The organism is Amycolatopsis sp. NPDC050768, from assembly GCF_040654155.1.
In the GTDB taxonomy this organism is placed as follows: Bacteria; Actinomycetota; Actinomycetes; order Mycobacteriales; family Pseudonocardiaceae; genus Amycolatopsis.
The window spans coordinates 1-55262 of the sequence record NZ_JBFAHL010000023.1 but is presented as its reverse complement, the minus strand read 5'-3'; the positions used below and the strand labels follow the sequence as shown (position 1 = coordinate 55262).

Here is a 55262-nt window from a genome sequence, read left to right as displayed (position 1 = left end):
GGGGTTCGGGATTGGGCAGGTCTGGACCGGTCAGGGCCGGTAGCTGCTCGGCTGCGGACCTGCCGTGTGCAGGGAGTGGTGGACCGCCTCCTGCTGCTCGGCGGGCGCGGCCGGGAGCTCGGAGCCGTCGATGCAGCCGCCGACGAGCTCGACGTGGTTGTCGTGGCGGATGTACTGGGGGTGGGCGCCGCAGCCGGCCGCGTCGACGGTGAAGTAGGCGGCGCCGGTGAGGGCGACGGCGGAAGCGACGCCCAGCACAAGGGGCAGGACTCCGGCCGAACGGGTCGCGCTCGTCCCGCGAGCGGTCGTCGCGTTTTTCGCGCGGGCCATGGTCGCACTCCCTGATCACGTGAGGTTGCCGTTATCAGAGTACCGGTCCCGCGGCGGTGGCACCTCGGCCATCCGTCGGTGGCATCATCGCGACCTATGGAACTGGTCAGCATCGAGCGGATCGAGGAGGCGCGCAAGCTCCTCGAGGGCATCACCAGGGTGACCCCCATGGAACACGCCCGTGACCTGCGGCGCTTACACGGCGGCCCGGTCTACCTCAAGTGTGAAAACCTGCAGCGCACCGGCTCGTTCAAGATCCGCGGGGCCTACACCCGCATCCACGGCCTCACCCAAGAGGAACGCGCCCGCGGCGTCGTCGCGGCCAGCGCCGGCAACCACGCGCAGGGAGTGGCGCTGGCCTCGTCGCTGCTGGGGATCTCGTCGACGGTCTTCATGCCGCTGCGCGCGCCCCTGCCGAAGCTCGCGGCCACCCGCGGCTACGGCGCTGACGTGCACCTCCACGGCGCCGTCCTCGAAGAGACGCTGGCGGAGGCCATCGCGTTCTCCGAGCGCACCGGGGCGGTGTTCATCCACCCGTTCGACCACGTCGACGTGATCGCCGGGCAGGGCACCGTCGGCCTGGAGATCCTGGAGCAGGTGCCTGGCGTGAAAACCGTGCTCGTGGCCACGGGCGGTGGCGGCCTGGTCGGCGGCGTCGCGGCGGCGGTGAAGGGCCTGCGACCCGACATCCGCGTGGTAGGCGTGCAGGCCGAGGACGCCGCCGCGTACCCGCCTTCGCTGGCGGCCGGCTCGCCCGTGCGCCTTCGCGAGCTGCACACGATGGCCGACGGGATCGCCGTCGGCGAGCCGGGTCCGGTGAGCTACGCGCACGTTTCTTCGCTGGTCGACGACGTCGTCACGGTCAGCGAGGAGTCGCTGTCCCGCGCGGTGCTGCTGTGCCTCGAGCGGCGCAAGCTCGTCGTCGAGCCCGCCGGCGCCGCGACGGTTGCCGCGCTCATGCAGCACCCGGGCGCCTTCGAGCCGCCCGTGGTGGCGATCCTGTCGGGCGGCAACGTCGACCCCGTGCTGCTCCAGCAGATCATCCAGCACGGCATGACGGCCGGCGGCCGCTACCTCAAGCTCCACCTGCGCGTGCCCGACCGGCCCGGCTCGCTCGTCTCCGTGCTGACGTGCGTGAAGGAGCTCGGCGCCAACGTCCTCGACGTCGAGCACTCCCGCATCTCCGGCAGCCTCGCCCTCGGCGAGGTCGACGTGGCGCTCGCCCTCGAAACCCGTGGCCCCGAACACTGCAAGGCGGTCGAGGCCGCCCTCGCCGACGCCGGGTTCACCATCGTCCCGTGACCGTCCTCAGTGGACTGGTTGTTCCCCGGTGACCGCCGCCAACGCCAGCTCCCGTGCCGGCTCACCGACCTCGGGCACCTCGAACCGCCGCCCGCGGATGTGGCTCAGCAGCTCGGGGTCTGGCGCCACGGCGTGCTCCCGCAGGTAGTACGCGACGGCGCCGGGCCACACCCAGCTGCCATCGGTCCGGAAGGTCAACGGCACAGCGTCTACGCGCCCCGGATCGAACGCGTCGACGTCGAAACTCCGCGACGCCAACACGGCTGGCGCGGATTCGAGGTAGGCCAGCACCCGCTCGCGCTCCGCCTCGGGCAGCGCCTCTCGCTCCACCACGGGCCGCCCGGCCTCGTCGAGGCCGTCGTACACCCGCGGCGTCCGCATCTCGGCCGCGGTCGTCGCCGGCGGATCCGCGACGCCGGGCTCAACCGGCGCGACGGGGCCGGCCGCTTCCTCCGCGGGTGCCGCGGGGGAAGCGCCACCTTCCGGTGCCGGCGCGGCAATGCCCTCTAGCGGCGCGACGGTTGCTGCCTCGGCCGCCGGTACGGGCGCGGTCGCGTCCTGCTGCTGAGTTGCGGGCGTAGCGCCCGCGTCCGGTGCCGGTTCAGTGCCGCCCTCTGTCGGTATGGCGGCTGCCACGCCGATCGTTTCTCGCGGCTGAGCCGTGGGTGTGCCACCGCTCGCCGGCGCCGCGACGGCGGTGTTCTCCTGAGGCGAGGCGGGGGCTGCGTTTCCGTCCGTCGGCGCCGAAGTGGCGAGATCCTGTCTCGGCGCGGCAGGTGCGGCGGTGTGAGACGCCGGCACAACGGGCGGTGGCGCTGCGCTCTGCGGTGCTGCGGTGCCTTCTTGCGCAGCTGCCGTGCGCTCGTCCGCCGGCACTGGAGCGGTGTCGTTTGTGACGCCGCTCGCCGGCGCTGCGGTGGCGTTGACCTGCGGTGCGGCGGGCGCGTCGGCGTGGGGTGTCGGCGCAACGGGAGGAGGCATAGCGGCCGGGCTGGGCTGCGGAGCCACCGCGCGGTCGGGCGGCGGAGGTGGTGTGTCAGGCGACCACGGTGCCGGAAGGGGCGGCAGCCCCGCGCGCGTCCGCAGCCAAGGCGGGATGAAGGCCTCCGAGCGCGGGAAGAACCGCAGCTCGTCCTGGAAGCCGAGTTGCGGGGGCGGCCGGCGCCAGATCGGCTCGACGTCCGGGCGGAAGTCGAGGCGGGGTGGCTGCCGGGGGGTGAACAGGAGCGTCGCGCTGAGCCAGGTGCCGCGGCCGCGGCGGTACATGCCGCCGCGGAGGACGGCGAGGAGGCGGACGGCCTCGGGGTGCGGGCGGGCCGGGTAGTCGCGCCCGTCCGGGGCCGTGGTGAACACGTCGGCCTCGACGTGCCGCCCCACGGCCCGGTACTCGACCCGCAGCTGCCGCCACCCGGGCGGCACGGCAGAGCCGCAGGCCTGCCCGATCCGCTGGACGAGGTCCTGCTGCTGGGCTGGGCTCAGGGGTGCCGGCGGTTGGCTCAATGCGTCTCCCCGCGGTGGTGTCAGTTGCCGGCGGCGGCGAGCCGCTCGCGGAACCAGTCGGGCATGAACTCCTCGGTGCGGGGGAACCGCTCCTGCTCGATCGCGAACTGCTGCGCGGCCGGGTACGGGTCGAAGTCCGGCTCGTTGCGCCAGTTGTACTGGATCGTGAACCGGCTCGGCGGCTCGATGCCGAAGCGCGCGGAGAACCACGTCCCCTCGCCCTCGGTGTACATCCCGCCGCGCAGGCGCTGGAACATCTTCCAGACGTCCACCGGCGGGTCCCACGGGCGGAACGTGCCACTGGGGTCCTTCACGCCGACGGCGACGTCGACGTTGCGGCCGACCATGCGGTAGTCGATCATCACCTGCTGCCAGCCCGGCGGCAGGGCTTCGACCACGGCCGTGGTGATCTCACCCAGCAGCTCGTTCTGCTGGATCGGGTCCAGCTCCGGCCACTTGAACGGCATCGGTCGTGTCCTCCTGATCGTTCGGACTTTTCGGGCGGGGCCCATCATGGCACGGGCCCCGCGGTCACTCCTGGGCCCGCAGGCGGTCCTGCTCGCCGCCCTCGTCGAGCAGCTTCCGCAGCCACGCCGGCACGTGCTCGTCGTCGCGCGGGTAGGCCTCCAGATCACGCGTGAACGCGCTGGGGTGCAAGGGCGGCCACCAGTTCGGGTCGCCGTCGAGGTCGTAGGTGAACTCCGGCGACGAATCCGGGCGCAGCACGACCTTCGCGGAGAACCACGTGCCACGGCCGGGTTCGTACATCTCGTCGCGCAGCGCGCGGAACGCGGCTTTGGCGGGCGCGGGCAGCTCCATCGAGCCGGGGGAGCCGTCGCGCATCCGCACCTGCAGCGCGAAGTCGTTGGCCACCACGGTCGCCGACACCGTGAGCACGAGCTCCGCCCACCCGGGCGGCGCCGCGTTCCCCAGTGCCGTCGCGATTTCAGCGGGAACGGGATCGGTCACTGTACTGCCTGTTCTTTCCGAAGTTGATGTCCGCGGGGTTGTTCGGGAACTCGCGCTCCTTGGTCACGCGCGAGATCTCGACGGGTTTCCCGTTCTCCACGACGACGTGTCCGTTGGCGTCGGTCTTGTAAACCACTTCCTGCCAGCGCATGGTGACGCTCTCCGGCACGCCGTTGCTCTCGCCGTGCATCGCGACCTGGTAGTTCTGGATGTCCTGGCCTTCGGTGTTCGCGAACTTGCCGAGCTCGGTCTCCTGGTTGCGCCACGACGCTTCGTGGATCCAGCCGTCGCGGTAGTTGCCGCTGTTGGACGCCGCCATCTGCGGGTGCATGTTGACGTACTCACCCGGGCCGCCCATCTCGTTGGCCGCGAGGTGGCCACCCGCCCAGCGCACCTTCTCGTACTTGTCGCCGTACTCGGGGTGGTCGGCGAACGCCTCCTTGCCCTCGCCGCCGGAGCGGTTCTGCGAGTTGGTGTCGCGGAAGGTGTCGTTGCGGCCGTCGAAGATCGGGTCGCCCGTCATCGCGTCGGGCTTGCCGTTCTCGCCGATGTGGAAGGTCCACGACTTCGCCGAGTCGTGGAAGTTCGGCACGCGGTACTGCGCGCCCGGGATCAGCGGGTAGCGCAGGTCGGGGTTGTGGTTGGGCGACGACGTGCCGGACGTCGCCTCGACGTGCGTGACGTGGCCGTCGGCGTCGGTGTAGAACCGTGTGCTGGCACCGTTTTCGTAGGACACGTGGTACTCGGCGTTGCCCGCCAGCGGACGCTCGCCGTGCAGCGTCTGCGTCACGCCGTCCGGGTTCGGGTCGGCGTTGCTGGTCCGCGCGGGTACGTCGTCGATGTCGCGCGGCGAGTCGATGTCCGGGTGGCCGTCGCGGTGGCGCGGGCCGGCGAACTCGGAGTCGTCGGGCCGGTCCCAGTCCACGAACCGCCGGTCGAACTCCGGCGAGTCCGGGTTGTACGTGCGGGTCGTCGGAGGAAGGTCGAACTCCTCCTCGGGGATGTCCGCGGCGGCGTCGTCTCCCCGGGCGTGGGCGCTGTTGGCGTCGACGTCGTGCGGGTCGTGGTGGTGCGACTCGGGCGCGAATCCGTCCTGGCCGGCGTGGTGCGACGTGCCGTCCGGGTGGTGCACGGACCACTCGCCGTCCGGCGGGATCCGCGGCCGCATCCGGCCGTCCGGGCCGATCTCGTAGTCGGACGAGAAGACCCGGCCGTTCGAGTCGGTCCAGGCCGGTCTGGTCGGCGCCATGACGTCGGTGTCGAGCTCGCGCGAGAGCCGGTTGGCGAAGTCGTTGGAGCCGGCGTCGCAGCCGATCAGGCGGATGGGACGGCCGTCGTAGTCCGCGTTGTGGCGCAGGACGTCGGCGAACTCCTCCGGCGTGTAGTGCCGGTCGCCGATGCGCGCGTGCCCGTCGGCCGTCACATGCACGTCGACGGTGTAGCGCCCGTCCGGATCCGGCTGCACGCGGTGGGGGAGGTCGCCCAGGTCCGTGTCACCGCGGTGGTACGAGCTGCCCGCCGGCGTGCTTTCGGAGTGGTGCTGGTTGACCTCGTCCGGCGTCAGGGGTTCGTCGTCGTGGTGGTGCGGTCTGCCGTCGTGGTCGGGGTTGTCGTGGTGATCGGACGGGTCGTGGTCATCGGGATTGTCGTGATGGTCGGCGTTGTCGTGATGGTCGGGTGAGCCGTCGGTGTCGTGGTGAGGTGCCGTGTCGTCCGGCTCGTTGTGATGGGGAGCGCCGCCGTCCGGCTCGCCGTGGCGCGGGGTCCGGTCGCCGGGCTTGCCATCGGGAGTCCGATGTGGACTGTCGGCCTCCGGGCGGGTCGCCGTCGGCGAGCCACCACGCGCGACGGGCTCCGGCGCGTCACTCGGCCGCCGCGGCCCGCTCGCGGCCGGGTCGCCCGGGCGGCGCGGGCCGTCGGGGCCCTGGGGTGAGCGCGTGTTCGGGTCGCTGGGGCGGCGCGGTGACCCCGAGTCGGGTCGCCGCGACGAGGGCTCAGGACCCTCACCGGGTCGCCGTGACGAGGGCCCGCGATCGGGGCCGGTGCGAGGACCTGCGGGCTCCGGAGTGCGCGCGCCCGGGCTGCCCGGTGTGCCCGTCCAGCCGCCGCCGCTGCCGGGCCGAGCTGCCGGCGTGCCACCGGGACCGCCGCCCGACGGCGAACCCGCCGGCGCGCCACCACCCTGCGGCGGCATTCCACCGGCGACGGGCTGGTTCGGCGTGGTGGAGCCCGACGGGCTCCCGCCATCACCGGTGCGCGGAGCGGGTGCGCTGGGCGCCGGCTCGTCGACCTTCGGCGGCGCGTAGCCCGACGCCGAGGTCGAGCTGTCTCCCGAGCTTTGATGCGCGGACGGCGAGCTGCTCCCGGAAGAGCCGCCGCCGGAGTGTGTCGGCGCACCGCCGCCGGACCCGCCGGTGCTGTGGGGCGCGGAGCCGCCGGACGGCGAGCTGCCGGCGTGCGACGAGCTCGGCGCGTCACCGGTGTGGGCGCTCGGGGCGTCGCCCGTGTGCGAGGGCGCGGAACTGCCGCCACCGGACGGCGTAGAGCTGCCCGCGTGGCTCGGCGAGCTCGAGGACGAACCGGCGTGGCTCGGCGACCCACTACCGGACGGACCGCTGGTGCTGTGCGGCGCGGAGCCGCTGTGGGACGGGGAATCGCCGCTGAACGTCGATGCCGAGTTGTCGCCGCCGGCCCCGCCCGTGTTGCCGTCGTGGGTGCCGTTGCCCGTACTCCGGCGCGACGAGTCACCGGAAGAACCGTCCCTTGTGGAGGGACCACCGCCGTCCGGGCTCGACGACGCGGAGTCACCGTCACCGGAGTGCGAGCCGTCGGCGTCCGAGTCGCCGGAGTGCGAACTACCGGAATCCGAGTCGCCGGACCGCGAGCTGCCGGAGTCCGGCTCACCGGAGTGGGAACTGTCGGCGTCCGAGTCACCCGAATGCGAACTGCCCGAGCCATCCGGGCTGTCCGAACCCTCGCCGCCGGGCGAGTCCCCGTCACCGTCGGAACCGCTGTGGTGCGAACCACCGCCTGAGCCGCCACCGCCCGTGCGGTGCGCGAACCCGCCGGCCTTGATGTTCTTCGTGCTGATCACGTCGAGGCCCGTGACCTTGCCCGCCAGCTTGCCCAGGATCTTGATGATCTTCGTGAAGACGTCGGCCAGCTTGCCCAGCAGCGGCGACACCCGGCGCATCGTGTCGCACAGCTTGGTCAGCAGGCCGCTGATCTTCTCGCCCCACTTTGAGATCGCCGTGACGGCCTGCGCGACGACCAGTGGCGTGCCGAAGCCGAGGGAGAAGACCTCCTCCATCACCCACGAGATCAACTTGCCCACCAGGTCGGCGATCAGCTGCCGCACGGTCTCCCGCACGAACGACACGACCTGGCCCATGATCATCGTGACGGTGCCGATCGCGCTCGCCACCGTGGCGGCCCCGCCGAGGGCCTCCGCGCACTCCGCCGCGCCCTTGCGGTACGCGTCGGCCGCGTCGCCCGTCCACTCCGCGGTGCCGGTCTTGACCGCGTTGGTGTAGTCGGCCTGCCTGTCCTGCAACGCTTTCGCGACGTTGCCCCAAGTGTCCGCATAGGACTGGATCACGGGCGGGTTGCCCGCCACCGAGTCGAGCATGTCCTTCAGTGGCTGCACGTGCTCCATGAGGAACGACGCCACCGACGACATCAGGTAGCCGAACGGGTCGATCGCCGCGCCCGCGATCTCGCCCGCGAGGCTCAGCACCCCGAGGCCGCCGGAAACCCAGTCGCCGTCCTTGATGCCGTTGAACGCGTCCATCGCCGACTCGGCCACGCCGATGCCGGTGGCGTAGCCGTAGTCGCCGTTGCCCGCGGTGAGCGGCCCGGGGCCGTCGCCGTCCTGCTTCGCCTGGACGACGAGCGGGTTGCCGTCGGCCATCAGTCGGGGACCTTCGTGGAAGCGATGGCGTCGGTCGTGCCGGTTTCGTAGGTCTGGTACGCCTGCGCGGCGTTGCGGACCTTCTGCGCCTGCGCGTCCATCGCCGTCACGGTGTTCTGCAACGCGTTGATGCCGAACTCCTCCACCGGGTCGAGCATGGCCCGGAACGGCTGGCAGAGGATGCCGTACGCGTCGGTGGGCATGCTGACCTGGTTCGCGGCGTCGACGGCCTGCCGCAGCCCGTCGCTGATCCCGTCGAGCTGGCCCGCGTGCGCCTCGAGGTCGCTGCCGACCTCGTATCCCTTAGGTGCCATGGTGTTCATCCCCCAGGATGGCTGTGTAAGAAACCTGAATCAGGAGAGGATCGAGCCGCCGAAATCGTCGTCATCGTCGGACGTCTCGGTCCGGCGGCGACGCGGTGGTGGCGGAGGCGGGGCCTGCTGCCGCGGCGGCGCGGCCGGCGGCGGGGGAGGCGGGTCGGAATCCTCGGGCCCGAACCGGTGCACAGGTGCCGGCGGCGGCGGTGGCTCTTCCGGCGGCGGTGCGGGGAACGTGCTCTTCGCGTCTTCCACGAGCTTGTCGCCGGTGGCGTCGGTGCCCAGCGTCTCGCTCGCAACCTGTTGCAGCAGCTCGGGAATCCGCGCCTGCGCCTTCTGTACGAGCTGCATCACCTGTGCCGACACCTCGGCCATCCGTTTGCCGCCCGCGGACTCGGAGATCACCAGGTTCTTCAGCAGCCCCTTGGCATCCACGGTCACCTCGACCGAACCGTCCTTCGCCCGCTCGGTCACGGTCTGGCCCTGCATGCGGTCGGCCATCGCCTGGTAGCGCGCAGCCGTCTCCTGCAGCTGCCGCGTCCAGCCGTCCACCATCCGCTGACTGGCGTCGACGCCGTCCGACATCGGGCCCCCGTTCCTCTCGAGCCGACTTCCCCACAGTGACGGATCCGGCCCGCCCCAGGTTCCGGTGCCGTCCGAATTGATCCGATCGGCCCAGTTTGCCATCCGGGTCAACCGGTCTCACCGGCACCTGAATCGACTGTACGTGCCCGCGCCGACACAAAACGTGGCAAGCGGCCCGCCCGCGACTTTTTGTCGCGAACGGGCCGCTCGCACCACTCAATCCTTGACAACCACGCCGATCGAGGGTTTCCTGTGGCGCCGCAAGGGCGTCAGAGATTGCCCCGGCGCTCCTGCTCCCGCTCGATCGCCTCGAACAGCGCCTTGAAGTTCCCCTTCCCGAAGCCCAGCGAACCGTGCCGCTCGATGAGCTCGTAGAACACCGTGGGCCGGTCGCCGATCGGCTTCGTGAAGATCTGCAGCAGGTACCCGTCCTCGTCGCGGTCGACCAGAACCTTGTGCTCCTGCAACGTTTCGATCGAAACGCGCACCTCGCCGATCCGCGCGCGCAGCTCCGGGTCCTCGTAGTAGGAGTCAGGCGTGTCGAGGAATTCGACGCCCGCGGCCCGCATCGCGGTGATCGTCGCGATGATGTCGTTGGTGGCCAACGCGATGTGCTGGCAGCCGGCGCCCTCGTAGAACTCGAGGTACTCGTCGATCTGCGACTTCTTCTTCGCCACAGCGGGTTCGTTGAGCGGGAACTTCACGCGGTGGTTGCCGTTGGAAACGACCTTGCTCATCAGCGCCGAGTAGTCGGTGGCGATGTCGTCGCCGACGAACTCCGCCATGTTCACGAAGCCCATCACGCGGTGGTACCAGTCGACCCAGTAGTCCATCTTGCCGAGCTCGACGTTGCCCACGCAGTGGTCCACCGCCTGGAACAGCCGCTTTGGCGCACCTGCCGGCCGCGTCACCGTGCTCTCGCGCGCCTCGAACCCGGGCAGGTACACGCCGTCGTAGCGCGACCGGTCGATCAGCGAGTGGCGGGTTTCGCCGTATGTCGCGATCGCGGCCATCCGGACGGTGCCGTGCTCGTCGGAGACGTCGTGCGGCTCCTCGAGGATCGTCGCGCCCTGCGCGCGGGCGTGCGCCACGCACTTGTCCACATCGGTCGTCTCCAGCGCGAGGTCGCTCACGCCGTCGCCGTGGCGGCGGTGGTGGTCGAGCAGCGGTGAGTCCGGCCGCACGCCGCCGGTGATCACGAACCGCGCCGAGCCGGACTTGAGCACGAACGCCTTGCGGTCGAAGCGGCCCGTCTCCGGCCCGGAGTACGCGACGAGCTGCATGCCGAACGCGACCTGGTAGAACCACGCGGTCTGCGTCGCGTTGCCGGCGACGAAAACCACCGCGTCGAGTGCCTTGACCGGGAAAGGGTCTTTGCTGGCGTCGTGCTCGACGAGCCCCACGAGCTGACGGAGCTGGTCGAAGCTGACGTCGTCGAGTGCGCCCTGCGGATCCATGGTGTGGGTCATGCCCTGAAGCATGGTTGCGCCACGGCAAGATGAGCAACGGTCACCGAATTCGCTGGACAATGTGCCCAGCGGCAAGCCGTAAGCTGCGGTCAACGTGGACAACCTGCGCAGGGAGGAAACCGTGCTCGACTCGCTCGACGCCCGGCTGTTGCTGCTGCTCACCGACTCGCCCCGGCTGGGCGTGCTGGATTGCGCGCGCCGCCTCGGCGTCGCGCGCGGCACCGTGCAGGCCCGCCTGGACCGGCTCACCGAACGCGGCATCCTCGGCGGCTTCCCGCCCGAGCTCGACCTCGCCGCGATGGGCTACGGGCTCACCGCGTTCGCCGTGCTCGAGATCGCGCAGGGCCGGCGCGGCAGCGTCGCCGAGGCGCTCGCCGCCATCGAAGAGGTGTGCGAGGTGCACGCCACCACCGGGCAGGGCGACCTGTTCGTCCGCCTGGTCGCGCGCGACAACGACGACCTGCAACGCGTGATCGACGAGGTGGTCGGCGTGGACGGCGTGCTGCGCACGTCGACCTCGATCGCGCTGTCCACGCCGGTGCCACCGCGGGTGCGTCCGCTGCTGGAACGCACCGCGCGCGGTTAGAACGCGTCGAGAGTGTGGGCCAGGTACCGCTTCGCCGAACGCTGCACGACCTCGTGCCCGTCGCTGCGCACGATCCGGTCCCACCACGCGCCGTAGATCGCGTCGAACGCGTAGGGCTCCAGCAGTTCGGCCGCGCGCCGCACCACGCTCGGCCGTTCCGGGATCAGGTTCGGGTAGCTGTACATGAAAGCGACGTGGGTGCGGTCGGGGATGACCTGCACAATGTCGCCGGACAGCAGCGCCCCGCGGCCGTCTTCACCGGCCGGCCAATGGAGCACGGTGCCGCCGGTGAAGTGCACGCCGAGGTTGATCAGCCGCAGGTCGTCGGCCACGTCGAGGGTGGTGCCCGACCACAGCCGGATCGACGGGTCGGGGCGCCCGATCCACTCCTGGTCGGCTTCGTGAAGGTAGATCGGCACGTCGAAGGCGTGGGCCCACTCGACCATGGTCGTGTAGTAGTGCGGGTGGCTGATCGCGATGCCCGTGATGCCGCCGAGGTCGGTGACCTGCCGCACCAGCGCGTCGTCGAGATAAGCGGCGCAGTCCCAGAGGAAGTTGCCGGATTCGGCCCGCACGAGCAGCGCCCGCTGGCCGATCGCGAAACCGGGTTCGGAACCGATGCCGATCACGCCCGGCCCCTGCTCTTCGATGCGCGGGCGGTACTCGCCACTCGACCGCAGCGTTGCGAGGTCGGTCCACGCCTGGCCGGTGAGCGGCACGTACTGGCGTTCGTCCTCGCAGATCGGGCAGTCGTCACGGGGCTCGGGGTACTGCATGCCGCACGTGCGGCACAGCGGTTCTGTGCTCATCGTGGCCTCCCAGTGGTGTTCAGGGGCCACGCTAGTCGCGTACCCGGCTCATGCGAGCCGGGTACGCGAAGACCGCGGTGGGTCAGGCCTCGATGTAAGGCACTGCCTTGACCAGTGTGACCTGCTGCGTACGGCCGTTGGGCAGCTCGTACTCGCGCGACTCGCCTTCCTTGGCGCCGAGCAGGGCCTTGCCCAGCGGCGACTCCGGCGAGTACACGTCGAGCGCGCCCTCGGCGCCCTCTTCACGGGTGGCGAGGAGGAACTTCTCCTCGTCGTCGTCGCCCGCGTACTTCACGGTGAGGACCTTGCCGGGACCGGCGGTGCCGTCGTCCGCGGGTGCCTCGCCGACCTTCGCCGAACGCAGGAGTTCCTGCAGGTGGCGGATGCGCGCCTCGGCCTGGCCCTGCTCTTCGCGCGCCGCGTGGTAGCCGCCGTTTTCCTTGAGGTCTCCCTCTTCGCGGCTGTCGTTGATGCGCGCAGCGATGACCGGACGATTCTCGATCATTTCGTCGAGCTCGTGCTTGAGCCTGTCGTAGGCATCCTGGGTCAGCCAGGTCACCTTGTCGCTCACGGTCACCATCTCCTCGTCGGGCCTGCCAGGCTTGGGTGTTCAAGCCGGCCTCCGCACGGGCTCACTGCGCCCGCACGGCTGGGATAAAGGAAAAACACGGCCCGCCTCGGGCCGTGCTGGTGTGTCAGCTTATCACGGCAGGATGCAGCGACGCCGGTCCATTCCACGTCGCGCGGACACTCGCCGCGCATTTCACCCCGTTGGCCGCTATGGGGTTGACATGTAACGTGGTATGGAGTAAGAGCAGCCGTACACGTCGGCCGTCACCGGTTCCCCGATGCTCTTCACGACTGTGCTCACTCGACTGTGGCCGGCCCCGGCGGGAACCAGCACCTCTCTCCGGCCGCTCTCGGAGCCGGACCTGTCCTGCACTTGCACAACGCACACCCCGGCCTTGTCGGGGTCGTCACGCGTGACGTTGATGGTGATCTCCATCGCGTTGCCCGGGCGGGGTTCGAACGCCACCCGCTCGGCGTCGATCGACGTCTGGCCGAGGTTGACGTAGGCGATCCACGCCACGCCGAAGCTCGCGACCACGGCGACCGCGCCGAAAACCCAGCGCTTCCAGCGCTTCGACCCGGTCTTGGCGGGCGAGCCGTACCGGTCCGCGGGCGGCGCCGGGTGGGCGTCTCCCTCGGCGGTTGCGGTCTCTCCGGTCTGCAAGTCCGGGCCTCCGGTCGTTCTTGTCGTACCCGTGGGGACAATGGGTGGAGCCCGACTGGGGGCACCACCTGTCGTCGAGTATCCGCGAGCCGCTCCGGTGGCTGGGAGCCGGGGCAGGGTACGACGGAATAACGGGACACGAAAGGGTCGTTCGGAACATGGTGCGAGCTGACGAGCTGATGACGAGCGACCGCGCCTCAAACCTGCGTCTCATGGCGGTGCACGCGCACCCGGACGACGAGTCCAGCAAGGGTGCCGCCACGATGGCGAAGTACGTCGCCGAGGGCCATGAGGTCATGGTCGTGACGTGCACGGGCGGTGAGGCGGGCAGCATCCTCAACCCCGCCATGGACCGGCCCGAGGTGCTGGCCAACATGGCCGAGATCCGCCGCGACGAGATGGCGCGCGCGGCGAAGATCCTGGGGGTGCAGCACCGCTGGCTCGGCTTCGTCGACTCCGGGCTGCCCGAGGGCGACCCGCTGCCGCCGCTGCCCGAGGGCTCGTTCGCCGTGGTGCCGCTGGAGGAGTCCACCGAGGCGCTGGTGAGCGTGGTGCGGGAGTTTCGCCCCCACGTGCTGATCACCTACGACGAGAACGGCGGGTACCCGCACCCGGACCACATCCGCACCCACGAGGTGTCGATGGCGGCGTTCGACGCGGCGGGCGACCCGAACCGCTTCCCGGACGCCGGTGACCCGTGGCAGCCGCTCAAGCTCTACTACGTGCACGGCTTCTCCAAGGCCCGGATGCTCCTGTTCGACGAGGCGCTCAAGAAGGCCGGCCTGCCCTCGCCCTACGAGGAGTGGCTCAAGAACTGGGACCCGGATCGAGCCGACATCATGGAGCGGGTGACCACCCGGATCGAGTGCGGTGAATACTTCGAGGTGCGCGACGAGGCGCTGAAGGCGCACGCCACGCAGATCGACCCGACCAGCCGCTGGTTCGCGGTCCCGCTCGAGATCCAGCGCGAGACGTGGCCGACCGAGGAGTACGAACTGAACCGCTCCCTGGTGGACAGCACGCTGCCGGAGGATGATCTGTTCGCCGGCATCAAGGAGAAGGTGAGTCCATGAGTTTCGGTGTGCCGGCCGTCGCGGTCGCCCCGCTGACGGCCTCGGCCCTGTTCCTGGCCCAGCAGCCCGACAGCGGTGACAACGGCGGTCAGGGCGAGGACTTCGGCAAGTCCTCGCCCGTCGGCTTCCTGGTGCTGATCCTGTTCCTGATCGCGGTCGCGTTCCTCATCCGGTCGATGAGCAAGCACCTGAAGAAGGTGCCGGCGAGCTTCGACAAGGAGGAACCTGCCTCGGAGGTTTCGGGCGAAACACCGGCGTCGGACGACGCGGGCGAACAGATCGAGGTGAAGGCCGCCGAGCCGGCCGACCCGGCGCGGGCCAAGTCCGACTGACCTCGCCCGCCAGGCGGGTTCGCCGACGTGCCTGACTGGCCCCGACCAGCGCCATGCCACCCTGGTGTCATGGCGAACCGACTGGCGGACGCGACCAGCCCGTACCTCCTGCAGCACGCGGGCAACCCCGTCGACTGGCGCGAGTGGGGGCCTGAAGCGCTGGCGGAGGCGCGGCAGCGCAATGTGCCGATCCTGCTGTCGGTCGGCTACGCGGCGTGCCACTGGTGTCACGTGATGGCCCACGAGTCCTTCGAGGACGAGGGCACCGCGACGCTGATGAACGCGCACTTCGTGAACATCAAGGTCGACCGCGAGGAGCGGCCGGACATCGACGCGGTGTACATGGCCGCCACCCAGGCCATGACCGGCCAGGGCGGCTGGCCGATGACCTGTTTCCTCACGCCCGAGGGCGAGCCGTTCCACTGCGGCACCTACTACCCGCCGACGCCGCGGCCGGGCATCCCGTCGTTCGGGCAGCTGCTCGTGGCCGTCTCGGAGGCGTGGGCCGAGCGTCCCGAAGACCTGCGCGAGGGCGCGCAGCGGCTGATCGGGCACCTCACCGAGCAGAGCGGGCCGTTGCAGGCTTCGGCGGTGGACGCCGGCGTGCTGGCCGGCGCCGTCGAGAAGCTCGCGGCCGAGGTGGACCCCGTCCACGGCGGGTTCGGCGGCGCGCCGAAGTTCCCGCCGTCGATGGTGCTGGAGTTCCTGCTGCGCCACCACGAGCGCACGGGCTCGGCCGAAGCGTTGTCGCTCGCTTCGTCGACCGCGGAGTCCATGGCCCGCGGCGGCATCCACGACCAGCTCGCCGGCGGCTTCGCGCGGTACTCCGTGGACGCCGAGTGGATCGTGCCGCACTTCGAGAAGATGTTGTACGACAACGCTTTGCTGCTCCGGGTTTACGCCCATTTGGCGCGGCGGGGGTCTTCGTTCTCGCTGGGCGTCGCCGAGGGGATCGTCCGGTTCCTGGAGGCGGATCTGCTGACCGCGGAGGGCGGCTTCGCGGCTTCGCTCGACGCGGACACCGACGGCGTCGAGGGACTCACCTACGTCTGGACGCCCGCCGAGCTGCGCGAAGTGCTCGGCGACGAGGACGGCGTCTGGGCGGCTTCGGTGTTTTCGGTGACGGAGTCCGGGACGTTCGAAAAAGGCTCGTCGACGTTGCAGCTGCCGGGTGAGCCGGAGTCTGCCGACCGCTTCGAGCGCGTCCGCCAGGCGTTGCTGGCGGCGCGGGCTTCGCGGCCGCAGCCGGCGCGCGACGACAAGGTGGTGGCCGCGTGGAACGGCCTCGTCATCACCGCGCTCGCCGAGGCGGGTGTCGCGCTGGAGCGTCCACAGTGGATCGAGCTGGCGCGCGGGGCGGCGTCGCTGCTGCTTTCCACTCACCTCGTGGACGGCCGCCTGCGGCGCAGCTCGCGCGACGGCGTGGTCGGCGTGCCGGCGGGCGTCCTCGAGGACTACGCGTGCCTGGCCGACGGCCTGCTCGCGCTGCACCAGGCCACGGGCGAGCCGCGGTGGTTGGAGGAGGCTTCGCGGCTGCTGGACCTGGCGTTGACGCACTTCGCTTCGCACGCCGTGGGCGCGTACCACGACACCGCGGACGACGCGGAAACGTTGGTACAGCGCCCTTCCGACCCCACGGACAACGCGAGCCCTTCGGGGGCTTCGGCGTTGGCGGGCGCGTTGCTGACGGCTTCCGCGCTGGCCGGGTTCGAGCAGGCCGCGCGGTATCGCGACGCGGCCGATGCGGCCCTGCAGCGCGCCGGCCTGCTGGTGGGCCGGGCGCCGCGCTTCACCGGGCACTGGCTTTCGGTGGCTGAAGCGGCGCAGTCGGGGCCGGTGCAGGTGGCCGTCGTCGGGGAGGACCGGGCGGAGTTGGTCGCGGCGGCCGCGCGGCAGATCCACGGCGGCGGCGTGGTGCTGGGTGGCGCTCCGGATGCGCCCGGCGTGCCGCTGCTGGCGGACCGTCCGCTGGTGGACGGCGCTGCGGCGGCGTACGTCTGCCGCGGCTACGTCTGCGATCGCCCGGTGACCTCGGCGGAGGACCTGCTCGCGCAGCTCTGAGTTCCGCCCCTGGTGAACAGTGCCCTGCCCGACGTGTATTCGGCGTAGCTTGAGTATCGAGGTAATCATGTAATCGCGGAGGCGAACATGTACACGCACTTCAAGGTGGTGGGACACATGGGACGAGGTTGGAAGGGCCGCGGCGGCTGGCAGCAGGCCGAGGTGCCGTCGGCCGAAGACGCGGCCGCCTGGTTCGGCGGGCGCCTCCCGGACGGCTGGTTCACGGGCGACCCGGAGGTCACGGTCGACCGCGAGGAGATCATCATCGTGGGCGAGCTGCCCGCGCTGACCGGCGAGTTCGCCGACGACGCGGCCCGCGCGGCCGCGGAGGACGGCCGCATCAGCCGGTTCCGCGAGGACACGCGCGACGAGCGCATCGAGATCGCCCGGCAGGCCGAGCACCGCTACCAGCGCAAGGTCGCGTGGGGCGCCAAGCTGGGCGGCACGCAGGTGCTGTTCACGACGCTGTCCGCGCCCGTGATGACGCGCCTGCGCCAGCCCGAACGGCTGGTCCTCGACACCCTCGTCGCGGCCGGCGTCGCCCGCTCGCGCTCCGAGGCGCTGGCCTGGGCCGTCCGGCTCGTGGGCGAACACGCCGACACGTGGCTCGCCGAGCTGCGCGACGCGATGACCAAGGTCGACGACCTGCGCTCGAAGGGCCCGGACCTGAGCTGACGGCCGGGTACCGGCGGGGACTCTCGTGCTTCGGCGCGAGAGTCCCTTTCGCGTGTGGGGGTGGCCGGCGAACGCGCCCGGCCCGCGTGAGTGCTTCCTCAGCGTCGTCGGTGTGGAGTTGGGCCTGCGGCGCGAAAGTCCCCGCCGTGCGTGAGCTGACCACCATTCGTTGCCGTCGCACGTTTGTGTTGGCGGCGAAGCCGCGGAACACAACTTCTCGCGGCGGCGCGAAAGTCCCCCGCGCGCACGGTCGGCTACTGATCGGCGCCGAGGCCGGTCGCCCGAATGTCCCCGTCAGGCGCGGAAACGTCACCGTCCTCGCAAAGTCCGCCGATCCGTCGCCGAGACCCCCGTGGCGGTGGCTTGTGAACTCATCGCCGCGGGCTTTCCCCACCGGGACAACCACCAAACGATCGAGTCGTCTTCGTCACCTCGACCTGCGACGACGCGGCGGCGGGGGCAGGCTTACCAGTGAGTAGCCGCCAGCTGCATCGGAGGAGCCGTGGACATCCCTGCCGTTCCCGCGAAGGTGGAGCCGGACGCGCTCACCGCCGTCCTCGACGGCCGCTGGGCCGAGCTACGCGGCGGCGTGCGCGCGCAGATGTCGGGCGAGGAGTTCCGCGACCCCGTGGACCTCGACGTCGAGGCGCACCGCGCGCAGGTACTCGACCAGCTGCGCGAACTCGCCGCCACCGACCGGCCGGCGCTCGGGTTCGACCGCGCGTACGGCGGGCAGAGCGACATCGGCGGTTCGGTGGTGTCGTTCGAGATGCTCGGCCTCGGCGACCTGTCGCTGATGGTGAAGGCCGGCGTGCAGTGGGGGCTGTTCGGCGGCGCCGTGCAACTGCTCGGTACGCAGCGCCACCACGAGAAGTACCTGCGGCGCATCATGGACCTCGACCTACTCGGCTGCTTCGCGATGACCGAGCACGGCCACGGCTCCGACGTGCAGCACCTGCACACCACGGCGACGTACGACCCGGCGTCGCAGGAGTTCGTGGTCCACAGCCCGGATCCCGGCGCCACCAAGGAATACATCGGCAACGCGGCGCGCGACGGCCACGCCGCAGTGGTCTTCGCGCAGCTCGTGACGGGTGGCGATTCCCGTGGCGTGCACGCGTTTTTCGTGACCATCCGCGACGACTCCGGCGCGCCGATGCCGGGCGTGACGATCGAGGACTGCGGCCGCAAGGCGGGTCTCAACGGCGTCGACAACGGCCGCCTGGCCTTCGACCACGTCCGCGTCCCGCGCGAAGCGTTGCTGAACCGCTTCGGCGACGTCGCCGAGGACGGCACCTACTCGAGCCCCATCGAAAGCGACGGCCGCCGCTTCTTCACGATGCTCGGCACGCTCATCCGCGGCCGCGTGAGCGTCGGCGGCAGTGCCGGCAGCGCCACGAAACGCGCGCTGACGCTGGCCATCCGCTACGGCGAGCAGCGCCGGCAGTTCAAGAGCCCTGACGGCGAGGAGGTCGTGATCCTCGACTACCTCGGCCACCAGCGCAAGCTCCTGCCGGCGCTCGCGAAGACATACGCGCTGCACTTCGCGCAAGAAGAGCTCGTCGCGAAGCTGAACGACATCGCGCCCGACGCGCCCGAAGAGGAACAACGCGAACTGGAATCCCGCGCGGCCGGCCTGAAAGCCGCCAACACCTGGCACGCCACCGCCGCGATCCAGGCCGCCCGCGAAGCCTGCGGCGGCGCCGGCTACCTGTCGGAAAACCTGCTGGCCGGCCTCAAAGCCGACACCGACGTTTTCACCACCTTCGAAGGCGACAACACGGTGCTGCTCCAGCTCGTGGCCAAAGGCCTTCTCACACAATACAAAGAGCACTTCGCGGACCTCAGTCCACTTGCGACCGCGCGCTTCGTCGCCGAGCAGCTGGTGGGCGCTGTCCTGGAACGCACCTCCGCCCGCAAGTTCGTGGAACGCCTGACGGAATCCGACGACGCCGAGGTGCTCTTCGACCGCGAATGGCAGCTGCGCCTCTTCGAGGACCGCGAGGAACATGTCCTCGACGGCGTCGCCAACCGCCTGCGCAAAGCCGCCGACGACCCGTTCGGCGTCTTCAGCGCCGCGCAGGACCACGTGCTGCGCGCCGGCCGGGTGCACGTGGATCACCTTGTGCTGTAGGCATTTGCTCGCGCGGTCGACGCTTGCTCGGATCCGGAGGCCGCGGCTTTGCTCTCGCGGGTGTGCGATCTGTACGCCCTGTCGGCGATCGAGGAGGACCGGGCTTGGTTCCTCGAACACGGCCGCCTCACGACTTCGCGGTCCAAGGCCGTGACCGCCGCGGTGAACGAGCTGTGCGCTTCACTGCGTCCCCACGCGGGCACCCTCGTGGACGCCTTCGCAATCCCGTCACAGTTCCTGGCGGCGCCGATGCTGCACTCGTGACACCGCTTCGGCGCGCGGACGCCACCTGATCGGCCGCTCGCCCGGCTCGGCCGCCTGCCGCTACCCTTGCGCCTGGCGACATCTTCTCGCCGGGGGTCCGCAATCCGCACCCACCGGAGGTCCTGGCCTTGACAGCCACACGGGGGACCACTCACACGACGCTGCTCACGGCCGCCAAAGCCGGTTGGGCCACAACGCTCCGCTACGCCCTCCTGCTCATCATCACGCGCGGCACGATCGGAGCGGCGGTGCTCCTGCTGTTGCGGTAGCTACGCGCTACCGTCCTCCGCGTGATCGGATTGCAGGTACGTGCCGAGAACGGGGCTGTGATCGCCAGGGGCACCTGCTAGGCGTAGAGGGCCAACCAAATCGCGACGTAATGCGACACCGCCGCCAACACCGTGCACGCATGGAAGTACTCGTGATACCCGAACGTCTCCGGCCAGTGGTTCGGCCATTTCACCGCGTAGAACACCGCGCCCATCGTGTAGAACAGACCGCCCACGCAGATCAGCACCAGGGCGGCGACGCCGGCGTGCTGGGCGAGCTCCGGCATGACGAAGACCGCCACCCAGCCCAGGGCGATGTAGATCGGCACCCCCAGCCAGCGGGGCGCGTTCGGCCACAGCATCTTCATCGCGACGCCCAGGATGGCGCCGCCCCAGACGATGGCCAGGATGATGTAGCCCGTGGGCTTCGACATGGCCAGCAGGGTGAACGGGGTGTAGGTGCCGGCGATGAACAGGAAGATCATGGAGTGGTCGGCGCGCTTCATCCACTTGTACGCGCGTGGGCTCCACAGGCGGCGGTGGTACAGCGCGCTCACGCCGAAGACGCCGAGCACGGTCAGGCCGTAGACGGACGTCGCCAGGGCGGCCAGGGGCGAGACGGTCGACGCGGCGAGGCTCACCAGGGCGGCGGCGCCCGCGAGGGCACCGAAGAAGGACCAGAAGTGGATGTGGCCGCGCAGGCGCGGGCGGGTGTCCACTGGCGCAGGGCCGGACGGTGTGGGTTCGGTCGTCACGCTCACCGACCCCACGCTACGGGAGCGTAGGTTTTTCGCCACCCCCCGTGGCGCGTCACACGTGTGACGCGGGGGTGCGTACGCTCAGCCGACGTGAGCCTCCGGTCCTTCCTGTCCGACGTCGTCTACAGCGTCTACGGCCGCCGCCTGATCCAGCAGGCGCGGGGCCGCCATCCGCGGCACATCGCGATCATGCTCGACGGAAATCGCAGGTGGGCGCGGGAAGCCGGGTTCGCCGACGTGGCCGACGGGCACCGCGCGGGTGCCAAGAAGATCGCCGATTTCCTCAGCTGGTGCCGCGAGGCCGACGTCGAGGTCGTCACCATGTGGCTGCTCTCGACCGACAACCTCAACCGCGACCCCGACGAGCTCGAGCCGCTGCTGAAGATCATCACCGACGTCACCGACGAGCTCGCGGGTCCGGCCGTGCCGTGGCGGCTGCGGATCATGGGGGCGCTGGACCTGTTGCCGCTGGACGTCGCGAAGAAGCTCACCGCCGCCGCGGCCCGCACGGAGGACCGGACCGGCATGGAGGTCAACATCGCCGTCGGTTACGGCGGGCGGCAGGAGATCGCCGACGCCGTGCGCAAGCTGCTGCTGCAGCACGCCGACGAGGGCACGTCGATCCGCGAGCTGGCGAAAATCCTCGACGTGGACCACATCTCGGAACACCTCTACACGTCCGGCCAGCCGGATCCCGACCTTATTATCCGAACGTCAGGAGAGCAGCGGCTTTCCGGATTTCTGCTTTGGCAGTCGGCGCATTCGGAATTCTGGTTCACGGAGGCGTACTGGCCCGCATTCCGGCGGGTCGACTTCCTTCGCGCGCTTCGCGATTACGCGTGGCGCCACCGCCGCTTCGGCACCTGAGGCGCCTGAGTGCGGCCGGACAAGAACAGAGCACAGCAGAAGGGCCCGGAGTCGGAACTCCGGGCCCTTCCGTAGCCGAGGTCGGCTATCAGCCGTGGTGCTCCAGCGAGTGGAGGACCAGCGCCGGGGTGGTGGCGATGCCCGTGTAAGCACCGGCGACCAGCGAGGCCGCGCCGAAGCCCAGGGCCCCGCCGCCCTCGATGAAGGTCGCGTAGGCGTCGCCGAACGTCGGGTCCGGGGTGTAGCCGTGGTCTGCCGGCGAGGCGAACGCCGTGCCGCCGATCATCAGCAGGCCTGCGGCGGCACCGGCGACGATTCCAGCCTTCTTCAGCACTTCGCACACTCCTAGGTAGAGATATCTGGGATCCGGGGCACCGAAGTTTCCGGTGGTGTGTCCCGCAGTGAGAAAATTACCCTCGTCGAGGCCGAAATGAGTGCCGGGTACGCCCATTGTGTGAGGCCGAAATCGCGTGGTTCACCCGGTCCGGTCCTGTCTTCAGGACGCGAAATGCATTCTCGTCCACCCCGTGGTACAAGCCTTTGCGCGGATCTTTCGAACGCGTTCGGTGATCTTTTTTCCATGATCACGCCACCGCGTGATCACCCGATTGCTGGCTTGGTGACGCAGCGTGACAGTGACGGGGTGTTGATGTCGGACGACCTACGGTGAGGTGACGAATGAGCGAATCACCTGTGTGGCTGCCTGCACGAACCGCGATCCGTCGGTACCTTCCGGAAGTGAGGGCACGCGTTCCGTGCGGGCCCTCACGGGAGGCCCTGGTCGTGGCGTTGATCGAGGGGGCGGCACAGCCGCCCACACGATGCACGAGGGGGCCGGCACCCGGCCCTCGTGGCCGCGCGCGCTGACGTAGCCAACGTCAGGGAGTGCGGACCCAGCCAGGGAGGTGCCCGGCCCAGCGAGTGCGGGCGTGGGGTGCAACACGCCCTCGAGGGAGATGCCGTCGTGACTGCGCAGCGTTCACCCCGCAAGGCCTCTGGCCGTTCTTCGACCGGTGCCTCTGGCCCGGAGAAAGCCTCGATCTCGCCCGAATCCGGGCAGTCCACTTACGTGCTCGACACGTCTGTGCTGCTCTCCGACCCGTGGGCGGTGACGCGATTCGCCGAACACGCGGTCGTGCTGCCCCTGGTCGTCATCAGTGAACTGGAGGCGAAGCGCCACCACCCCGAGCTCGGCTGGTTCGCCCGCGAGTCGCTCAGGTTGCTCGACGACCTGCGGCTCAAGCACGGCCGGCTCGACGCGCCGATCCCGATCGGCGAAGAGGGCGGCACCCTGCAGGTGGAGCTCAACCACACCGATCCGTCGGTGTTGCCCGTGGGCTTCCGGACCGACTCCAACGACCACCGCATCCTCGCGTGCGCGCTCAACCTCGCGGTGGAACGGCCGTCGGTCACGCTGGTGACGAAGGACATCCCGCTGCGGGTCAAGGCGGGGGCCGTGGGTCTGGCCGCCGACGAGTACCGCGCGGGTGAGGTCACGCCGTCGGGCTGGACGGGCATGGCCGACGTGGACGCCCCTCAGGAGCTGATCGACAGCCTCTTCTCGGGCGGCACCGTCGACCCGGTCGAGTACGGCCTGCCCGAGGTGGGTGAGTTCCCGTGCCACACCGGCTTGCGGCTGCTCGCGGGCAGCTCCAGCGCCCTCGGCCGCGTCACGGCGGACAAGCGCGTGCGGCTGGTGCGCGGCGACCGCGAGGCGTTCGGCCTGCACGGCCGCTCCGCCGAGCAGCGCGTGGCACTCGACCTGCTGCTCGACTCGGACGTCGGCATCGTCTCCCTCGGCGGACGCGCGGGCACCGGCAAGTCGGCGCTCGCGCTGTGCGCCGGCCTCGAGTCGGTGATGGAACGCCGCCAGCACCGCAAGGTCGTGGTGTTCCGCCCGGTCTACGCCGTCGGCGGCCAGGACCTCGGCTACCTGCCCGGGTCCGAGAGCGAGAAGATGCAGCCCTGGGCGCAGGCCGTGTTCGACACCCTCGGCGCGCTGGTCAGCCAGGACGTGCTCGACGAGGTCTTCGACCGCGGCATGCTCGAGGTGCTCCCGCTGACCCACATCCGCGGCCGCTCGCTGCACGACTCCTTCGTGATCGTCGACGAGGCGCAGTCACTGGAACGCAACGTGCTCCTCACGGTGCTCTCCCGCCTCGGCACCGCGTCACGCGTGGTCCTCACCCACGACGTCGCCCAGCGCGACAACCTCCGCGTCGGCCGCCACGACGGCGTCTCGGCGGTGATCGAGAAGCTGAAGGGGCATCCGTTGTTCGCGCACGTCACGCTGACGCGCTCGGAGAGGTCGCCGATTGCGGCGCTGGTCACGGAGATGCTGGAGGATCACGGCTGATCTGCTCCGTGGGTGTTGCGTCCGGTTGTCACCGGGCGCAACACCCACGGGTCACCAGCCTGAAGGAAGCGGCCGACCCTCCGCGAACCCCGCAGCCGACTGCACTCCGAGCAACGCGCGCTCGTGGAATTCCTCCATCGTGCGCGCGCCGGCGTAGGTGCAGGAGGAGCGGACGCCCGAGCAGATGGAGTCCAGCAGGTCCTCCACGCCGGGGCGGTTGGGGTCCAGGGCCATGCGCGACGTGGAGATGCCCTCTTCGAACAACGCCTTGCGGGCGCGCTCGAAGACGTTGTCCGTGCGGGTGCGGGCGCCGACAGCGCGCTTGGACGCCATGCCGAACGACTCCTTGTACGGGCGGCCCTGCTCGTCGTAGCGCAGGTCGCCCGGGGATTCGTGGGTGCCGGCGAACCAGGAGCCCACCATGGCGGCCGAGGCGCCCGCGGCGAGGGCCAGGGCGACGTCGCGCGGGTGGCGGACGCCGCCGTCGGCCCAGACGTGCTTGCCCAGCTCGCGCGCGGCGGCGGCGCACTCGGCGACGGCGGAGAACTGCGGCCGGCCGACGCCGGTCATCATGCGCGTGGTGCACATCGCGCCCGGGCCGACGCCGACCTTCACGACGTCCGCGCCCGCGTGGATGAGGTCGCGGGTGCCCTCGGCGGTGACGACGTTGCCCGCCACCACCGGGACGCTCGGCGAAATCGCGCGCACGGCCTTCAGTGCGGCGATCATCTTCTCCTGGTGCCCGTGGGCCGTGTCGACGACCAGCGCGTCGACGCCCGCGGCCAGCACGGCCTCGGCCTTCGCAGCCACGTCGCCGTTCACGCCGATGGCGGCAGCCACGCGCAGCTTGCCTCCGGCGTCGGTGGCGGGGGTGTAGACGCCCGCACGCAGCGCGCCGACGCTGGTCAGCACGCCGGCGAGGCGGCCTTCGGCGTCGAGGCCGAGCGCGAGGCGCCCGCCGTGGGTGTGGAGCAGGTCGAAGACCTCGCGCGGCGGCGTGTCCAGCGGCACGGCGACGGTCGCGGGCTCCGCGATCTCGGCCAGGCGCGCGAAGCGGTCAACGCCCGCGCACGCGGCTTCGTCGACAACGCCGACGGGGCGGCCTTCGCCGTCCACGATCACGACGGCGCCGTGGGCGCGTTTGTGGACCAGGTTGAGGGCGTCTGCCACGGCGTCACCGCCCGTGAGCACGAGCGGGGTGTCCCACACGGTGTGGCGGCTCTTCACCCACGTGACGATCTCGGCGACCGCCTCCGTGTCCACGTCCTGCGGCAGCACCACCAAGCCGCCGCGGCGGGCCACCGTCTCGGCCATCCGCCGCCCGGCGACGGCCGTCATGTTGGCCACCACCACGGGGATCGTCGCACCGGTGCCGTCCACAGTGGACAGGTCGACGTCGAAGCGGGACTCCACGTCCGAGCGGTTCGGCAGCAGGAACACGTCGTCGTAGGTCAGGTCATGAGGGGGCACGTGCCCGTCGAGAAAGCGCACGAGTCCCCAGACTACGTGCCTGACGCCGCCGACGCGAACCCGGCGTGACCCGTGGAACAATGCCGTTATGAACGGCCGTGACCGCGACGAATCGGGCCGAGCGCGCAACGCCCGCCCGCGCGACGGCCTCGGCCGGCCGCTGCCGTACGGCGCCGACGGCGTCGCCCGCCAGCCGGAAGGCGTGGTCCGCACCCCCGGCGACACGCTCACCGAAGCCCAGCTGCTCCTCGACGAGGGCCGTCCGTTCCACGCCCACGAGGTCTTCGAGGACGCGTGGAAGGCCACGAACGGCCCCGAACGCGAGCTCTGGCGCGGCCTGGCGCAGCTGGCCGTCGGCCTGACCCACGCCCTGCGCGGCAACGGCGCGGGCGCCGTCGCGTTGCTGGAGCGCGGTGCGGCGAACCTCGAGCCGTTCGCGGCCGCTCCGCCGCACGGGATCGACGTCCCCGGCTTGCAGGAGTGGGCTCGCGAGCTGGCCCGCGAGGCGAAGGCGCGCGTGCGGGCCGAACCGGCGGCGCCGCGGCTGATCAGCTGATTCCTGTCGGTGCCGGCCGGCAAACCGTGCTGACCGCCGTAGGTGCCGCGATCATCGCGGCCGTCGCGGCGGAGCAGCGATCCTGCAACGCGAGAGAAGTGCGCTCACCCAGGCAGAAGGAGTGGTGTGCCGGGCTCGATGACGCGCAGCGCGTGCTGGGGCACGGTGACCTCCACCTCGCCGTCGAGCCCATCGAGCCCCTCGAGGTCACGGTGCAACACGAGTGCGGTCAGGGGTGGTGTGGTGGCGAGCAGGACCCGGGCGAGCGGGAGCGTGCGTACGACCTCGACGACCTGGGTTCGCACCCGCAGCGCGGGGGACGAGATCCGGTCCGGACCACCGATGAGGACTTCCTCCGGTCGGTAGAACACCGTTCCCGGCGTCGCGGCGCCGTAGCGGACCGCGGGGTCGATCGGCAGGTCGCCGACGCGCAGGCCGTCAGGGCCGCGGGCCGCGGGGCCGAGTTCCGCCCAGCCGAGCAGGCGGGCGGTGACCGTGTCGGTGGGGTGGCGGGTGAGCTCGTCGGTGGGGCCGGTCTGGCGGAGGGCGCCGGCGTTGAGGATGGCCAGGTCGTCGGCGAGGCGGAGTGCTTCGTCGCGGTCGTGGGTGACGTGGATGGCGGGCACGGCCAGGTCCCGCAGTGTCGCCCGGAGCACTTCGCGCAGCTCTTCGCGGACGGGTTGGTCGAGTGCCGAGAGGGGTTCGTCCAGGAGCAGGGCGGCCGGTCGGGCGGCGAGGGCGCGGGCCAGTGCGACTCGTTGCCGTTCGCCGCCGCTGAGCGAGCGTGGCGCTCGGTGGGAGAGGTGCGTGATGCCGAACCGGTCGAGCAGCTCGTCGACTTCGGGGTTGCGCCGGTGGCCGAGTAAGGCGGGCGCGAAGCCGACGTTGGCGCGAACGGACAGGTGCGGGAACAGGGCCGCGTCTTGGAACACCACGCCGATCCGGCGCTGGTCGGCGGGCCGACCGGTGATGTCCTGGCCGTCAAGGAGCACGCGGCCGCGTCCGGGGGTGCGGAATCCGGCGATGGTGTCGAGCAGCATGCTCTTGCCCGCGCCGGAGGGGCCGAGCACGACCAGGACGCGGCCCGGGGACACGGTGAGGTCCACCGGGCCCAGCCGGAATGATCCCGCCTCGGTGCGCAGGTCGGACACGATGAGCACGTGTCACCGCCGCGCGCGGGTGTTCCCCGCGACGAGCCAGCCCGAGGCGAGGGTGCGCAGCACGAGGAACGTGGCCAGGGCGACGAGCAGGAGCAGCACCGCGGCCGACGCGGATTCGGCGAGGCCCGAGGAGAGGAACAGGTTGTAGATCGTCACGGGGGCGGTGGCCGGGTAGTAGGCGAGGATGACGACGGCGCCGAACTCGCTGATCGAGCGGGCGTACACGAGCACCGCGCCGGTCAGGACTCCGCGCCAGGCCAGCGGGAGGCTGACTCGCCGGAACGTCTGCCCGGCCGAGGCGCCCAGGCTCCGCGCGGCGCGTTCCACGTTCGGGTCCAGGGCTTCGAACGCGACGCGTGCGCTGTTGACGGCGAATGGCGCGCTGACGAACAGCATCGCCACGATGATCCCGGCCTGCGTGCCGTAGAAGGACAAGCCTGCGGCCTGCAGCGGGGCGCCGAGCCAGCCCGTGCGGCCGAACACGAACAGCAGGGAGATCCCGGCGACGGTGTGCGGGACGGCCAGCGGCAGGTCCACGATCGCCTGGACGAGTGCGTGCCCGGGGAATCGCCGCTTCGCGAGCAGGTAGGCCAGCGGGACACCGAGCACCGTCGCGATCACCGCGGTGATCGCGGCGTCCTGGACGCTCAGCAACAGGGCGTCGCGGATCTCGTCGCTGGCCGCGGCGTCTCGGAGGCCGCCGGGCGAGGTGGCGGTGACCAGGCCGAGCACGGGCAGCAGGATGAACCCGAGCAGCAGCCCACTGGCGACCCACAGCAGTGCGGGGAACATCCCGTGCACCCGCCGGGGCACCACGCGGTCGGCCGTGTCGCTCATTCAGCCCCCGGGCAGCTTCGCCGGAACTGTCTGCGGCTGCACCGACGCGGGCAGCTGCGCGCCGTTCGCGACTCCCGCGACCGCCGGGTTGACCACGGAGAACCCGTTGTCGCTCATGATCTTCTGCCCCGCCGGGGAGAGCACGAACTCGACGAACCTCTGCCCCGCCGCGGAGTTCGGCGCGTTGGTCGGCACGGTCAGCGCGTACACGATCGGCTTGCCCGTCCGCGGCCCGGACGACGTCGGCACGCTGACCGTCGCGTACGTCGCGGCCAGCGCGGGGTCGGACAGGTCGATCTGTGCGGGCAGGTCCAGGAATTTCAGGTGGTGCTGCAAGGCGTCGGAGCGGTAGATCCCGAGGTAGTCGATCTGTCCGGAGGACACCGCGGGCAGCAGCTGCGTCTCGGTGCCGACCATGGTCTCCGGCGGAGAGTTCGCCAGCACCCCGGCCGACAGGTTCGGCTGGTGGTAGTAGGTCTGCGCCAGCGCGAGCATCTGCAACGTCTGGTAGCCCGACGGGTCAGTGTCCGGATTGGACCGGCCGACTTTCACCCCCGGCTGCGCGAGCACCTGGTACCAGTTGTCCGCCGTGAGACCGGCCGCCCCTTTGCTCTGATCGGTGTAGGCGAAGGTGATGCGGTTCGAGGCGAACCCGACGTACCAGTTCGCGAACTGCGTGCCACCGTTCGTGCCGTACATCTTCGATGGGATCAGCGAGTAGTCCGCCACGCCCAGCACGTCGACCGGGTTGTGCAGCTCGGTGATGCCCCGCACCACCTCGACGCTCCCGGCGAAGCGCGACTGCACCGTCACGCCCGGGTTCTGCGCCTTGAACGCCGCGATCATCGCCGCGAACGGCTTGGCCAACGTGCCCGCCCCGTTCACGATCAACGTGCCGGTGACCGGAACAGCGGACCCGCTCGCCGGAGCCGATTGCGGCGGGGGCGACGACCCACACGCTGCCACCACTGCCGCCACCGCACCGATTGCCAGCGCTCTGAGCCCGAAGCCCCGTCGCATCGTGCTACCTCCTGCCGCGTCGCAGAGTAGGCAAGGCTACCGACTGTGAGGTATGGACGACAGCGCCGAACAGCTCACCCGCCACAATCAGGACACCCGCGACGGCCACGCTCGGCGGCCATCCCCAGGTGCCTGGTGGACTGCCTCTGCCGCAAGCTGTTGCGGTCGCGACGACAGGAAGGGCAGCAGTGAGCTGGTCAACGGAGGCGCTCGCATTCCTCGCGGGCCTGATCATCTCGACGGTGACCACTCCCGCCGGCGTGTCCGGCGCGGTATTCCTCCTTCCCGTGCAGGTCAGCATCCTCGGCGTCCCCAACCCGGCCGTCACCCCGACGAACCTGCTGTTCAACGTCGTCGCCGGCCCCGGAGCCCTCGTCCGGCACCGCCAAAGCGTGCATCTGCGCGGCAGGCTGACGCGTCTGCTGCTGGCCGGCACCGTGCCCGGCGTTGTGATCGGAGCCGTCATCCGCGTGTTCGCGGTGCCTGGTCCGCAGGTGTTCCGCCTCCTGGCCGCGGCCTTCCTCCTGCCCCTCGGCCTGTGGATCTGCGTCAGCACGCTGCACCCTCGCCCGCACCGCTCCGACACGCCACCGTCGCCGCGCGCGACCGTCGCTCTGGCGCTCGTGGTCGGCATCGTGGGCGGGATCTACGGGATCGGCGGCGGCTCGCTGCTCAGCCCGATCCTGGTCAGCCGCGGAGTCCCCGTCACCACCGCCGCCCCGGCCGCACTCGCATCGACCTTCGTCACCTCGCTCGTCGGCGCCGCCTCGTTCGCCGTGCTCGCGACGACCTCGACCGGCGACATCGCACCCGACTGGCTCGTCGGCTTGGCCTGCGGGCTCGGCGGGTTGCTCGGCGGCTATCTCGGCACCCGCCTGCAGCCCCGGTTACCCGAAACCGGGCTCCGCCTCCTGCTCGGCATCCTCGCCATGAGCATCGGCGCGCTCTACGTCATCGAAGCCACGCTCGCCTGATCCGACGGGTGAGGTGCGCAGCTGATCAGGCGTTCGGCGTTTCGACCACAACGGTGGTCGCTTTGATCACCGCGACGGCCGGCGACCCGGGTTCGAGGCCGAGTTCCTTGACCGCCTCCGTGCTCATCAGGGAGACCACGCGGTCGCGGCCGCACTGTATCTCGACCTGGGCCATGACCTTGTCGGCGACGATCGACGTGACCAGCCCGACCATGCGGTTACGCGCCGAGCTCCCCACCGAGGTCGGATCAGGCGCGGACTCGCCCTGAAGGCGAGCGAACTCGGCTAGTTCCGCACCGTCGATCACGGACCGGTTGACCTTGTCCTTGGTCGCGGTGAGCGTTCCGGCGTCGATGTGGCGCCGGATGGTGTCATCGCTGACGCCGAGCAGCCTCGCTGCCTCGGAGATCCGGTACTGCGACACCTCGGCAGCATAAACGGGTGACTCCACGACACGGAATTTCCGAAGCGACAGAGAGCCATCGCGCCGCCCGAAACGGGGTGGGTTTACGAGCCCGGCGGCACACGTCCTGAGGTCACCACGGCACGGGGCCGTCCTCGTTGAGGAACGTCCCGGTCGGCGCCGCGGCGCCCTGAGCGACCAGGTCGAGGACCACGCGCGCGCGGGCCGACCCGGTGGCGCCGCGGCTGATCGGCTGACTCCTGTCGGTGCCGGCCGGCACACTGCTGCCGTGCTGACCGCTGTGGGTGTCGCGATCATCGCGGCCGTCGCGTCGCTGGCGGGCGTGACGCTGGGGGCTTTCGTGGAGCCGGTGAAGCTGCGCGCGGCCCGGCGCGCGCGGTTGCTGCAGGACCGCGCCGACCGTTGTGCGGGGTTGATCGAGGCCGCGACGCGGGCGCGCCAGCACGTGGTCGACCTCAACGTGATCCACCGGCGGCAGAAGCTGGGCGAGGCCGACGAAGGCGACGTCGCGCGCGAAGCCGAGTACGAGGACGCGTACTACACGGCGCGGGCGCAGATGCGGGCTTTCTACGGCCTGCTCGTGATGAGCGGTCCCGACGACCTCGTCGCCCAGGCCCGCAAGCTGCGGCACAAGGACATGCTGCTGCACCACACCCGCTTCGAGCTCGACGCCGGCGGTGCGTTCAACCGGCCGGTGCTGCCTCCGCCGGTCGCCGCCGCGGCCAGCGACCTCGACCACGCGATCGAGGCCTTCGCGGCGGTCGCCCGGCGGCACACGTCCTGAGATCACCAGGGCACGGGGCCGTCCTCGTTGAGGAACGCCCCGGTCGGCGCCGCGGCGCCCTGCGCGACCAGGTCGAGGACCACGCGCGCGCCCTGTTCGGCGGTGCGGGGGCCGGTGTGGCCGTTGAGGTCGGAGGCGATGAAGCCGGGGGTGACGGCGTTGACGCGCAAGTGCGCATACGCGGGGTCGGCGCGGAAGGTGGTCGCGTAGCGGATGGTGAGCATGACGAGCGCGGTTTTCGACGACGAGTAGGCGATGGTGTCCGTCGCGGCCGCGAACTGCGAGCCCTCGGCGGTGGTGAGGGCGAGTGAAGCGGAGGTGCTGGCGACGTTGACCACGTGCGGAGCTTCCGCGGCTCGCAGGAGGCCCAGCATCCGGTGGGTGACGGCGGCGACGCTGAAGAGGTTCGTTTCGTAGGCGCGGCGAAGGTGGTCCGCGGTCAGCTCGGCGGGTTCGACGGAGAAGCGGGCGCCGGCGTTGTTGACGAGGACGTCGAGCTTGCCGTGGCGGGTTTCGAGGTGGCGGGCGACGTCGTCGATGTCCGCTGCGGACGTCACGTCGAGCCGGACCGGCGTCACGGCCAGGCCTTCGGCGTGGAGTTCGGCGGCGGTCTTCTCGCCGAGGGCGAGGTCGCGGCTGCCGAGCAGGACGGTGGCGCCCCGGCGGGCCAGACCGCGGGCGATTTCGCGGCCCAGACCCTTGTTGGCGCCGCTCACGAGGGCTGTGATCATGACTGCCAGCGTCGTCGCAGGGCTCGACCGTCACCAGGCCGCGACAGGGCCACCCACGGTTAACCTGGGCAGATGAACGCCATCGGCGAGTTCCTGCGCGCCCGGCGGGCGCTGGTCAGCCCCGCCGACGTCGGCCTGCCCGACGACGGCCCGAGACGCGTGCCGGGCCTGCGGCGCGAGGAGCTGGCCGCGGTGGCGGGCGTGAGCGTGGACTACTACGTGCGCCTCGAGCAGGGCCGCGACCGGCACCCGTCGCCCCAGGTGCTCGACGCGCTGGCCCGCGCGCTCCACCTGGGCGACGACGGCGCCGCCCACCTCCACCGGCTCGCTTCGCCACCCCGGATCACCGGCGGGGAGCTGCCGGCGGGCGTGCGCGAGCTGGTCGAGCTCGGTGGCGCGCCGGCGCTCGCGTGGGGACGGCGGATGGACGTGCTCGCCGCCAGCCCGCTCGCCGTCGCGCTGGCGCCGATGTACCGGCCGGGCACGAATCTCGCCCGCGCGTTTTTCCTCGACCCCTCGGTGCGTTCGCTGCATCCGGATTGGGCCACGATGGCCCTCAACGTGACGGCGATGCTCCGTGCTCGGACGGCATTGCGCGATCCGGCGCTGGACGCTCTCGTTGCCGAGCTGCTGGCCGCCAGCCAGGACTTCGCCCGCTTGTGGCCTCGCCACGACGTGCGCACGAACGCCGCGCCGCGCAAGGTTTTCCGCCACCCGGTGGTGGGCGAGTTGTCGTTGGGGCGGCAGGTGCTGACGGTGCCGGGCGGGGAGTGGGATGTGCTGATCTACCACGCCGAACCGGGCAGCCGTTCTGCCCACGCGTTGGCCCGGCTGGCTTAGCTTTCGGCCGGTGGCCGTGAGTTGTCGCCTGGCTAGGAGTTGGCGGAGCCGACTGCCACGCCGAGCCGGGCGGTCCGTTCGGCCCGGCGCCCTCGCGGTTGGCATGGTTTTCCGGCCGGCCCGCCCGCCATCGAGCGGTCGTTGATGCGCCAAGTGCCCAGCGCGCCGGGCCTGCGCGCGCGGTTTAGCTTTCCGGCCAGTCCTTCGACGCCGCCTTCTCCTCGCCGATCGTCGTGCCCTCGCCGTGGCCGGTGCGGACGGAAGTGGCGTCCGGGAGGGAGAAAAGGCGTTCGCGGATGGACTTGACGATGGTGGGGTAGTCCGAATAGGACCGTCCGGTGGCGCCGGGACCGCCGTGGAACAGGGTGTCGCCCGTGAAGAGGACGGACAGCTCCGGGGCGTGGAGGCAGACGGCGCCGGGGGCGTGGCCCGGCGTGTGGATCACCTTGAGGTCGGTGCCGGCGACGGTGATGGTCTGGCCGTCGGCGAGGTCGCCGTCCGGGGCGCGGTCCGGGTGCGTCAGGTTCCAGACGACGCGGTCGGCCGGATGCAGCAGGATCGGCGCGCCGGTGCGCTCGGCGAGTGCGGGCGCGGCGTTGACGTGGTCGTTGTGGGCGTGGGTGCAGACGATGGCGCGCAGCGCGCGATCCCCGACCACGTCCGCGATGGCGTCGGCGTTGTGCGCCGCGTCGATCACGATCACCTCCGAGTCGTCGCCGACGATCCACACGTTGTTGTCCACTTCCCAGCTGCCGCCGTCGAGCTCGAACACGCCCGACGTGACCAGGTTCTGCACTATCGCCGTCATGGTCTGCAGACCCTAGTGCCCACGCGCCCGTCCAGCTGACATACCGCCGGTATCTACTTTCGGGTAGACTTACTGTCGGTAAGTTAGCCGCGAAGACGGGAGCGCCCATGACCGCCGCTCGGGATCTGCTGGCCGAACCCCTCAAACTGCGCTGCGGCGCCGTGTTGCCGCACCGCCTGGGGAAATCGGCGCTGAGTGAGCAGCTCGGCGACCGGCGCAACGCCCCGACGCGCGAGCTCGCCGAGCTGTATCGCACGTGGGCGCACGGCGGAGCGGGCCTGCTCGTGACCGGCAATGTGATGGTCGACCCCGCAGCCCTCGGCGAACCTCGCAACGTCGCGCTGCCCGCCGTCCCCGATCCCGCCGCGTACGAGCCGTGGGCACGCAGCGTGGCCGGCACCGACGCGCAGCTGTGGGTGCAGCTCAACCACCCCGGCCGGCAGAGCCCGCGATTCCTTTCACGCCAACCGGTTGCGCCGTCGGCGGTGCCGTTCGGCAACCGCGGCGTCCGGACGGCGTTCGCGGCGCCGCGGGCGCTGACCGGCGACGAGATCGAGACGATCGTGGACCGCTTCGCGTTGGCTGCGCGGACTTTCGTCGACGCCGGGTTCACCGGCGTGCAACTGCACGGCGCCCACGGTTACCTGATCTCGCAGTTCCTCTCCCCGCTCACGAACCTTCGCGACGACGAGTGGGGCCGCGACCGCAGCCGCTTCCTGCTGGAGCTCGTGCGCCGCGTGCGCGCGGCGGTCGGCGACGGCGTGCCCGTGTCGGTGAAGCTCAACAGCGCCGACTTCCAGCGCGGCGGCTTCGACGAGGACGAGTCGCTGCGTGTGGTCCGCGCGCTGAGCGACGCGGGCATCGACCTGCTCGAGATTTCGGGCGGTACCTACGAAAAAGCCGTGATGATGGGCTCCGGTCGCGAGAGCACCGCGCGGCGCGAGGCGTACTTCCTCGACTACGCGGCCAAAGCGCGGCAGGTGAGCGACGTCGCGCTGATGGTCACCGGCGGCTTCACCACGCCCGCCGGGATGGCCGAAGCGTTGCAGTCAGGGGCCTTGGACGTGATCGGGCTGGGCCGGCCGCTGACCGTCGACCCGGATCTGCCGGCGCGGTTGCTCGCCGGCGACGACGCGCGCGCGGAACGGCTGTGCCCGCGCACCGGGATCCGCCTGGCCGACAGCCTGCTCGAAGTCCAGTGGCACACGCAGCAGCTGCACCGCTTGGCCGCGGGCAAACCGGCGGATCGCAGCCGCGGCTCGTGGCGCGCGCTGGTGCACACGGGGATCAACGATCCGCTGAACGCGTTTCGGCGGGTGCGTGCGTGAGCCAGCCGTCGAGGACCTTCGCGACGCTCGCCAGCGCGACGAACAGCACGGCGATGAGCACGCAGTTCACGGCCACACGGCCGTAACCGAGCTCGGCGGCGTCGACGAACGGGTACGGGTAGAAGCCGCCCTGCGCGCCACGGACCAGCGTGAACGCCAGCCACGCCAGGGGCCAGCACGCTGACCACGCGACCGTGCGCCACCGCAGGATGCGCGGCGACGCGACGAGGAACCCGAGCACCGCGATGATCGGCGACACGGTGTGCAGCATGACGTCGGCGAACAGGGCCGCGCCGCTCAGATCGAGCAGCCCCGACAGCGCGACGTGGTAGACGACGCCGGTCACCGCGATGCCGACCAGCGCGTCGAGCCACAGCACGCGCAGCAGCCCGTTGGCCCGCGCGCCGGCCACGAACGCGACGGAAGCCAGCAGCACCAGCACGTTCGATTCGATGGTGAAGTACGCGAACATGTTGGCGACGCGCGCGCCCGCCGAGGCGTAGCGGCCTGGTGTTCCGGCGCTCACGAAGCCCTGTGTGACGAGGCCGATCAGCACAACGAGGGCCGTCACCCCGAACCAGATCCGGGTCAGTCGCGTCGGTGGCATGCGGTGAGATTACGGTTCCGGCCTGCTCGGACCCAGCCGAAACGACCCGGTGTCACCCCGTCGGGGTGCTCAGGCGGGCGGCTCGCGCAGGCGTTCCGTGACCGTGCGGAGGGTGTGCAGCTCCGCGGCGGACAGCCGGGAGGTCACGAGCCGGCGGACGCCGTCGAAGTGGGTGTCCATCGCCGTGGCGAGGAGCGCCTCGCCGGTCTCGGTCAGCTGCGCGTCGACGGCTTGCTGACCGGGCTGCGACACGCGGGCCACGAGGCCGCGGCTGCGGAGCCGGCTGATCAGCTTGGTCACCCCGCCTCGGCTGACCAGCAGTTTCTCCGCGAGATCCTTCATGCGGCACCGGCCGCCGGGCTGGAGCCACAGCTGGTAGAGCGTGTCGAACTCGGCGACCGACAGGTCGTGGTCCGCGCGCAGTTCGGCGTCGAGTACGCCGAGCACGCGTGCTTCCAGTTCGAGCAGCCCGCGCCAGGCGAGCAGCTCGTCCTCCGAGAGGTGGGGCACCGGGCGTTCCCCGTGCGTCGCGGTCACGTACCCACCGTAACCGAGCGTGCGCGCGTTGGGCTGTCAGGGTCCTTTGCGGTAATCTCGTTGACGTGGAAACAAGATTGCGCGTACTGTCATTCTCACATTGCCGGGAACAGTGAGAGGAATCGTCATGGGGATTCGGACGACCGGGTGTCACCACATGGCTTTCGTGACCAATGACATGGAAGAAACCGTGAAGTTCTACAATGGGGTGCTCGGGTTTCCCATTGTCGTGACGCTGCAATTGCCGGACCCGGACCCGTTCCCCGGTGCGGTGCCGGGGAATCTCGCCGGCAGCAGGCATTATTTCTTCCGCATCAGCGAGCAGGACACGATCGCGTTCTTCGAGTTCAAGGACGTCGAGATCGCCGCGGACAACTCGTTGCTCGGGGCGGGAAACCACCTCGCGATCACGGTGCCTTCCGAGGGTGAACTGCAGCACGCGAAATCGGTGCTGGAGGAGAACGGGATCAAGGTCAACAGTGAACTCGACCACGGGTTCTGTCACTCGATCTACTTCGAGGACCCGGTGAACAAGATCGCCCTGGAGTTCGCCACGTGGCAGCACCCGTGCGACGTCGCGCAGCCCTTCCTGCAGGACCCCGAACCGGTGCCGGCGGCGCTGGCCGCGATCGGCTCGGACGTCTACGGACAGCACCTGCTGCAGTACACGCCGGACGGCCACGGTGGCGCGGACCGCTGACCCCGTCCGCCGGTCCCGGGACGCCGCGCCCGAGCAGAACCTGGTGTGGGGCAGCGGATCCCTGCGAGAACTCCCGGAGGTCGCCGACGCCCTGGGTTGTCACCGCGTGCTCGCGGTGGCCTCCCGGTCGGCGGACCCGGTCGTCGCCCGGCTGCCGGGTCTGCTCGGCGGGCGCTACCTCGGCCGGTGGTCGGACGTGCCCGCGCACGTGCCGGCCCACCAGGCCAACCTCGCCGTCGGCTCGGCGCAGGAAACGCACGCCGACGCGGTCCTGGCCATCGGCGGCGGCTCGGCGATCGGGCTGGGCAAGATCGTTTCGCTCGCGCTGCGGCTGCCGCTGATCGCGGTCCCGACCACCTTCTCCGGCGCGGAGCGCACATCGCGCTACTTCGTCACCACCGCCCGCGGCAAGGAAACGGGGACGTCCGGCCACGCACTGCCCCGCGCGGTGCTCTACGACCCCGACCTCGTCGCGGGGCTGCCCCGCGAGGTGGTGGCGAGCAGTGGCATCACCGCCGTCGCACACTGCCTGGAGGTCCTGTGCCGTCCCGCGAGCGAGGAAGCGCTGGCGTCGGCTCGCGAAGGTCTGCTTCTGCTGTGGAGCAGCCTCGCCCCGCTCGCGGCCGGTGACCTCGCGACGTGCCAAGACGCGCTGGCCGGCGCCGCCCTGGCGGGCCACGCACTGCACGAGCTGGGCCGGGCCGGTGTGGTGCACCGGGTGTGCGACCTGGTGTCCACGCGGCACGGGCTCGGGTACGGCCGTTTGCACGCGCTGTTTCTTCCGCTCGTGCTGCGGGCGTACGGCGAGGCCGCCGCCGGGGCGCGCGCGGCGCTGGCGGAGCTGCGACCCGGGGTGCCGGCCGAACAGGCGGTGGCCGAGCTCACGGTGACGATGGGGCTGACCGCGGAGGTCGACCCACGGCGGGTTGCGGGTGAGTTGGGCCTTGGCGGTGCGGAGCTTCGGCTGATGCTGGGGGAGTTGTCCGTAGCTGCGGATCGGGCCGAGGCGGAGGTTTTCGAGCGGCTGGTCGCGGGTTGCTGAATTGCCTCGGCAAGCACGACGAAGGGCGCGGCCCGTAGGCCGCGCCCTTCGTCGTGGTTGTTCAGGGCCGCGTCAGCGAAGCGCCTTCACCAAGGCGGGGACGAAGACCGAGGCGTCGACCGTGCCCCAGCCGCTGGCGATGTCGAAGCCGGGGGTGGCGGTGAAGCCCTCGACGCCGTCCTGGCTGTTGTCGCCGGTGGTGACGTCGACGATGCCGGCCTTGGCGCCCTTCGGGCCGAGCTTTTCGTAGAGGGCGGGGTTGATCTGGCCGAGCTTGCCGTGGTTGGCCTGCACCGCCAGGGCGAGCACGCCGGCGAACAGCGGTGCCGACTGCGAAGTGCCCTGCACGCCTTCCATGCTGATGTCCGGGAACGAGCGCATCTTGCTGCCGGTGATCTTCTTGACGCTGTCCTGCCACGCCGGGCGCGCGTAGGCCTTCGACAGGCCCGCGCCTTCGCCGAAGCCGTTGTCGGCCACGTTCACCAGGTCGTCCGGCTTCGTGCGGGTGCCGGTGGAGTCGAGGTGCAGCTGCGTGCCGCCGAGGGTGGTCACGCGCGGGTCGCTGGCCGGCCAGCTCGCCACGCGGTACGGGTAGTTGCCCGGGCCCTGCAGGAAGCCGCCGGTCGGGCCGTCGTCACCCGAGGAGGCGACCATCGTGATGCCCGCCTTGCTCGCGCGTTCCAGCGCCGGGTCGAGCGTCTTGATGGACTGGAACGACGGGAAGTTCTCCTCCGTGGTGCCGAAGCTCATCGAGATCACGTCGGTGAGCTTGTGCTTCGTGAGGTAGTCGACGGCGTTCATCATCTCGGGCAGCCCGGTGAAGCCCTGCGTCTCGGCGACCGGCGTCGCGGCGACGATGATCTTCGCGTTGGGCGCCATCGCGTGCATCATCGTGACGTCGAGGTCGGTCTCGCCGCCCCAGGACTCGCAAGTCGCCGTGTCGACGCCCGGGTCGGTGCACGCCGGGACCGAGCCCGACGGCTGGAGCACCTCGACGTTGGCCGGCGGCAGACCGTGGCGCTGGGAGTACTCGTCGAGCACCTGCTTCACCTGGTCGTCGCCGAACGACACCAGCGTGGTGACGGTGGCGCCCGCTCCCGTGATGCCCTGGTTCCACAGCTTCGTGGCGTTGTACGCGACGCTTTCCCTGGGCAGCGCGGACATCGCGGCGTCGAGCTTCGCGACGCGGTCGGCCACCGTGCGCGCGCCGATGAACGACTTCGCCGCCGCCGAGAAGTGGTGCAGCGCGGGAGCCGGCGCGTTCGTGGCCGCGCCGGCCGGAGCCGCGACGGCCGTGACGGCCAGCGCGACACCCGCGAGCAAGGTCATCGGCCGGACGGCGGACCGAACCCGAAAAGTCATGTCGTCTCCCCAGTGGTGAGCGATGCGGTACAGCCCACTCTCATGCATCGCCGGAGGGCACAACATCGACTTTCGTCTGGCCTTTCGGCCTCGGCCGGGCGAATTGGCCGGTGGTGTCCGGATGTCATTCGGCCCGATCACCCCGCAGCAGGCCGCGCACGGTGTCGATCGTGTCGGCGTCGGCAGCTTCCTTGTCCGGCCGGTACCGCACCACACGCGCGAACCGCAGCGCCAGCCCGCCGGGATACCGCGTGCTGATCTGCGCCCCGTCGAGCTCGATCTCCACGACCACCTCGGGCCGCACGTACACGGTGTAGCTGTCGCGGTGGGTCTCGATCTCCTGGAACCGCTTCGTCTGCCACGCCAGCAGCTCGTCGGTCATGCCCTTGAACGTCTTGCCCACCATGATCGGCGGCCCACCGTCCGGGTCGCGCGCGCCGAGGTGCAGGTTGGACAGCGTGCCCGTGCGCCGCCCGTGCCCCCACTCCACCGCGAGCACGACCAGGTCGATGGTGTGCACCGGCTTCACTTTCAGCCACGCCCGGCCTCGGCGCCCCGCCGCGTACGGCGACGCCAGGTCCTTCACCATCACGCCCTCGTGGCCGCCCGCCATCGCCGCGTCGAGCACTGCCGCGGCGTCGGCCGGCTCCACCTCGCCGGGGATCACGTGCTCGCCCGCGACCTTCCGCAGCGCCGCGTTGCGTTCCGACAGCGGCGCGTCGAGCAGGTCCACGCCGTCGAGGTGCAGGCAGTCGAAGAAGTACGGCCGCAGCAGCAGCGCCCGCACCTGTTCCTCCCGCGTGCTGCCGAAGCGGCTCATCGTCTCCTGGAACGGCCTCGGCCGGCCGTCGTCGGTGAGCGCGAGCGTCTCTCCGTCGAGCACCACCGACTCGCACGGCAGCGCCCGCACCAGGTCCACCAGCTCGGAGACGCTGGACGTGATCTCCCGCAACGTGCGCGTGTAGACGTGCACTTCCTCGCCGGAGCGGTGCACCTGGATTCGCGCACCGTCCATTTTGTACTCGACGATCGCGTGCTCGTGTTCCGCCACCGCCTCGTCGAGCGATTCCGCGGGCGACGCGAGCATCGGCTTGATCGGGCGCCCCAGCGTGAGCCGGAACTCGGCCAGCCGCGCCGCGCCGCCGGTCATCGCCGCATAGCCGGTGACGGAAAGCTTGCCGGACAACATGAACGCCCGCCGCACGTCCTCGGCGCCGACCTCGGCCGCCGCGGCGACGGCGTCGACCATCACGCCCTCCAGCGCCCCCTGCCGCAGCTCTCCGGTGACCAGCCGGAAGAGAAACTCCTGCTCGCCTCGAGTGAGCCGCTTGAACAACGCCGTGAGCACCTCCGCGCGCCGCTTCACCGACCCTGCCCCCGAAGCCGCCGCGACCTCCGTGAGCGCCTCGTCGACCTCCCGCACCTCAACGCTCGGCTCCGGGGCCGGCTCGACGGCCAGCTCCGCGAGCGTGCGCCACCCCGCGCCCAGCCGGTCCTGCGCCGTCTGCCCCGTGAGGTACGCGATCACGGCCGGCAGCTCGGTCGTCTCGGCGGCGCGCAGCACCGCGGCGAGGGTGGCGATCTTCGCCTTCCTCGACCGGGTGGCCGCCAGCTCGGCGGACGCGGTGACGATCTGGGTGAGCAGCACCCGACCATCATGACCCGAGACACCGACAGTTTCCCGGTGAAATGGTCCTGAACTGGGAAAACACCCTCAGGCGGGGTACGGCTCGGCCTCGCGCGCCGTCCGCAGCGCGCCCGCCCACCAGGCCAGCTGGTCGAGCATCGTCTTCGCGTACGCAGGGGCCTGCGGGTCGAGCGGCAGGCCGGCCTCCCATGCGGTGAAGTAGTTCGGGAAAGTGAGGCCGTCGCGAATCGTCACCGCGTGCAGCTCGGTCAGCACGTTCTCCAGGTGGAGCACCGCGTGCCGCCCGCCGGCCGCGCCGCCGTAGCTCACGAACGCGACGGGTTTGGCCGTCCACTGCGAGAAGTGCCAGTCGATGGCCGCCTTGAGCGACGCCGGATAGCTGTGGTTGTACTCCGGGGTGACCACGATGAACGCGGCCGCGCTCTCCAGTGCCGCCGTCAGCGTCGCCATCCTGGCGGGGCGCGGGTAGCTGTCGCCGGCGTACTTGGGGGATGCCTCGGGCAGCGACAGCGGGATCTCGACGTCCGCCAGGTCGACGACCTCGACCTCGAACCCGCCGTGTTCCCGGGCCTGCTCGGCCACCCATGAGGCGACGGTGGGGCCGAACCGGCCGTCGCGGACACTGCCGACGATGATCACTAGTTTGTTCGCCATGGTCACCACCGTGGGGTTCAGCAGGGCCGGCAACCAGACCGCGCTCAGGCTGGCCCCCGTACGGCCACGCTGAGCACGCCCGGATCGGCTTATGCTCGGTGACATGGGGACGCCGCTGGGGGACTTCATCCGGGCCAAGCGCGACAGCACCCAGCCGGACACGCTGGGCCTGCCTTCGCACGGCCGTCGCCGCTCGCCCGGCCTGCGGCGGTCCGACCTCGCCGCGCGGGCCGGCATCAGCGTCGAATACCTCACGCGAATCGAGCAGGGCCGCGACCGCAACCCGTCCGTGTCGGTGGTGAACGCCCTCGCCGACGCGCTCAGCCTGGCCGCCGCCGAGCGCACCCACCTGCGCTACCTCACGAAGATCACCGGCGGGGAGTGCACGGCCCACGTCCGGCCCGCACCCGTGCGGTGGGATGTGCGTGCCCAGGTCCTCCAGACGCTCCGGCTGCTCGAACCCGGCATCGCCGCGGTCACCAACCGGCCGGGCGACATCCTCGCCCACACCAGCGGCTTCGCCGCGGTGACGAGCGGAACGGGACTGCTCGACGCCGAGGCCCCGAACCTCACCCGCTACGTCTTCACCGACCCCCGTGCCCGCGCGTTCTTCGCCGACTGGGCCGAGGTCGCGGACGAGCGGGCGTTCGACCTGTGGCTGGGCCCCGCGGTCGAGAACTCGGAGTGGCTCACGGCGGAACTCGCGCCCGTCGCCGGTCCGGAGTTCACCAGCCGGCTGAACTCGACCGTCGTGCCACGACGTGGAGTTCTGCGGCTGAACCACCCGGGCGGACGTTCGTTGCGGCTGAACAGGGAGACCCTGGAACTCGCGGAGGACGCGCAGCAGCTGGTCGTCTTCCTGCCGGACGACGAAGAAACGGCTCGGGTCGTCGCGGAACTCCGCCTCCGGCCACCAGGGCGGCTCCGGGTCATCTCCTGAAACATCCAGGCAGGAAGGGCAGTCACTTCGAGCTGTAGGAATGCTTGCCGGTCCCGGCCAGGCTGCCTCCTTCGACGATCAGGTACTCGTCGCGGATCGGGTGGCCCGCGAAGTAGCACTCGAGGATCTCCCGCGCCCCGGCGGCATACCTGGCTTGCGCCGACAGCGAGGTGCCGGACGTGTGCGGGGTCATGCCGTGGTGCGGCATCGTCCGCCACGGGTGGTCCTGTGGCGCGGGCTGCGGGAACCACACGTCGCCGGCATACCCGGCCAGCTGACCCGATTCCAGGGCCCGCACGACCGCGTCCCGGTCGCAGATCTTTCCCCGCGCCGTGTTGACCAGGTAGGCGCCCCGTTTCATCTGGCCGATCAGGGCGTCGTCGAACATGTTCTCGGTTTCGGGGTGCAACGGAGCGTTGATCGTGACGACGTCGCACACCCGCACCAGCGACTGGGCGTCCGGGTGGTAGGTGACGTCCAACTCCGCCTCGACCTCCGCCGGGAGCCGGTGCCGGTCGGTGTAATGCAACCGGACGTCGAACGGCTTCAGCCGGCGCAGCACCGCGGTCCCGATCCGGCCCGCGGCAACGGTGCCGACGTTCATCGCCTCGAGATCGTAGGAGCGGGCGACGCAGTCCGCGATGTTCCACCCGCCGTCGAGCACCCACTGGTGCGCCGGAAGGTAGTTGCGCACCAAGGAAAGGATCATCATCACGACGTGTTCGGACACGCTGACGCTGTTGGAGTACGTGACCTCCGCGACGGTGATCCCGTGTTCGATCGCGGCGGCGAGGTCGACATGGTCCGAGCCGATCCCCGCTGTGATCGCGAGCTTCAGCTTCGGCGCCTTCGCGATGCGTTCAGCGGTCAGGTATGCCGGCCAGAACGGTTGCGAGATCACCACTTCCGCGTCCGGGAGCTCCCGCTCGAACACCGAGTCGGGCCCCTCCTTGTCGGAGGTCACCACCAGCTCGTGGCCGGCGGCCTCCAGGAAGCGGCGCAGCCCGAGCGCCCCGGACACACTCCCGAGTAGCTCTCCCGGGGTGAAGTCGAGCGCGCTCGGACTCGGGGTGGTCTGGCCGTCCGGATAGCGGTCGACACGGGGAACCCCGTCCCGCGCGTACGAGCTCGGGTAGCCGTCGACCGGGTCGTCGTAGAGCACACAAAGTACTTTCGCCACGAGAGTCCCTTCGGTTGAGTGACCGGACAAGTCATGCGGTGTCGGTTTGCCGCTGCGGGTTACCGGAAGCCGCCATGGCGTGTTCGCGGTGCGCGCGCCGCAGGTGTTCCTCAGGGGTGACGACCTCCGAGGGTGGCACCCACTCGAAGTACTTCGACGTGTTCTTCAGCAGCACGAACGTGAGCGTCCCGAAGACGAACGGCAGGGTGAGTGCGGGCAGGCCCCACGGCACGAAGATCGAGGCGATGCCGCCGAAGAGCAAGGCGGTGAAGATCGCACACAGCACACCGAGTATCGCCGAGCGCCAGGTCAGCACGTAGAACACGCCGGCGATCGCCAGCGCGGCGTCGAACGAGTTGAAGCCCCACAGGCCGTTGTAGATCAGCACGCCGTCGGCACCGAGGGCCATGCCGGTCAGCATCCCGACGGCCGAGCCGACCAGCGCGAAGATGGCGGCGATCCGGGAGCAGAACGCGATGCCGACGATGATCAGCACACCGGCGAGGAGGCTGTTGCAGAAGAACAGCTGGCCGATGCCGCGGAAGATCGCGTTGATCACGGCCACCACGTCGGTGTTGCCGACCGCGTCGGCGCTCGCCCGGAGTGACGTCCGCACAGCGGGCCCGTTCACCTCGGGTGCAGCCGGGGCGATCGCGTCGCTGAGCCGCCCGCGCGTGATGTGCAGTGCGGTGATCAGGAACAGCAGAGTGATGATGTTGAAGGCCAGCGTGAAGGGGGGCACGCCCCACGCGCCGCCGAACGCGGCCGCGAGTGCTGCCATCAGGATCGACGATGCCGCGCTCAGCAGGATGATCCACAGAATCACGATCCCGTCCCACTGCGGTGAGAGGAACAAGGCGAGTCCGAGCCCGACGAGCACGCCGTTGAACCCGTAGAGACCCGCGTGGATCGCGTCTCGGTCGAACCCCAGTGCCAGTGCGGCGAGGGTCGAGGCCAGTACCCCCACTGTGGCGCCGAATCCGAGCCACGGCTCCTGGAGCCAAGCGGCCAGCAGGATGAAGGCGCCCGTGATCGGGCTGTTCATGAACACCACCTGCCCGATCCCGCGCAGGCAGTACTCGACGAACCCGACTACGGGCACCTTCAGCGCCCGTTCGTCGACCTCGGGCATGGTGCCGTTGATCCATCGCCACGGCCCGTGGTGGCCGCGTTCAGGTGGTGCAGTGGTCATGACCGCCTCCTCCGGCGGGTGGGGTGCTTTCTCGACGTGCCGGACCGGGCGGGAGACAGGCCGCCTCCCGCCCGGTCACCGAGCCGGTGCAGGAGTCAGAAACTCGCCGTCGGCACGCTCATTCCCTGTTCGACCTGCGCCGGGCCGGAAGCCGAAGGACGCACGTCGATGTCGAAGATCGCAGTGGGCAGATACACGGTGGAGCACGAGTTCGGGATGTCGACCACGCCCGAGAGCCTGCCCTCGATCGGCGCGGAGCCAAGGATCATGTACGCCTGGATCGCGCTGTAGCCGAACTTCTGCAGGTAGTCGATGGCGTGCAGGCAGGCCCGCTGGTACGACAGGTGCGAGTCGAGGTAGTGCTGGACCCCGTCGAGCGTGACCGAGGTGCCGGAGAACGCGAGCCACTGGCTGTACTGCGGGTCGACGTTGCCGGGCATGAAGATCGCGTTCTCGGAGACGCCGTAGGTCTCCATCCCGCCCTTGATCAGGTCGACGTGCAGGTCCATGAACCCGCCCATCTCGATGGCGCCGCAGAAGGTGATCTCGCCGTCGCCCTGCGAGAAGTGCAGGTCGCCCATCGAGAGTTTCGCGCCGTCGACGAAGACGGGGTAGAACACCCGGGTTCCCTTGGTGAAGTTCTTGATGTCCTGGTTCCCGCCGTTCTCCCGCGGCGGCGCGGTGCGTGCGGCCTCCGCCGCGACCCGGTCGAAGTCGGCGCCGGTGAGGCTGCCGAGGATCGCGGAATCCGGCAGCGGGGGCAGCGCCAGCGGTGGCACCCGGTCCGGGTCGGTGTCGATCAGCGCCTGTTCGCGCGCATTCCACTTGGCGAGCAGCGCACCGGAAGGAGCCGTGCCCATCAGGCCCGGGTGCACGATGCCGGTGTACGAGACCCCCGGGACGTGCCGCGAGGTGGCGACCCCGCCCATGAAGTCCCAGATCACCTTGTACGCGTCGGGGAACCACTCCGTGAGGAAGCCGCCGCCGTTCTTGGTGGCGAAGACACCGGTGTAGCCCCAGCCCTGGCCGGCGAGCGGTCCCGAGTCCTCCTGCGGGATCGGGCCGACGTCGAGGATGTCGACGATGAGGAGGTCGCCCGGCTGTGCGCCCTCGACCGCGATCGGCCCGCTGAGCACGTGCACACTGGGCAGCGGCGCGTTCAGCACGTCTGCGGCAGAATCGTCGTTGTGGATCGCGCCGTCGAACCATTCGCGGCAGTGGACGCGGAACGAGTCTCCTGGCTTGACCTGAACTTGGGCGGGAATATCCCCGTGCCACCGGTTGTGGCCGACAATTGCTTGTTCAGTGAATTTCTTTGAGGAATCGAGTGAGAAAACAACTTGCGGCATGGTATCTCCCGACAGCTTGGTGGGTGACCGACCCGGCAATGTGCGTGCTGTGCGCCTCCGCAACGCCGAGCGTGGCGGCTCCGCAGAGCACTCCGGGCATCAGCCGCAAATTGTTCTTCGCCGGCCCAGCGAGCGGGCCATTGCCCGGCAGGGCGCAGGCTGGGCCGCGTTCGCCTACGGTCTCGGCAGACGTCGCAGCGCGGGATTCGATGTCGGTGCCGGCCCGCGCGTCCGGCCGCGAACGGGAGGTACCGCGGACACCACGGCCGGCTCGTCGCGAGTTTTCTCGGTCCGGTCGATGGCCGTGACCAGCTCACGCGGCGCGAGTGACAGCATCGGCGCGCAGTAGTTCCGGGCCGCTTCGCCACCGCAGGCCGGACACTGTGAGCTCGGCGAGGCCGTCCCCATCGGCAGGCGCACCTCGAAGACACCGTCCCGGGCGCATCGATATTGGTACGTCGCCATCGCAGCCTCCCAACTGCTTGCTCTCTCTTCGCGGCGGAATTGATCAAACCGCGCTGTGATCAAACTGCGCTGCGGAAAAGGAAATCAGAGCGGTGAGCGACGTTACCAGCCCTGTGTTTCAGGCACAACGAAGCGATACGCCGGAATGAATTTGTGCGTAGAGATACGCCTTGTCCACTTGCGGTGACGGGTTCGTCGGCCGCACGGCGCAGTGAAACGACGAACGGCCCGCTTCCCGGAAGAGCCGGGAAGCGGGCCGTAAGGCGGAAAATCCCTACTTGCCGCCGCGCGCCATACGCAGGACGTCGAGAGCTTCGTCGAGCTGCTCTTCCGTCAGCTTGCCGTCCTTGACGAAGCCGCGTTCGATCACGACCTCGCGAATGGTCTTGAGCTCCTTGAGGGCCTGCTTCGCCACCGCCGCCGCGGCTTCGTAGCCGATGTAGGAGTTCAGCGGCGTCACGATGGACGGCGAGCCCTCGGCGTACTGCCGGGTGCGCTCGACGTTGGCGGTGACACCGTTGAAGACCTTGTCCGCCAGCAGGCGCGAGACGGCGGCCAGCAGGCGGGCCGACTCGAGGACGTTGCGGGCGATGACGGGCAGGTTCACGTTGAGCTGGAAGTTGCCCGCCGCGCCGGCGAAGGCGACGGCCGCGTCGTTGCCGACGACCTGGGCCACGACCTGCAGCGTCGCCTCCGGGATGACCGGGTTGACCTTGCCCGGCATGATCGAGGAGCCCGGCTGGAGGTCCGGCAGGGCCAGCTCGGCGAGGCCGGTGCGCGGGCCGGACCCGAGCCAGCGCAGGTCGTTCGCGATCTTGTTGAGGGACACGGCGATGGTGCGCAGGTGGCCGGACGTCTCGACCACGCTGTCCTGCGTCGCCTGCGCCTCGAAGTGGTTGCGGGCCTCCGTGAGCGGCAGGCCCGTGAGCGCGGCCAGCTCCGCGGAAACGGCCGCGCCGAAGCCGTCGGGGGCGTTGAGGCCGGAGCCGACGGCGGTGCCGCCGATGGGCAGCTCGCCGAGACGCCCGATGCCGGACTGCAGGCGCTCGATGCCGAAGCGGATCTGCGCGGCCCACGCGCCGGCTTCCTGGCCCAGCGTGATCGGCACGGCGTCCATCAGGTGCGTGCGGCCGGACTTCACGACGCCGGCCCACTCCTGCGCGCGCGTCTCGATCGCTCCGGCGAGGTGCTCCAGGGCCGGGATGACGTCGGTGAGCACGGCTTCCGTGGCGGCCACGTGGATGGTCGTCGGGAACGTGTCGTTGGACGACTGTGAGGCGTTGACGTGGTCGTTCGGGTGCACGTCGCGGCCGAGGGCGCGGGTGGCGAGCGTCGCGATGACCTCGTTGGCGTTCATGTTCGACGACGTGCCGGAGCCGGTCTGGAACACGTCGATCGGGAACTGGTCGTCGTACTTGCCCTCGGCGACGCCGTCGGCGGCCGTGGCGATGGCCTCGGCGAGGTCGGCGTCCAGCACGCCCAGCTTCTGGTTCACGCGCGCGGCGGCGGCCTTCAACAGGCCCAGCGCGCGGATCTGAGCGCGTTCGAGACCGCGGCCGGAGACGGGGAAGTTCTCCACGGCACGCTGCGTCTGCGCGCGGTAGAGCGCGTCGACCGGGACGCGGACCTCACCCATCGTGTCGTGTTCGATCCGGTATTCCTGTTCTGCCATGCCCCCGATTCTGGCCCTGTTTCGCGCATCCGGCGTCGTGGCGTCGCCCACCTCGATCCGGTAATTCACCCGCCGGATAGCACTAGGATGGCTGTGTTCTCGATCACCGCCAACCACCACTGGCTGGAGCGAGCTAAATGGACTACGACCTCGTGATCATCGGCGCCGGGCCGACCGGGCTGTTCGCCGCCTACTACGCGGGATTCCGCGGCCTTTCCATGGCCGTCGTCGATTCTCTGCCGGAGCCGGGCGGGCAGATCACCGCGATGTACCCCGAGAAGATGATCTACGACGTGGGCGGCTTCGCGGCGGTCCGCGGCCGCGACCTGGTGCAAGGCCTCGTCGACCAGGCCGCGCCGTGGAATCCGACGTACCTGCTGGGCCGCAAGGCCGAGAAGCTGGAAACGGTGGGAGACCGCGTCGAGCTGACCCTCGACGGCGGCGACGTGCTGAGCGCCGGCGCCGTGCTGATCACGGCCGGGATCGGCGAGTTCACGCCCCGCCCGTTGCCCGCGGGCAACGGCTGGCTGGGGCGCGGAATGGTTCATTTCGTGCCGTCGCTGCAGGTCCACGCCGGGCAACACGTGGTCGTGGTCGGCGGTGGGGACTCGGCGTTCGACTGGTGCCTGGCGCTGCACCCGGTGGCGGCGAGCGTGACGCTGGTGCACCGGCGCGGGAAGTTCCGCGCGGCCGAGTCGATCGTGCGGCAGGTGCGGGAGCTGGGCGTGCCGCTGGTCACCGACGCCGAGGTGACGCGGTTCGTCGAGTCGCCTTCAGGTGCGCTGGAGGGTATCGAGGTGTCGGTGAAGGGCGGCGAGGACCTCGCGCTGCCGGCCAACGCCGTGGTCGCCGCGCTGGGGTTCACGGCCGATCTGGGGCCGATCGAGAGCTGGGGCCTGGAGATCGACCACCGCGCCATCACGGTCGACTCGACGATGGCGACGGCCCGTTCGCGCGTGTACGCGGCCGGGGACGTGGCCCACTACCCGGGCAAGGTGAAGCTCATCGCCACCGGCTTCGGCGAAGCGGCGACGGCGGTGAACAACATCGCTGTGGCGCTCGACCCGGACGCGCATCTGTTCCCGGGCCACTCCAGCAACGCCGAGTGACTCAGCCGGTCTTCGACGCGATCCACGGCGCGTACGCGGGCACCGACGTGTAGATCGACGGGGCCGTCGCGCACGTCGGGGAGCCGTTGCCGGGGCGGCTGGTCACACCGATGAGGGACCAGCGGTCGCCGTCGCGGGTGAGCTCGGGGCCGCCGGAGTCGCCGTAGCAGGAGCCGGCCTTGCCGGACGGGTTGTCGGTGCAGAGCTCGGCCGTGCCGTCGAAGGACGACGTGCACTTGGCGCCCTCGACGAGGTGCGTGTCGAGCTGCTGCAACGTCGGCACGGGGTCGCCGCAGCCGGGCGTGGCGCAGGTTTGGCCCCAGCCCAGCACCCGGGTCGGGGTGCCCGGCGCGGCGGCGCCTCCGACGGTGATCGGCGCCGTCTTCGCGGGCGCGGCGAGGCGGACGAGCGCGATGTCACCCGTCTGCGTCGAGGCGTTGAAGTGCGGGTTGAGCACGATCTCCGCCGGCTGGGCCGTCTCGCCGCCGGAGTCGCTTTCGTTGGTGCCCAAGCGGAACGTGAGCGTCGCCGGGTCCTTTCCGGACATGCAGTGGGCGGCGGTGACCACCCACGTGGGTGCGATCAGCGAGCCGGCGCAGAAGAGCGTGCCCGATTCGGTGTGCATCGACACCGCGAACGGGTAGGGCTCGTCGGCGCCGGTCCCGCCGACGAGCGCCGGCCCGGCGGTCGCGCTGCCGGCGGCGAGCGCCGCTGCGGTCACTGCGGCTACGAACGTGAGCAGCAGCGCGAACAACCGCTTGGGCACCTGGCGACTCCTTGGGTCAGGGCAGAGGCGGGACGACGTCTTCGTCCTCGCGCACGTCGAGGTTGCCGTCGAAGTTCACGGACGAGTAGGCCCGCAGCTTCTCCAGCCGGTGGTAACCGTCGATCATTCTGACGGTGCCGGACTTGGACCGCATCACGATCGACTGCGTGGTGGCGCCGCCGGCGCGGTAGTGCACGCCGCGCAGCAGGTCTCCGTCGGTGACGCCGGTGGCGCAGAAGAAGATGTTGTCGCCGCGCACGAGGTCGTCGTTGGTGAGCACGCGGTCGAGGTCGTGGCCCGCGGCCAGGGCCTTCTCGCGCTCCAGGTCGTCCTTGGGCCACAGCCGGCCCTGCAGTTCACCGCCGAGGCACTTCATCGCGCACGCGGCGATGATGCCTTCCGGCGTGCCGCCGATGCCGATCAACATGTCGACACCGGTCGTCGGGCGGGCCGCGGCGATGGCACCGGCGACGTCGCCGTCGGAGATGAACCGGATGCGCGCGCCGGCCTCGCGGATCTCCTTGATGATCTGCTCGTGGCGCGGCCGGTCGAGCACGCACACGGTCACGTCGCCGACGCTGGAGTTCTTCGCCTTCGCCACGCGGCGGATGTTCTCCGCGATCGGCGCGGCCAGGTCCACCTTGCCCGCGGCGTCCGGCCCGACGGCCAGCTTCTCCATGTAGAACACGGCCGACGGGTCGAACATCGCCCCGCGCTCGGCCACGGCCAGCACGGCCAGCGCGTTGGGCATGCCCTTGGCCATCAGGGTGGTGCCGTCGACGGGGTCGACCGCGACGTCGCAGTCGGGGCCGTCGCCGTTGCCCACCTCCTCGCCGTTGAACAGCATGGGGGCTTCGTCCTTCTCACCCTCGCCGATCACGACCACGCCGCGCATCGAGACGGTGGAGACGAGCTGGCGCATCGCGTCGACGGCGGCTCCGTCGCCCCCGATCTTGTCGCCGCGGCCGACCCAACGGCCGGCGGCCATCGCCGCGGCCTCGGTCACGCGGACCAGCTCCATGGCGAGGTTGCGGTCGGGTGCTTCGCGACGTGGGTCACTGGCGGTGCTCATGCGGGCCTCCCGGATCGCGGAATTCGGCGGGAGGACAGTGTCTCAGATGATCGCGTCACCTGAACGATTCAGTTGCGCATGGTGCACATCACTGTGCGTCGTCGGAATTCTCCACGGACGCCAATGCGGCCTCGATCCGCTCGCGCGCGCCCTCCAGGTGGCGTTCGCAGACCTTGGCGAGCTCCTCGCCTTTTTCCCACAACGCCAGTGACTGCTCCAGGCTGAGGCCGCCGGCTTCGAGCTCCCTGACCACCTCGACCAGCCGGTCGCGCGCCTGCTCGTACCCGAGTCCGGCGGTTTCGCTGCCTGCTTCGCTCACGCTCGACGCTCTCCGATGTTCCGATGCACGGGGCTGTCCGGGCACAGTACCGCGCTGGTGTCGGTCAGTGCTGTCACGACCGGTGATCGACCCGGTGCCGTCCGCCCGTTCGCGGGGGTGGTGGGGTCGGCGGGGGGTTGCGGGTCTGTTCGCGGCAGACGAGGGCGCTGGCCATCGCGTTGTCGTAGCCGACGAAGGCCAGGGCGAACTCCTGGCCGTCACCGTCCGCGATCGCGTCCTCGAGGGTTTCCTGGGCGCCCGCGACGCGGCGGCGGTGGTCGGCGCCCTCGGCGAACCACCAGCGGGTGCCGACGTGGACGGACGTGGCCTCGGACAGGCGGCGCAGCTGGGGGCCGAGCTGGCCGCGCGCGGCGGTGCCGCAACCGGCGAGCAGGGCGGTCCAGCATTCGCTGGCGGCGCTGTCGGTGACGCGCGCCTGGTGGAGCAGGGCGCGGGCGTCGAGGCGGGCGGCGGCGTCGACGGTGAGCGGGAGGAACGCCGGTGCCCTGGTGGTCACGGCCCGTCTCCTTCCTGGCTCGACGCGGTGGACTCGGTGACGGCGTGGATCGCCCCGTCGGCGATCCGCACGCGCAGGCGCGCGCCGTCCTCGACTTGGGAGACGGAGCGCAGCACCTGGAGGTTGCCTGCGTCGTCGGTGAATTGCACGACGGCGTACCCGCGGGCCATCGTCGCGGCCGGGCCGAGGGCCGTCAGCCGGCCGCGCGCGCCGGCGATTTCGGCCTGGTCCTTCGCGAGCAGGCCGAGCATGGCGCGCCGGCCGCGTTCGCGGTGGATCTCGACATCGTCGAGGCGGCGCTGGATCGGCCCGAGCGGGTCGGCGAGCGACGGGCGGCTGCGCAGCTGGGTGAGCAGGCGCGTCTGCGTGTCGACCCAGCCGTGCAGCGCGCGGCGGCCGCGGTCGCGCATCTGGCGGACGCGGGCGGTCTCCTCGCGCACGTCAGGCACGATGCGTTTGCTCGCGTCCGTCGGCGTGGAGCAGCGAAGGTCGGCGACGTGGTCGAGCAACGGCGTGTCCGGCTCGTGCCCGATGGCGCTCACCACCGGCGTGCCCGCGGACGCGACGGCCCGGCACAGCGCCTCGTCGGAGAACGGCAGCAGGTCCTCCACACTGCCGCCGCCGCGGGCGATCACGATCACGTCCACTTCCGGGTCTTTATCCAATGTGGACAGAGCGCGGAGGATCTGCGGCACGGCCTGCGGGCCCTGCACGGCGGTGTTCACGACCTTGAACAGCACGTGCGGCCAGCGGGCCTGCGCGTTGACGAGCACGTCTCGCTCCGCCGCCGACGCGCGGCCCGTGATGAGGCCGATGCCTTGGGGCAGAAAGGGAATCGGCCGTTTGCGCTCGGGGGAGAACAGGCCTTCGGCCGCGAGCAGCTTGCGCAGCCGTTCGATGCGCGCGAGCAGCTCGCCGATGCCGACGGCGCGGATCTCGTCGGCGCGCAGGCTGAGCGTGCCGCGCCCGAAGAAGAACGACGGCTTCGCGTGCACCACCACGCGGTCGCCTTCGCGCAGCGGCGTCGCGAGCTCGCGCACCAGCCACATCGGCGCGGTCACGGACATCGAGACGTCGGCCGACGGGTCGCGCAGCGTCAGGAACGCCGTCTGCGTGCCGGGGCGCGCGTTGATCTGCGTGACCTGGCCCTCCACCCACACGGCGCCGAGGCGGTGGATCCAGTCGCCGATCTTGCGCGCTACGGTGCGGACGGGCCAGGGGTTCTCGGCGCTGGTCGAGGGGTCGCTGCTCACTGGCCTTCCGCGTCGTCGCCCTGCTGGCTCGCCTCTTCTTCCGCCTTGCGCGCGTTGCCGATGCGCCGCGCGAGCATGCCGGTGAACGACGCGCGGTCGGCGTTGGCCTTCTCGTAGTCGAGGATCTCCTCGAGCTGCGGCACGGTCAGGCGGCGCAGGCGGGCGCGCAGCTGGGGCAGGGTGAGGTCGTCGTAGCCGGCCAGGCCCGCGGGGCCGCCGGCGCTGTCGTTCTCGCCGTCGGCGTGGTCCTCGGCGAGAGCGCGCTCTTCCTGCGTCCACGGGTCTTCGGGTTCGTCCGTGAGCCCGGGCAGGTTCGGGCGGTGGCCGTTGGCCCGCGGCTCGGGCAGGTCCTCGACGGGCACCAGCGTGGGACGCGTCGGCAGGTCGGGCTCGACGTCCTCGTCGAACGTCGCCCAGCTGGGCGTGTCCTCGACCGGGCGCAGGCCGGACAGCGCGTCGTCGCCCTTGATCGCCAGCTCGGTGACGTGTTGCTGGACACGCATGGACAGCTGGAGGACCTGACTGACGACGGTCACCGGCAGGCCGGTGATCTGCTTCGGGAGCTCACGAACCCGCTCGGCGGTGGTGACGGCGAGGCCCGCGGCGACCCGGAGGGGGAGCGGGAGTGGCTTCATGCCGTCTAGCGTGCCGTATGTGGGCCATCCTGCCCAACCGAACGGGTGGGTTGGGGCACAGGACGTGACTCCCGGCACAGCCCGGATGGCCGCCGACGTCATCCGAAAGAGGACTTCGAAGCCGGTACGGCACAGCCCGTACCCTGGGGGCATGACTTCTGCGAGTCCCGGAACCGAGCCCGCCGGTACCCCGACGATCTCCCAGTCCGGCGCCGCCAAACGCGTGTTGCTCGCGAAGCCGCGCGGCTACTGCGCCGGCGTGGACCGCGCGGTGATCGCCGTGGAGAAGGCGCTGGAGCTCTACGGCGCGCCCGTCTACGTGCGCAAGGAGATCGTCCACAACCGCCACGTCGTCGAGACCCTGCGCGAACGCGGCGCGATCTTCGTGGACGAGACGTCGGAGGTGCCCGAGGGCGCGCTCGTCGTGTTCTCGGCCCACGGTGTTTCGCCGGCGGTGCACACCGAAGCGGCCGACCGCAACCTCCGCACCATCGACGCGACCTGCCCGCTCGTGACGAAGGTGCACAAAGAGGTCAACCGCTTCGCCAAGGACGACTACGACATCCTGCTGATCGGCCACGAAGGCCACGAAGAGGTCGAGGGCACCGCGGGCGAGGCACCCGACAAGGTGCAGCTCGTGGACAAGGCCGAGGACGTCGACAAGGTCGACGTGCGCGACCCGTCCAAGGTGATCTGGCTCTCCCAGACCACCCTTTCGGTCGACGAGACGATGGAACGCGTCGACCAGCTGCGCGAACGCTTCCCCGGCCTGGCCGACCCGCCCAGCGACGACATTTGCTACGCCACCACCAACCGGCAGGTGGCCGTGAAGGCCATGGCGCCCGAGTGCGACCTGGTGCTGGTGGTGGGCTCGACGAACTCCTCGAACTCCAAGCGCCTCGTCGAGGTCGCCCTGAAAGCGGGCGCGCGGTCGTCGTACCTGATCGACTTCGCTTCGGAGGTCGACGAGGCCTGGCTTTCGGGGGTGTCGACGGTGGGGGTCACTTCGGGCGCCTCGGTGCCGGATGTGCTGGTGATGGAACTGCTGACCTGGCTGGCCGAGCGCGGTTATGGGCAGGTTGACGAAGTGACGACCGCGAACGAGAAGATCGCCTTCGCGTTGCCGAAGGAGCTTCGGAAGGCTGCGAAGTCGGAGTCCTGACAGGGTTTTCTGCTTTGAGGCCGCGGTGGTCGCCGGATTTTCCGGCGGGCGCCGCGGCTTTTTCGTGTGGCCGACTTGAAGAAGCCGGGATGCACGAAGGCCGCCGATCCGGGGTGGATCGGCGGCCTTCGGCGTGGTCCGGGTGTTGAGGCCCAGCTGCCGACGTTGTCGAGTCAGGACTCGTCGTCCCAGGGGCGCTGGCGGCGCGGCGGTTCGCGGCGCGGGGGACGCGGCCGGCCGGGCGGGGGTTCGTCGGCGCGAGGGCGGCGGCGGGGCGGGGGCGCGGAGGACCGGGGGTGCCTGCGCCGGGGGGGGACGTTGGGCGAGGGGGGGGGGGGGGCGGGCCGGC

At 70.6% G+C, this 55262-nt stretch carries 55 protein-coding genes and 2 pseudogenes; 20 read left to right on the top strand and 37 right to left on the bottom strand.

Features of this window, described 5'->3' with window-relative positions:
* Positions 1–30 precede the first annotated feature (30 nt).
* Positions 31–330: a hypothetical protein gene (locus AB0H62_RS43670; protein WP_354864305.1), complete on the bottom strand. Its 300-nt coding sequence runs from the start codon at positions 328–330 to the stop codon at positions 31–33.
* Positions 331–426: 96 nt separating this feature from the next.
* Between AB0H62_RS43670 and ilvA the strand changes: the two genes are divergently transcribed.
* A complete protein-coding gene (gene ilvA, locus AB0H62_RS43665) occupies positions 427–1632 on the top strand; it encodes a threonine ammonia-lyase (RefSeq protein ID WP_220244132.1) in 1206 nt (401 codons plus the stop codon).
* Between the two features lie 6 nt (positions 1633–1638).
* On the opposite strand, the pseudogene AB0H62_RS43660 reads toward ilvA, so the two are convergent.
* The 7 genes and pseudogenes from AB0H62_RS43660 to hppD all read right to left on the bottom strand — a co-directional run.
* Positions 1639–2019: pseudogene (locus tag AB0H62_RS43660) on the bottom strand (ferredoxin); the annotation flags it as partial.
* Positions 2020–3152: 1133 nt separating this feature from the next.
* Complete coding sequence (locus AB0H62_RS43655) at positions 3153–3599, bottom strand: hypothetical protein (RefSeq protein ID WP_220244130.1); 447 nt, start codon at positions 3597–3599, stop codon at positions 3153–3155.
* Positions 3600–3663: 64 nt separating this feature from the next.
* Positions 3664–4101, bottom strand: a complete 438-nt coding sequence (locus AB0H62_RS43650; RefSeq protein ID WP_360592196.1) for a hypothetical protein — start codon at positions 4099–4101, stop codon at positions 3664–3666.
* Complete coding sequence (locus tag AB0H62_RS43645) at positions 4079–8011, bottom strand: hypothetical protein (RefSeq protein WP_360592195.1); 3933 nt, start codon at positions 8009–8011, stop codon at positions 4079–4081. Before AB0H62_RS43645 ends, AB0H62_RS43650 begins: the two co-directional genes overlap by 23 nt.
* Positions 8011–8325 (bottom strand): type VII secretion target, encoded by a 315-nt coding sequence (locus AB0H62_RS43640; RefSeq protein ID WP_220244127.1) that lies wholly within the window; start codon positions 8323–8325, stop codon positions 8011–8013. The genes AB0H62_RS43645 and AB0H62_RS43640 overlap by 1 nt, the downstream gene beginning before the upstream one ends.
* A 39-nt stretch (positions 8326–8364) precedes the next feature.
* A complete protein-coding gene (locus tag AB0H62_RS43635) occupies positions 8365–8913 on the bottom strand; it encodes a YbaB/EbfC family nucleoid-associated protein (RefSeq protein ID WP_220244126.1) in 549 nt (182 codons plus the stop codon).
* Positions 8914–9182: 269 nt separating this feature from the next.
* Positions 9183–10382, bottom strand: a complete 1200-nt coding sequence (hppD, locus tag AB0H62_RS43630; protein WP_360592194.1) for a 4-hydroxyphenylpyruvate dioxygenase — start codon at positions 10380–10382, stop codon at positions 9183–9185.
* A 121-nt stretch (positions 10383–10503) separates the two neighbouring features.
* Here hppD and AB0H62_RS43625 point away from each other — a divergent pair, with 121 nt between their 5' ends.
* Positions 10504–10968 carry an Lrp/AsnC family transcriptional regulator gene (locus AB0H62_RS43625; protein ID WP_360592261.1) on the top strand — a complete coding sequence of 155 codons (465 nt, stop codon included), beginning with the start codon at positions 10504–10506 and terminating at the stop codon, positions 10966–10968.
* On the opposite strand, the gene AB0H62_RS43620 is transcribed toward AB0H62_RS43625, so the two are convergent.
* The 3 genes from AB0H62_RS43620 to AB0H62_RS43610 all read right to left on the bottom strand — a co-directional run bounded on the left by AB0H62_RS43620 (position 10965) and on the right by AB0H62_RS43610 (position 13011).
* Positions 10965–11777: an MBL fold metallo-hydrolase gene (locus AB0H62_RS43620; RefSeq protein WP_220244124.1), complete on the bottom strand. Its 813-nt coding sequence runs from the start codon at positions 11775–11777 to the stop codon at positions 10965–10967. The genes AB0H62_RS43625 and AB0H62_RS43620 overlap by 4 nt on opposite strands.
* An 82-nt stretch (positions 11778–11859) precedes the next feature.
* A complete protein-coding gene (greA, locus tag AB0H62_RS43615; protein WP_220244123.1) occupies positions 11860–12357 on the bottom strand; it encodes a transcription elongation factor GreA in 498 nt (165 codons plus the stop codon).
* 198 nt (positions 12358–12555) lie between these two features.
* The gene (locus tag AB0H62_RS43610) at positions 12556–13011 is read right to left on the bottom strand and encodes a DUF4307 domain-containing protein (protein WP_220244122.1); all 456 of its coding nucleotides are present in this window, start codon (positions 13009–13011) and stop codon (positions 12556–12558) included.
* Positions 13012–13169: 158 nt separating this feature from the next.
* Here AB0H62_RS43610 and mca point away from each other — a divergent pair, with 158 nt between their 5' ends.
* The 6 genes and pseudogenes from mca to AB0H62_RS43580 all read left to right on the top strand — a co-directional run bounded on the left by mca (position 13170) and on the right by AB0H62_RS43580 (position 19819).
* Complete coding sequence (gene mca, locus AB0H62_RS43605) at positions 13170–14084, top strand: mycothiol conjugate amidase Mca (RefSeq protein ID WP_255638438.1); 915 nt, start codon at positions 13170–13172, stop codon at positions 14082–14084.
* Entirely contained in the window at positions 14081–14416 is a 336-nt protein-coding gene (locus tag AB0H62_RS43600) for a hypothetical protein (protein WP_220244121.1), read from the top strand. The genes mca and AB0H62_RS43600 overlap by 4 nt, the downstream gene beginning before the upstream one ends.
* Before the next feature lie 69 nt (positions 14417–14485).
* Positions 14486–16477: a thioredoxin domain-containing protein gene (locus tag AB0H62_RS43595; protein WP_360592193.1), complete on the top strand. Its 1992-nt coding sequence runs from the start codon at positions 14486–14488 to the stop codon at positions 16475–16477.
* A gap of 117 nt (positions 16478–16594) precedes the next feature.
* Positions 16595–17152 carry a hypothetical protein gene (locus AB0H62_RS43590; RefSeq protein ID WP_360592192.1) on the top strand — a complete coding sequence of 186 codons (558 nt, stop codon included), beginning with the start codon at positions 16595–16597 and terminating at the stop codon, positions 17150–17152.
* Positions 17153–17654: 502 nt separating this feature from the next.
* A pseudogene (locus AB0H62_RS43585) lies at positions 17655–19550 on the top strand (acyl-CoA dehydrogenase).
* Between the two features lie 128 nt (positions 19551–19678).
* The gene (locus AB0H62_RS43580) at positions 19679–19819 is read left to right on the top strand and encodes a hypothetical protein (RefSeq protein WP_360592191.1); all 141 of its coding nucleotides are present in this window, start codon (positions 19679–19681) and stop codon (positions 19817–19819) included.
* Between the two features lie 77 nt (positions 19820–19896).
* Here AB0H62_RS43580 and AB0H62_RS43575 read toward each other — a convergent pair whose 3' ends face one another.
* Entirely contained in the window at positions 19897–20538 is a 642-nt protein-coding gene (locus AB0H62_RS43575; RefSeq protein ID WP_220247108.1) for a hemolysin III family protein, read from the bottom strand.
* A 129-nt stretch (positions 20539–20667) separates the two neighbouring features.
* Between AB0H62_RS43575 and AB0H62_RS43570 the strand changes: the two genes are divergently transcribed.
* Positions 20668–21444, top strand: coding sequence for an isoprenyl transferase (locus AB0H62_RS43570; protein WP_220244116.1), 777 nt, complete (start codon positions 20668–20670; stop codon positions 21442–21444).
* An 88-nt stretch (positions 21445–21532) separates the two neighbouring features.
* On the opposite strand, the gene AB0H62_RS43565 is transcribed toward AB0H62_RS43570, so the two are convergent.
* Entirely contained in the window at positions 21533–21778 is a 246-nt protein-coding gene (locus tag AB0H62_RS43565; protein WP_220244115.1) for a hypothetical protein, read from the bottom strand.
* A 735-nt stretch (positions 21779–22513) separates the two neighbouring features.
* Between AB0H62_RS43565 and AB0H62_RS43560 the strand changes: the two genes are divergently transcribed.
* On the top strand, positions 22514–23800 hold the full coding sequence (locus AB0H62_RS43560; protein WP_220247107.1) for a PhoH family protein: 1287 nt from the start codon (positions 22514–22516) through the stop codon (positions 23798–23800).
* A 51-nt stretch (positions 23801–23851) separates the two neighbouring features.
* Here the strand turns inward: AB0H62_RS43560 and AB0H62_RS43555 are convergent, their stop codons facing one another.
* Positions 23852–25291 carry a GuaB1 family IMP dehydrogenase-related protein gene (locus AB0H62_RS43555; protein WP_220244114.1) on the bottom strand — a complete coding sequence of 480 codons (1440 nt, stop codon included), beginning with the start codon at positions 25289–25291 and terminating at the stop codon, positions 23852–23854.
* A gap of 67 nt (positions 25292–25358) precedes the next feature.
* On the opposite strand from AB0H62_RS43555, the gene AB0H62_RS43550 reads away from it, so the two are divergent.
* Positions 25359–25826, top strand: a complete 468-nt coding sequence (locus AB0H62_RS43550) for a DUF309 domain-containing protein (RefSeq protein WP_220244113.1) — start codon at positions 25359–25361, stop codon at positions 25824–25826.
* A gap of 104 nt (positions 25827–25930) precedes the next feature.
* Here the strand turns inward: AB0H62_RS43550 and AB0H62_RS43545 are convergent, their stop codons facing one another.
* Genes AB0H62_RS43545 through AB0H62_RS43535 form a run of 3 tightly spaced genes read right to left on the bottom strand, consistent with a single transcriptional unit; the run spans position 25931 to position 28708 of the window.
* Positions 25931–26986 (bottom strand): ABC transporter ATP-binding protein, encoded by a 1056-nt coding sequence (locus AB0H62_RS43545; protein WP_220244112.1) that lies wholly within the window; start codon positions 26984–26986, stop codon positions 25931–25933.
* A 3-nt stretch (positions 26987–26989) separates the two neighbouring features.
* Positions 26990–27823, bottom strand: coding sequence for an ABC transporter permease (locus tag AB0H62_RS43540; RefSeq protein ID WP_360592190.1), 834 nt, complete (start codon positions 27821–27823; stop codon positions 26990–26992).
* Positions 27824–28708 carry an extracellular solute-binding protein gene (locus AB0H62_RS43535; protein ID WP_360592189.1) on the bottom strand — a complete coding sequence of 295 codons (885 nt, stop codon included), beginning with the start codon at positions 28706–28708 and terminating at the stop codon, positions 27824–27826.
* Positions 28709–29031: 323 nt separating this feature from the next.
* On the opposite strand from AB0H62_RS43535, the gene AB0H62_RS43530 reads away from it, so the two are divergent.
* Complete coding sequence (locus AB0H62_RS43530; protein WP_360592188.1) at positions 29032–29817, top strand: sulfite exporter TauE/SafE family protein; 786 nt, start codon at positions 29032–29034, stop codon at positions 29815–29817.
* Between the two features lie 25 nt (positions 29818–29842).
* Here the strand turns inward: AB0H62_RS43530 and AB0H62_RS43525 are convergent, their stop codons facing one another.
* Both AB0H62_RS43525 and AB0H62_RS43520 read right to left on the bottom strand, forming a co-directional pair.
* Positions 29843–30241, bottom strand: coding sequence for a TOBE domain-containing protein (locus AB0H62_RS43525; RefSeq protein ID WP_220244108.1), 399 nt, complete (start codon positions 30239–30241; stop codon positions 29843–29845).
* A 112-nt stretch (positions 30242–30353) separates the two neighbouring features.
* Positions 30354–30500 carry a hypothetical protein gene (locus AB0H62_RS43520; protein WP_360592187.1) on the bottom strand — a complete coding sequence of 49 codons (147 nt, stop codon included), beginning with the start codon at positions 30498–30500 and terminating at the stop codon, positions 30354–30356.
* A 9-nt stretch (positions 30501–30509) separates the two neighbouring features.
* On the opposite strand from AB0H62_RS43520, the gene AB0H62_RS43515 reads away from it, so the two are divergent.
* Positions 30510–31025: a hypothetical protein gene (locus AB0H62_RS43515; RefSeq protein WP_220244106.1), complete on the top strand. Its 516-nt coding sequence runs from the start codon at positions 30510–30512 to the stop codon at positions 31023–31025.
* 2 nt (positions 31026–31027) lie between these two features.
* Here the strand turns inward: AB0H62_RS43515 and AB0H62_RS43510 are convergent, their stop codons facing one another.
* Entirely contained in the window at positions 31028–31756 is a 729-nt protein-coding gene (locus tag AB0H62_RS43510; protein ID WP_220244105.1) for an SDR family NAD(P)-dependent oxidoreductase, read from the bottom strand.
* A gap of 72 nt (positions 31757–31828) precedes the next feature.
* On the opposite strand from AB0H62_RS43510, the gene AB0H62_RS43505 reads away from it, so the two are divergent.
* Positions 31829–32596 (top strand): helix-turn-helix transcriptional regulator, encoded by a 768-nt coding sequence (locus AB0H62_RS43505; protein ID WP_220244104.1) that lies wholly within the window; start codon positions 31829–31831, stop codon positions 32594–32596.
* Between the two features lie 184 nt (positions 32597–32780).
* Here the strand turns inward: AB0H62_RS43505 and AB0H62_RS43500 are convergent, their stop codons facing one another.
* A complete protein-coding gene (locus AB0H62_RS43500) occupies positions 32781–33404 on the bottom strand; it encodes an MBL fold metallo-hydrolase (protein ID WP_220244103.1) in 624 nt (207 codons plus the stop codon).
* Between the two features lie 107 nt (positions 33405–33511).
* Between AB0H62_RS43500 and AB0H62_RS43495 the strand changes: the two genes are divergently transcribed.
* On the top strand, positions 33512–34732 hold the full coding sequence (locus AB0H62_RS43495) for an NADH:flavin oxidoreductase/NADH oxidase family protein (RefSeq protein ID WP_360592186.1): 1221 nt from the start codon (positions 33512–33514) through the stop codon (positions 34730–34732).
* Here the strand turns inward: AB0H62_RS43495 and AB0H62_RS43490 are convergent.
* Together AB0H62_RS43490 and AB0H62_RS43485 are read right to left on the bottom strand one after the other, a co-directional pair.
* Positions 34692–35339, bottom strand: a complete 648-nt coding sequence (locus tag AB0H62_RS43490) for a Pr6Pr family membrane protein (protein WP_220244102.1) — start codon at positions 35337–35339, stop codon at positions 34692–34694. The genes AB0H62_RS43495 and AB0H62_RS43490 overlap by 41 nt on opposite strands.
* Positions 35340–35408: 69 nt before the next feature.
* Positions 35409–35876 (bottom strand): MarR family transcriptional regulator, encoded by a 468-nt coding sequence (locus AB0H62_RS43485; RefSeq protein ID WP_360592185.1) that lies wholly within the window; start codon positions 35874–35876, stop codon positions 35409–35411.
* A 127-nt stretch (positions 35877–36003) separates the two neighbouring features.
* On the opposite strand from AB0H62_RS43485, the gene AB0H62_RS43480 reads away from it, so the two are divergent.
* Complete coding sequence (locus AB0H62_RS43480) at positions 36004–36576, top strand: VOC family protein (protein ID WP_360592184.1); 573 nt, start codon at positions 36004–36006, stop codon at positions 36574–36576.
* A complete protein-coding gene (locus AB0H62_RS43475) occupies positions 36560–37618 on the top strand; it encodes an iron-containing alcohol dehydrogenase (protein WP_360592183.1) in 1059 nt (352 codons plus the stop codon). The genes AB0H62_RS43480 and AB0H62_RS43475 overlap by 17 nt, the downstream gene beginning before the upstream one ends.
* A 72-nt stretch (positions 37619–37690) precedes the next feature.
* Here AB0H62_RS43475 and AB0H62_RS43470 read toward each other — a convergent pair whose 3' ends face one another.
* From AB0H62_RS43470 to AB0H62_RS43460, 3 genes are all read right to left on the bottom strand, one after another.
* Positions 37691–38980 carry a S53 family peptidase gene (locus AB0H62_RS43470; RefSeq protein WP_360592182.1) on the bottom strand — a complete coding sequence of 430 codons (1290 nt, stop codon included), beginning with the start codon at positions 38978–38980 and terminating at the stop codon, positions 37691–37693.
* Positions 38981–39104: 124 nt separating this feature from the next.
* Complete coding sequence (locus AB0H62_RS43465; RefSeq protein WP_360592181.1) at positions 39105–40628, bottom strand: ATP-dependent DNA ligase; 1524 nt, start codon at positions 40626–40628, stop codon at positions 39105–39107.
* A gap of 66 nt (positions 40629–40694) precedes the next feature.
* Entirely contained in the window at positions 40695–41282 is a 588-nt protein-coding gene (locus tag AB0H62_RS43460; protein WP_360592180.1) for an NAD(P)H-dependent oxidoreductase, read from the bottom strand.
* A gap of 103 nt (positions 41283–41385) precedes the next feature.
* On the opposite strand from AB0H62_RS43460, the gene AB0H62_RS43455 reads away from it, so the two are divergent.
* Positions 41386–42222 (top strand): helix-turn-helix domain-containing protein, encoded by an 837-nt coding sequence (locus AB0H62_RS43455; protein WP_360592179.1) that lies wholly within the window; start codon positions 41386–41388, stop codon positions 42220–42222.
* Between the two features lie 22 nt (positions 42223–42244).
* On the opposite strand, the gene AB0H62_RS43450 is transcribed toward AB0H62_RS43455, so the two are convergent.
* From AB0H62_RS43450 to AB0H62_RS43430, 5 genes are all read right to left on the bottom strand, one after another.
* Positions 42245–43402: an NAD-dependent formate dehydrogenase gene (locus AB0H62_RS43450; RefSeq protein ID WP_220244095.1), complete on the bottom strand. Its 1158-nt coding sequence runs from the start codon at positions 43400–43402 to the stop codon at positions 42245–42247.
* 31 nt (positions 43403–43433) lie between these two features.
* A complete protein-coding gene (locus AB0H62_RS43445; RefSeq protein WP_220244094.1) occupies positions 43434–44594 on the bottom strand; it encodes an urea transporter in 1161 nt (386 codons plus the stop codon).
* A gap of 95 nt (positions 44595–44689) precedes the next feature.
* The gene (gene fmdA, locus AB0H62_RS43440; RefSeq protein ID WP_220244093.1) at positions 44690–45943 is read right to left on the bottom strand and encodes a formamidase; all 1254 of its coding nucleotides are present in this window, start codon (positions 45941–45943) and stop codon (positions 44690–44692) included.
* 174 nt (positions 45944–46117) lie between these two features.
* The gene (locus tag AB0H62_RS43435; RefSeq protein WP_220244092.1) at positions 46118–46408 is read right to left on the bottom strand and encodes an FmdB family zinc ribbon protein; all 291 of its coding nucleotides are present in this window, start codon (positions 46406–46408) and stop codon (positions 46118–46120) included.
* Between the two features lie 274 nt (positions 46409–46682).
* Positions 46683–48080 (bottom strand): class II fumarate hydratase, encoded by a 1398-nt coding sequence (locus AB0H62_RS43430; protein ID WP_360592178.1) that lies wholly within the window; start codon positions 48078–48080, stop codon positions 46683–46685.
* A 137-nt stretch (positions 48081–48217) separates the two neighbouring features.
* Here AB0H62_RS43430 and AB0H62_RS43425 point away from each other — a divergent pair, with 137 nt between their 5' ends.
* Positions 48218–49189, top strand: a complete 972-nt coding sequence (locus AB0H62_RS43425; protein ID WP_220244090.1) for an NAD(P)/FAD-dependent oxidoreductase — start codon at positions 48218–48220, stop codon at positions 49187–49189.
* A 1-nt stretch (position 49190) separates the two neighbouring features.
* On the opposite strand, the gene AB0H62_RS43420 is transcribed toward AB0H62_RS43425, so the two are convergent.
* From AB0H62_RS43420 to AB0H62_RS43395, 6 genes are all read right to left on the bottom strand, one after another.
* Positions 49191–49910, bottom strand: coding sequence for a serine protease (locus AB0H62_RS43420; RefSeq protein ID WP_360592260.1), 720 nt, complete (start codon positions 49908–49910; stop codon positions 49191–49193).
* 61 nt (positions 49911–49971) lie between these two features.
* Positions 49972–51027, bottom strand: coding sequence for a class II fructose-bisphosphatase (gene glpX / locus AB0H62_RS43415; RefSeq protein WP_220244088.1), 1056 nt, complete (start codon positions 51025–51027; stop codon positions 49972–49974).
* Positions 51028–51115: 88 nt separating this feature from the next.
* Complete coding sequence (locus tag AB0H62_RS43410) at positions 51116–51346, bottom strand: exodeoxyribonuclease VII small subunit (RefSeq protein ID WP_220244087.1); 231 nt, start codon at positions 51344–51346, stop codon at positions 51116–51118.
* Positions 51347–51419: 73 nt separating this feature from the next.
* A complete protein-coding gene (locus AB0H62_RS43405; protein ID WP_255638436.1) occupies positions 51420–51863 on the bottom strand; it encodes a hypothetical protein in 444 nt (147 codons plus the stop codon).
* The gene (xseA, locus tag AB0H62_RS43400; RefSeq protein ID WP_220244086.1) at positions 51860–53116 is read right to left on the bottom strand and encodes an exodeoxyribonuclease VII large subunit; all 1257 of its coding nucleotides are present in this window, start codon (positions 53114–53116) and stop codon (positions 51860–51862) included. The genes AB0H62_RS43405 and xseA overlap by 4 nt, the downstream gene beginning before the upstream one ends.
* A complete protein-coding gene (locus tag AB0H62_RS43395; protein WP_220244085.1) occupies positions 53113–53751 on the bottom strand; it encodes a lipid droplet-associated protein in 639 nt (212 codons plus the stop codon). Before AB0H62_RS43395 ends, xseA begins: the two co-directional genes overlap by 4 nt.
* A 151-nt stretch (positions 53752–53902) precedes the next feature.
* Between AB0H62_RS43395 and AB0H62_RS43390 the strand changes: the two genes are divergently transcribed.
* Positions 53903–54913 carry a 4-hydroxy-3-methylbut-2-enyl diphosphate reductase gene (locus AB0H62_RS43390; RefSeq protein ID WP_360592177.1) on the top strand — a complete coding sequence of 337 codons (1011 nt, stop codon included), beginning with the start codon at positions 53903–53905 and terminating at the stop codon, positions 54911–54913.
* Positions 54914–55262 lie beyond the last annotated feature (349 nt).

Excerpts from the sequence above, each read along its gene's own strand:
- AB0H62_RS43635 (WP_220244126.1), bottom strand. The coding sequence starts at position 8,913 with ATGTCGGACGGCGTCGACGCCAGTCAGCGGATGGTGGACGGCTGGACG.
- AB0H62_RS43550 (WP_220244113.1), top strand. The coding sequence starts at position 25,359 with ATGAACGGCCGTGACCGCGACGAATCGGGCCGAGCGCGCAACGCCCGC.
- AB0H62_RS43620 (WP_220244124.1), bottom strand. The coding sequence starts at position 11,777 with ATGAGCACAGAACCGCTGTGCCGCACGTGCGGCATGCAGTACCCCGAG.
- AB0H62_RS43455 (WP_360592179.1), top strand. The coding sequence starts at position 41,386 with ATGGGGACGCCGCTGGGGGACTTCATCCGGGCCAAGCGCGACAGCACC.
- greA (WP_220244123.1), bottom strand. The coding sequence starts at position 12,357 with ATGGTGACCGTGAGCGACAAGGTGACCTGGCTGACCCAGGATGCCTAC.
- AB0H62_RS43655 (WP_220244130.1), bottom strand. The coding sequence starts at position 3,599 with ATGCCGTTCAAGTGGCCGGAGCTGGACCCGATCCAGCAGAACGAGCTG.
- AB0H62_RS43600 (WP_220244121.1), top strand. The coding sequence starts at position 14,081 with ATGAGTTTCGGTGTGCCGGCCGTCGCGGTCGCCCCGCTGACGGCCTCG.
- AB0H62_RS43505 (WP_220244104.1), top strand. The coding sequence starts at position 31,829 with ATGAACGCCATCGGCGAGTTCCTGCGCGCCCGGCGGGCGCTGGTCAGC.
- AB0H62_RS43435 (WP_220244092.1), bottom strand. The coding sequence starts at position 46,408 with ATGGCGACGTACCAATATCGATGCGCCCGGGACGGTGTCTTCGAGGTG.
- AB0H62_RS43470 (WP_360592182.1), bottom strand. The coding sequence starts at position 38,980 with ATGACTTTTCGGGTTCGGTCCGCCGTCCGGCCGATGACCTTGCTCGCG.
- AB0H62_RS43670 (WP_354864305.1), bottom strand. The coding sequence starts at position 330 with ATGGCCCGCGCGAAAAACGCGACGACCGCTCGCGGGACGAGCGCGACC.
- hppD (WP_360592194.1), bottom strand. The coding sequence starts at position 10,382 with ATGACCCACACCATGGATCCGCAGGGCGCACTCGACGACGTCAGCTTC.
- AB0H62_RS43390 (WP_360592177.1), top strand. The coding sequence starts at position 53,903 with ATGACTTCTGCGAGTCCCGGAACCGAGCCCGCCGGTACCCCGACGATC.
- AB0H62_RS43540 (WP_360592190.1), bottom strand. The coding sequence starts at position 27,823 with ATGAGCGACACGGCCGACCGCGTGGTGCCCCGGCGGGTGCACGGGATG.
- AB0H62_RS43595 (WP_360592193.1), top strand. The coding sequence starts at position 14,486 with ATGGCGAACCGACTGGCGGACGCGACCAGCCCGTACCTCCTGCAGCAC.
- AB0H62_RS43445 (WP_220244094.1), bottom strand. The coding sequence starts at position 44,594 with ATGACCACTGCACCACCTGAACGCGGCCACCACGGGCCGTGGCGATGG.
- AB0H62_RS43490 (WP_220244102.1), bottom strand. The coding sequence starts at position 35,339 with ATGCCACCGACGCGACTGACCCGGATCTGGTTCGGGGTGACGGCCCTC.
- fmdA (WP_220244093.1), bottom strand. The coding sequence starts at position 45,943 with ATGCCGCAAGTTGTTTTCTCACTCGATTCCTCAAAGAAATTCACTGAA.
- AB0H62_RS43645 (WP_360592195.1), bottom strand. The coding sequence starts at position 8,011 with ATGGCCGACGGCAACCCGCTCGTCGTCCAGGCGAAGCAGGACGGCGAC.
- AB0H62_RS43640 (WP_220244127.1), bottom strand. The coding sequence starts at position 8,325 with ATGGCACCTAAGGGATACGAGGTCGGCAGCGACCTCGAGGCGCACGCG.
- AB0H62_RS43495 (WP_360592186.1), top strand. The coding sequence starts at position 33,512 with ATGACCGCCGCTCGGGATCTGCTGGCCGAACCCCTCAAACTGCGCTGC.
- AB0H62_RS43510 (WP_220244105.1), bottom strand. The coding sequence starts at position 31,756 with ATGATCACAGCCCTCGTGAGCGGCGCCAACAAGGGTCTGGGCCGCGAA.
- glpX (WP_220244088.1), bottom strand. The coding sequence starts at position 51,027 with ATGAGCACCGCCAGTGACCCACGTCGCGAAGCACCCGACCGCAACCTC.
- AB0H62_RS43590 (WP_360592192.1), top strand. The coding sequence starts at position 16,595 with ATGGGACGAGGTTGGAAGGGCCGCGGCGGCTGGCAGCAGGCCGAGGTG.
- AB0H62_RS43500 (WP_220244103.1), bottom strand. The coding sequence starts at position 33,404 with ATGACGGCGATAGTGCAGAACCTGGTCACGTCGGGCGTGTTCGAGCTC.
- AB0H62_RS43430 (WP_360592178.1), bottom strand. The coding sequence starts at position 48,080 with ATGGCAGAACAGGAATACCGGATCGAACACGACACGATGGGTGAGGTC.
- AB0H62_RS43480 (WP_360592184.1), top strand. The coding sequence starts at position 36,004 with ATGGGGATTCGGACGACCGGGTGTCACCACATGGCTTTCGTGACCAAT.
- AB0H62_RS43460 (WP_360592180.1), bottom strand. The coding sequence starts at position 41,282 with ATGGCGAACAAACTAGTGATCATCGTCGGCAGTGTCCGCGACGGCCGG.
- AB0H62_RS43395 (WP_220244085.1), bottom strand. The coding sequence starts at position 53,751 with ATGAAGCCACTCCCGCTCCCCCTCCGGGTCGCCGCGGGCCTCGCCGTC.
- ilvA (WP_220244132.1), top strand. The coding sequence starts at position 427 with ATGGAACTGGTCAGCATCGAGCGGATCGAGGAGGCGCGCAAGCTCCTC.
- mca (WP_255638438.1), top strand. The coding sequence starts at position 13,170 with ATGGTGCGAGCTGACGAGCTGATGACGAGCGACCGCGCCTCAAACCTG.
- AB0H62_RS43425 (WP_220244090.1), top strand. The coding sequence starts at position 48,218 with ATGGACTACGACCTCGTGATCATCGGCGCCGGGCCGACCGGGCTGTTC.